Source organism: Mycobacterium sp. 3519A (genome assembly GCF_900240945.1).
Classification (GTDB): Bacteria; Actinomycetota; Actinomycetes; order Mycobacteriales; family Mycobacteriaceae; genus Mycobacterium.
The window spans coordinates 631,154-688,332 of sequence record NZ_OESG01000014.1 but is presented as its reverse complement, the minus strand read 5'-3'; the positions used below and the strand labels follow the sequence as shown (position 1 = coordinate 688,332).

Sequence of the window (57,179 nt, the reverse complement as noted above, 5' to 3'; positions counted from 1 at the left end):
CCGCCGACGAACACCGCGACCGCACCCGCGGTGAAGCCCGGTGCGATACCGGGACGGTCGGCGATCGCGAACGCGATATAACCGGCCAGCGCGGGCACCAGGAAGGAGAACGCCAGTCCGCCGAGGGTGAACAGCACCGCGCCGAGGTACTGCGTGAAACCGCCTGCAGGCAGATTGGTCAGCGAGTTGGTGGTCGCGATGATGTTGCCAAGCGACTGGGTCGCGCCATCGGGTTTGTTCGCGATGTCGTAGCCGGCGAACAGGAAGCCCAGCGCGATCAGCAGGCCGCCTGCGGCGACGAACGGGATCATGTAGCTCACGCCGGTCAGCAGGATCTGCCGCAGCCGGGTGCCCCACCCGACGCCGCCCGCGGGCGCGGACGGTGCGGCGGCCCCACCGGTATCGCCCTGCACCCGCGCGGCGGCCGGATCCGTTGCGGCAGCGAGCGCTTCGGCCACCATCTTGTCGGGCTCGTTGATGGCCCGTTTGACGCCGGACGCGACGACGGGCTTGCCCGCGAACCGGCCCTTGTCCTTGACACCGACGTCGGTGGCGAAGATGACCGCGTCGGCCGCGGCGATGACGTCCGGTGACAGCGGTGTGCTGCCCGACGAGCCCTGCGTCTCGACGTGCACTGTCGCGCCTGCCTTCTTGCCCGCGGCGACCAGCGAATCGGCGGCCATATAGGTGTGCGCGATGCCGGTGGGGCAGGCGGTCACGGCGATCAGCGTCTTCGGCGCGGCCGGCTCCGCCTTCGGCTTCTCGGCGGTCGCGTTGAGCACGCCGTCCACCAACTCGACGACCTCGCCGGGGGTGGCCGCGTTGCGCAGTGACTCGACGAAATCCTTGCGCACCAGTGCGCGGGCCAGGCTGGACAGCAGCTTCATGTGCTCCGCGCCGCCCGCCTCGGGTGCGGCGATCAGGAACGCCAGATCGGCGGGCCCGTCCGGCGCGCCGAAGTCCACCGCGGGGCTGAGCCGGGCGAACCCGATCGATGCCGTCTCCACATACGGCGAGCGGCAGTGCGGGATCGCGATGCCGCCGGGCAGGCCGGTGGCCGACTGCTGCTCGCGCGCCATCGCCGCGGCGACCAGGCCGTCGGTGTCGTGCGTGCGGCCCGCGCCGGCCAATCGGTTGACCAGACGGCCGATGACCGCCTCCTTGTCACCGCCGGCATCGACGTCCAATAGGACCAGATCCGTATTGATGATCGGCAAAGTGGTTGTCATGGCAATACTTTCGTGTTGGGGGCGATCGGCGTCACCCGGACAGCTTCGAGGTTGATCTGCGCGGGTGTCGGCAGCGCAGATCCGGGGAGCGCGGCAGCGGCGCCGCCGTATGCGACTGCCATCTGCAGCCGCTCGGGCGGGACCGCACCGCCCACGTCGGCGCGCAGATAGCCGGCCAGCGACGCGTCACCGGCGCCGACGGTGCTGCGCGCGGCGATCTGCGGTGGGGCGGCCATCCAACTGCCGGTCCGGTCGACCAGCACGGCGCCCGCGGCGCCGAGCGTGGCCAGCACCGCTTGCACCCCTCGGTCCACCAGCTGATGCGCGGCATCGACGACCGGCTCTGGATCGCCCTGTGCGACGGCGGCTTCCAGCGCCTGCGGCGAGTGGCCGAGCACCCCGGCCAGTTCCTCGGCGTTCGGCTTGAGCAGATCGGGTGCGGCCGCGTCGAGGGAGTCGACGAGCGCAGCGAGCGGAGCGTCCGAGGTGTCGATCGCGACCCGGCACGGATACCCGGCGAGCTGTGCCACCACGCGGGCATACCAGTCGTCGGGAATGCCGGGTGGCAGCGAACCCGAGAGCACCACCCACGACGCCGTCTCGGCATGCGCGAGCACCGCCATGGTCAGCGCATCGATGGCCGCGTCGTCGAGCTGGGCGCCCGGCTCATTGAGTTTCGTTGTGGTGCCGTCATGTTCGGTGACAGTCAGGTTGGTGCGGACCGCCCCTGTGGTCGGCACGCAACTGAACGGCACCGCGGCGGCCGACAGCGCCGTGGTCAACGGGTCGTTGGGCGGGACCGGTAACACCGCCACGGTGTCGACGCCTGCCAGTGCCAACGCGCGTGCGACGTTGACCCCTTTACCGCCCGGTTCGGTGGTCACCGACGAAACCCGATGCACCGCACCGCGAGTCAGCGGACCGGCAAGCGTCACGGTGCGGTCGATGCTCGGGTTCGGGGTGACGGTGACGATCACGCGACCACGACCTCGACGCCGCTGTCGGTCAGCTGCCGGCGGTCAGCGGCGGTGATCTCCGAGTCGGTGATCAACGTGTCGACGCTGGAGATCGGGGCAAAGCTGACGAAGTCCTCCCGCCCGATCTTGGACGAATCAGCAGCCACCACCACATAATTCGCGGCCTCTACCATCGCGCGCTTGACGCCTGCCTCGTCACTGTCCGGGGTGGACAGGCCGTGGCGCACGCTGAGCCCATTGGTACCGATGAACGCGACGTCGACGCGCAACGTCTCGAGCACACGCAAGGTCTGGTCGCCGACGGCCGCCTGGGTCAGGCCACGGACCCGGCCGCCGAGCAGGTGCAGCGTGACCGACGCCATCGCGGCGAGCCTGGCGGCGATCGGCACGGAGTTGGTCACCACGACAAGCTCGCGATCGGTGGGCAACTGCGCGGCGATACGCGCGGTGGTGGTTCCGGCGTCCAACAGCACGGTGGCCCCGGCGAGCGGGAAGAAGTCGACCGCCGCGGCGGCGATCGCCTCCTTGTGCTCGGCGCGGGTGGTCTCCCGTTCACCCACGCCGGGTTCGACGAGGTGCAGCGCACGCACCGGCACGGCGCCGCCGTGTACCCGCCGCAGCACCCCGGCCTTGTCCAGCACCGCGAGGTCGCGGCGCACCGTCTCGGTGGTGACGTCGTAGGTCTGCGCCAATTCGGCCACCGAGGCGCGGCCGCGCGACATCACCAGCGAGGCGATCGCTTGCTGACGCTCTTCGGCATACATGTGGCTCCGTTTGTGTGGGGTAACGCCCGAATCAATGTTGATATAGTTGGTTTTACTACTGTTCGTGTTGACTTGTCAACAGTTTTCTGTAATCTGTTTCACATGACCGCTCCATCTCCACTCACGTCACTGCCGGCGGCGGGCACCGTCCTTCGCGGGGTGCCCGTGGTCCCTGGTGTGCAGTACGGGCCGGTGATCCGGCCGGGCCGACTGCCCGCCGTCGACATCGCGGACCACGCCCAGATCGCGGAAGGCGACCGCCCGACAGAGGCCGCCCGATTCGCGGCGGCGGCCACCGCGGTGGCCGACCGACTGCGGGACCGCGCCGCGCACGCGACCGGTGCCGCGTCGGAGGTGCTCGCCGCGACCGCCGCGCTGGCCAAGGACCGGGCCTGGCTGGGCGCCGTGGAGAAGCGCATCAAGGACGGCACGCCTGCGGTCGCGGCGGTGGCCGCGGCGGCCGAACAGTTCATCGACATGTTCACTCAGATGGGTGGCCTGATGGCCGAGCGCGTCACCGACCTACGGGACATCCGCGACAGGGTGATCGCAGAACTGTCCGGCCTGCCGGAACCCGGCGTCCCGCTGCCCGACCTTCCTTCCATCCTGTGCGCCGAAGATCTTGCCCCTGCGGACACCGCGGGCCTGGATCCCACTCTTGTTGTCGCCCTTGCCACTACGCAGGGCGGCCCGACCAGCCACACCGCGATCATCGCCCGGCAGCTGGGTATCCCGTGCGTGGTGGCCGTCGACGGACTCGACGACGTCGAGGCAGGCACGATGGTGCTCGTCGACGGCACGCTGGGCACAGTGACGGTGTCACCGGACCACACCGCCGCAGGCGAGACCGTCGCCGCCGCGCAGCGCCAGGCCGAACGCGCGTCACGCTGGTCCGGCCCGGGAGCCACCGCCGACGGGCATGCCGTCGCGGTCCTCGCCAACGTCCAGGACGGTGCCGCCGCCCGCGCCGCCACCGAGACGCCCGCCGAGGGCGTCGGCCTGTTCCGCACCGAACTGTGTTTCCTCAACCGGGACACCGAGCCGACTGTCGACGAGCAGGCCGACATCTATGCCGAGGTGCTGCAGGCGTTCTCGGGCCGCAAGGTGGTGATCCGAACGCTGGACGCCGGTTCCGACAAGCCGCTGAAATTCGTCGGCCACCCGGACGAGGCCAACCCCGCGCTCGGGGTGCGGGGCATCCGAATCGCCGCGGGCAATCCCGGACTGCTGGACCGCCAATTGCAGGCCATCGCCGCCGCCGCAGACCGCACGGGAAACCGACCGTGGGTGATGGCGCCGATGATCGCCACCGCGCAGGAAGCGAAAGAGTTTGCCGCCAAGGCACGTTCGCGGGGACTGACGGCAGGAGTGATGATCGAGGTGCCTGCGGCGGCGCTACTCGCCGACCGGATCGCAGACCACGTCGATTTCCTGTCGATCGGCACCAACGACCTGGCGCAGTACACGATGGCCGCGGACCGGATGTCCGCCGATCTCGCGACGCTGACCGACCCGTGGCAGCCCGCGGTGCTGGCGCTGGTGGCCATGACGGTCCGGGCGGGTGCGGCGGCGGGCAAGCCGGTCGGGGTATGTGGTGAGGCCGCCGCCGATCCGCTGCTGGCGTGCGTGCTGACCGGACTCGGCGTGACGTCGCTGTCCGCGGCGGCCGCCGCGATCCAGGGCGTCGGGGCGAAACTCGCGCAGGTGAGCTTGCAGCAGTGCCGGGACGCGGCGGCGAAAGTGCTCGACACCGCCAGTCCCGCCGACGCCAGGGCCGCCGCCCTCACCGCGCTCGGGAATTAATCGGACCGTAGTCCGGTTAGTCAGATCATGCCTGCTATCACCGCTGACACCCTGACACTTCCGCGGATCACCACCCCGGGGCCCGCCGACACCGAGCGTCCTGTCCGATCCATCACCACCGGCCCACACGGCTATGAGGGCGAGGGTTTCCCGGTCGTCCGCGCGTTCGCTGGCGTGAGTTCGGCGGACCTCGACCCGTTCGTCCACATGGACCAGATGGGCGAGATCGAGTACCAGCCGGGTGAGCCGAGGGGCACCGACTGGCACCCGCACCGCGGGTTCGAGACGGTCACCTACATGATCGACGGCCGGTTCGCGCACCAGGACTCGCACGGCGGCGGCGGTCTGATCACCGACGGCGCCACGCAGTGGATGACGGCGGGGTCGGGCATTCTGCACATCGAAACCCCGCCGGCCGAACTGGTGGAGAGCGGCGGCGTGTTCCACGGCATCCAGCTGTGGGTGAACCTGCCGCGCAAGGACAAGTTCGCCGCGCCGAAGTACCAGGCCATCGAAGGCGGCCAGGTGAAGCTGTTGTCCTCGGACGACGGCGGTGCGCTGGTGCGCATCATCGCAGGCGACGTCGACGAGCATCACGGCCCAGGTGCCACGCACACGCCAATCACGTTGGCCCACGCCACGGTTGAGCCCGGCGCCCGGCTGAACCTGCCGTGGAACCGCGACTTCAACGCGCTGGTGTACGTGCTGTCGGGCCGCGGCACGGTCGGCCCCGTCGGGCACCCGATCCTCCAGGGTCAACTCGCGGTGCTCGGCCCCGGCGACCGAATCACAGTGGCCGCCGAGCCTACACAGGAATCGCGGCGACCCGCGCTCGAGGTTCTGCTGTTGGGCGGCAAGCCAATTCGAGAACCCGTGTTCCAGTACGGCCCGTTCGTGATGAACTCCAAGGCCGAACTCATCGAGGCGATGGACGATTTCCAGGCGGGCAAGTTCGGTGTCATTCCGCCGAACGCACTGATGCCGCACCGGCCGCTGAGCTAGCCATTGGCATTCGGTCTTGCCTGCAGGGCAGGGGCCGCGGCAGCCAGGATCGCGTCCCGATCCCCGTCCAGCGGCGGATAGATGCGTATACCGTTGATCGCGCGCTTGGTGGCTTTGGCCGATTCGCCGGTGTCGACCACGTGCCTGTCCCAGCCCTCGGTGTACACCGCGCCGGCTGGTCCCAGGTCCAAAACCGTGACATACCAAGGGATTCGAAGGGCCAGCATCGGTTCACCGAGCAGATCGCTGACCACGTTGTAGCCGGCATACCGGCCCATCGGCCTGCCGTGCTGACATGACATCACCGACAGGTGCTCGTCGTCCATGGCGGCCGCGGCGACGTCGCCCGCGGCGAACACGTCGGGGACGTCGACGACCCGCAGGTAGTCGTCGACCGGGACGCGGCCGAGGCGGTCGCAGGTCACCCCCAGGTCCGCGGTCAGTGGGTTGGCGCGCATGCCTGCACACCACACCACCGTGGCCGCGCTCAACACCTCGCCGGTCGACAGGGTCACGACCGCCTCGTCGATGGCGGTGATGCGCACGCCGAGCCTGGTGTGCACCCCGTTCGACGCGAGCGCGGCCTCGATCACCGGACGCGCCGAGGCGCCCATGTCCGATCCGACGTACGGGTTGTGGTCGATCAGGATGACCTGCGGGGTGCTGTCGGGAAACAGCCCGGCCAACCGGGCAGGCATTTCACACGCGGTCTCGATGCCCGTCAGGCCGGCGCCCACCACGACGACGGTGCTGGCCGCCGGAGTGATCGGGTCGAGACCCGCGAGGTGACGTTGCAGCCTCATCGCGCCGTCGTAGGTGTCGACGTCGAACCCGAACTCGTGCAGACCGGGTATGCCGGGCTTGACCACCTGGCTGCCCAGCGCGACGACGAGGCGGTCGTAGCCATGCGTACCTGCCGACGTCGTCACGGTGCGCGCCGCCGGGTCGATCGCCGTCACGTCGGCGGTGACGTGCTCGACGCGGGCAGGGCCGAGCACATCGGCCAGCGGTATCCGGCACGGTGTCAGGTCGGCCTCGTAGTTGCGCACCCGAATGTCGTGGTACGGCAGGGAACTCAGCGCGGTGACCCGCACGTCATCAGTCGCACCGAGTTCGTCCAGTCGCCGCGCCGCCCCGAGCGCCGCCCACAGGCCCGCGAAACCCGAACCGAGCACCAGCACCTCGCTCATCGGCCCGACGCTACCGGGTGCGGGTAGAGCAATTCGAGTTCACCGAGTTGGGCGGCCACCGCCGTCAGCGGCAATGCGGCGGAAACCGCTAGTTCGTCATCGGCGCCTTCGGCGCGCAGCGCGAGCACGAAGTCGTCACTGAGTGATTCGAATTCGCGTCCGGGATCGCCGGTCAGCCTCGCGCAGATCACGTCGGTGTGGGCCTCGAGCACCTCGCGGGCGCGACGGTAGGGCTCCAGCGGCGGTGGCACGACATCGGCGATCAACTCGGCGGCGGCGCGCACCCGGATCGCACGGTTGGCGGACCGTACCACCGGCGCGCGCATGGCGGTCGTGCCGCCGTTCTCCGAAAGGTATTGCCGCACCGCATCATCCACTGTGCGGGACGCCTCGAGGGCCTGATGGCTCAGCGCGATCACCCGATCGGTGGCGGCTTCGGAGGCGCCCCGGGTGACGCGGTGGACGGCCTCGGACAAGAACTCCGCGCCGACCGTGCGCGCATCGGCGATCGCCTTGGACACCGCCGCCGACGCGCCTCGCGGCCACAACAACAGCGACACCACGATGCCGACCAGTGCGCCGACGACGACGTCCTCGACACGGATCAGGCCGACCTTCCACCCTGTCGGCACGATCAGGTTGAAGTTGATCAGCACCATCATCGTGAACGCGGCCTGCCCGGCGACGAACGAGTACACCTCCGGCACATACGCCGATCCGAACGCGACGACCGGCAGCAGGATCCACAGCACGACGGGGTCGACGCCGAGGAACTCGATCACGACGGCGCCAAGGACGAAGCCGACCGCAGTGCCTGCCACCGCCCGGATCACCCGCGTGCCCGTCGTCAGCGCGCTGCTGCGCAACACCGACATCGCGCCGAGCACCACCCAGAAGCCGTGCTGGACCGGAAACAGGTGGGTGACGGCAACCGCGACGGCCAGACCGAGGCCGGTGCGCAGGCTGTTGCGGAGCACCACCGCGTCGGGGGCGAGAAACCCTCTGGTGATGGCCGCGACCGCGACGGTTTCGGGCATCACCCAGTCCGCGGCGCCCGTATCGGGAAGGCGGCGGCCGAGGACGCGCGCCCACACCGGCCGGGCGTCGGCTGCCGCCGCATTGCGGATGATCCGTCCCGTCACCGCGATGGTGGCCGCGATCGTCCTGCGGTTCAACAGCTTTCGGCCGACCTCCACCGCCGTCTCGTCGCTGGCTTCGTCGAGCACCGCGGTGATGTCGTCGCGGTAGTGGCCCTGCGACACCGCCCGCAGTTCGGTCAACGCGTCGAGCAGATGGGCGCTGCGCGCCAACCTCTCGGAGACGTCGCGGATGCGCAGCACCGCCGCCGAGTCGCGGAGCACCCGCACCGCGGGCTGCTTCATCGCCCCGAGCATGGCGCCGGTGTCGTCGGAGATGCGATCGGACAGCCAGCCGAGGTCGTCGACGACCCGGACCAGCGCGCGGCTGCCCGCGGTCAACGCCACCGGCCGGTAGTCGGCGCCAAGGAACGCGGCGTCGAGCGCATTCATCGCCTTGGTCAGTTCGCGTTCCGGCACGGCGCCCTCGAGTCGGTCGGCCAACCGGTTGCAGACGCGCGCCGCGTGGGCGCGCAATTCGTCGTGATGGCGAGGCGGGAAGAGGAACAGCGCGGCCGGCACGCACAGCGCCAACGCGATCAGCCAGCCGAGCAGCCGTTCGGGCAGCGGGCCGACGGGCGTGCAGGCGGGCAGCACGAACATCAACAGCGTCGCGCGTTGGCCCGCGGCGACGATCTCGCTGAGCACACCGGCGAAGATGACCGCGACGCCGAGCACGAACATCGATACGACACTCAGCCACGGGTGCGGCGCGACCAGTGTGCCGAGCGTGATCAAAATGGCGCCGTTGATTCCCAGGCCGCAGTAGGCCAGCGCCCGCGCGGGCCGGTTGCCGGGGAAGTCGACGAGGATCAGCAGCGCCACCGAGCCGAAGATGGTGAACAACGGCGTCTGCGAACCGCCGACCGAGAAGCCGATGGCGGCGGCGATCGGCAGCACGATGGCGGCGCGGGAGGCACGACGCAGCGCGTCGAACTCCGGGTCGCGCGCCCGAAGGCGATCCAACACGTGGCGCAACACCGCAGCCGTTTCAGAAGGCAAGAAGTGCGCCCTTCGGCCGTGCGGCGTCCTGCCCGCTAGTCACCGTCCGGCACGGACGCGAACCGACCCGAGTCCAGCGCTTCGGCCAGCTGCCCGGCGATCCAGTGCAGCGCGCCGGCGTCACGCGGCAGTACCGCCTGCTCGTAACCGACCAACACATAGACACCCCACGCCGCGAACACCTCGGCCTGCCGCTTGTTGTTCAAAACCTCGAATGCCGACTCGTACATGATGTCGAACCTTTGCCGATCCACCGCAGCTTGGACGGAATACACCTCGGGATCGACCGCGCTCCACACCCGAATCGCGGCCTCGGCGCCGTGCGGCAGACTCAACCCCTCCTGGATGAGCGTGTCGATGCGGCGGCGAGGATCCGGCTCGGCGCGCACCGCCTCGACGATCTGCATCGTCTGACGCTGCATCCAGTGGGCGACCAGTTCCTTGGTGTATCCGGGCCAGCCGGAGAAGTAGTGGTAGAAGGACCCGGTGGTGACGCCGAGGCGGTTACACACCTCAGCCAACTTCAGCCCGCCGTAGCCGAGATCCGACAGCACTTCGAGACCCGCATCGAAGTACGAATCGCGCGATACGACGCCCGCCATGGCTGAACCCTAGCCGGGGCATCTTCTTTTTGTGGCCAACGGGGGTGGCCTGCTTCGTTTTCGGGATAGCTGACTCCCGAGAATTTGCTGGGCGAGCTAGACAAAATGTCTGGATTTTGACACCCGGGCAAACAATCAAGTGAGCTGTGGCACAATTTGACCGTGCCGCAACATACCGCTAGTCGAGGGCCAGGTCGTCCGCCCGCAGCGAAGGCAGCTGAAACCCGTGAACGCATCATACAAGCGGCTCGCGAGGTATTCAGCGAACTCGGTTACGACGCCGCGACCTTCCAGGCGATCGCGATTCGGGCTGATCTCACGCGCCCAGCCATTAACCACTACTTCGCGAGTAAGCGCGTGTTGTGGAGCGAGGTCGTAGAGCAAACCAATGCGCTCGTAGTTAGCGCGGGCATGTCGAAAGCGCAGGGCGAGACCAGTCTGCTCGGTCGGCTTTCCGCCTTTTTCACGGTTGCCATGCAGGCCGACTCCGAGGACCGCTCTGCCGCAGCATTTCTCGTCACCTCGGTGCTGGAATCGCAGCGACACCCCGAACTGAGCAACGACGAACACGATTCACTGCGCGCGTCGCGGGAGTTCATGTCGTGGGCCGTCAACGATGCGATCAATCGCGGCGAGCTCACCACCGACACCGACGTCAACCACCTCGTCGAGATGTTGGTCGCGGTGATGTGGGGAATGGGCTTCTACGCCGGCTTCGTGGGCAGTCACGAAGATCTGACGTCGGTGGTGCACAAGTTCGAACTGCTGATGGCGAACAAGCTGTGGAATCTCCACGAATAACGGTCTACCTGCGGTGATGTAGCCCACATTTCGTGTAGCCTTGCTAACTTTATAGCTAGCATTGCTTACGAAATGACTGATGTGAGTGAGGTGCGGCTGGTCCGCACGGACGGCGACAGCTGGGACATCACCGAAAGCGTCGGTGCGACGGCGTTGGGAGTGGCGGCCGCGCGGGCCGCAGAGACCGCCCGACCCGACGCGCTGATCCGCGACGAGTACGCCTACCTGCTCGCGTCGGCCGCGGGTCCGGCGTGGGCGCAGATGGCCAGCACCGACACCGGTTGGCTCGGCGACGACGAATACGGCCTGCGCATGCACGAGATGGCACGCGACTACCAGGCGGTGCGCACCCACTACTTCGACGCCTACTTCACTGCGGCCGCCCGCACTGGCATCCGGCAGGTGGTCATCCTGGCCGCGGGGCTGGACTCGCGCGCGTATCGGCTCGACTGGCCCGCGGGCACCACGGTGTTCGAGATCGATCAGCCGAAGGTGCTCGACTACAAGACGTCGACGTTGGACGCCCACGGCGCGGTGGCCAAGGCGCGACGCGTCCCGGTCGCGGTCGATCTGCGCGACGACTGGCCCGCGGCGCTGATCGCCGCGGGGTTCGACCCCGGCCTGCCGACGGCGTGGCTGGCCGAAGGGCTGCTGCCCTACCTGCCCGGTGACGCACAGGACCGGCTGTTCTCACTGATCACCGCGCACAGCGCGGCGGGCAGCGAGATCGCGGTCGAGGCGTTTCACCTGGACCCGTCGCAGTACTCCCTCCAACGGCGCGCGGCACGGCGGGAGCGCACCGCTGCGCTTCGCGAGCGGCTCGGGCTCGATCTCGACGTCGACACCCTGATGTACACCGACGACGAGCGCGCCGACACCGCCGAGTGGCTGGCCGACCACGGGTGGCGCGTCGACGCCGTGGCCAGCGCCGACGAGATGGCCCGGCTGGGGCGTCCGGCCGGTGACGGCCTGGTCGACGAAGGGCTGGACAGCGCGTTTGTGCACGGCCGGTTCGAGGGGAGCGGCCGATGAGTTCACTGCGCACCGACAACGACACCTGGGACATCGCGACCAGCGTTGGCGCGACCGCCGTGATGGTGGCCGCGGCCCGCGCCGCCGAGACCGATCGGGCCGACGCGCTGATCCGCGATCCGTTCGCGAAGGATCTGGTGGCAGGCGCGGGCACCGGCATCTGGGAGTTCATGCTCGACAGCGAGTTCGTCGCCAAGGTCGGCGAGGCTGATCCGGAAGTCGCCGCGATCATCGAGCACATGGGCAGCTATCAGGCTGTCCGCACGCACTTCTTCGACGCCTTCTTCACCGCGGCGGTCGAAGCGGGCATCCGTCAGATCGTCATCCTCGCGTCCGGTCTTGACTCCCGCGCCTACCGGCTGCCGTGGCCCGCGGGCACCACCGTGTTCGAGATCGACCAGCCCAAGGTGCTCGAATACAAGGCCGAGACGCTGAAGTCCCACGGCGCCACACCGAGTGCGACCCGCCGTGCGGTGCCGATCGACCTGCGAGACGACTGGCCGAAGGCGTTGCGTGACAACGGCTTTGATCCCACGCAGCCGACGGCATGGTTGGCCGAGGGACTGCTGATGTATCTGCCCGCCGCGGCTCAGGACCGGCTGTTCGAGAACGTCACCGCGCTGTCTGCGCCGGGTAGCCGCATCTCGGCGGAGACGGTCGGCATCCACTCGGCGGAGCGGCGCGAGCGGATGCGCGAGCGCTTCGGAAAGTTGGCGGCGCAGTTCGGCATCGACGACACGCTCGACGTGGGCGAGTTGACGTATGAGGATCCGAACCGCGCCGACGTCGCCGTCTGGCTCGCCGAGCACGGGTGGCGGTCGACCGCCGTCGCCTCGCAGGACGAGATGCGCCGGCTCGGCCGGGCCGTCGAGTTGACCGACACCGGCGACGACTCGTTCTCCACCTTCGTCAGCGGCGAGAAGTTGTAGGCCGTTCCCGGCGTGGGCCCACACGTCAGTAGGGGATGACCCCTTTGACAAGAAACCGAACCTGTTGGCTGAGCCAACCGGTTGGTTAGGATCGGGTATCCGTCCTCGGGTCAGGAAGGCACCCCACCATGACCACCGAATCCGTCGCGCGCGCAACCGCCCAGACACCGGCCGTCGACATCCCAGGCACCGTCAACCGGCTGCGGGAAACGTTCAACTCCGGCCGAACCAGAAGTGTGCAGTGGCGTATCCAGCAGCTTCAGGCGCTGGAGAAGATGATGAACGACAACGAGGGCGCCATCACCGAGGCCCTCGAAAAAGATCTGGGCCGCAGCCCGTTCGAGGCGTGGCTGGCCGATATCGCCAGCACCGCAGGCGAAGCGAAGGACGCCGCCAAGAACGTCAAGAAGTGGATGCGCCGCAGGTTCCGGCTGCTGGAGATGTCGCAGCTGCCCGGCCGCGGGTGGATCGAATACGAGCCGTTCGGCACGGTGCTGGTCATCGGCGCGTGGAACTTCCCGTTCGTGCTGACGCTGGGACCGGCCGTCGCGGCGATCTCCGCGGGCAACACCGTCGTGCTCAAGCCGTCGGAGGTGTGTCCCGCCTCGTCGGCGTTGATGGCCGAACTGGTGTCGCGCTACCTCGACAACGACGCCATCGCGGTGATCGAGGGCGGCGCCGATTGCAGCCAGGAATTGATCGCACAGGGCTTCGACCACATCTGCTTCACCGGCGGCACCGAGATCGGCCGCAAGGTCTACGAAGCGGCCGCCCCGCACCTGACTCCCGTCACGTTGGAGTTGGGCGGCAAGAGCCCGGTGATCGTGTCCGCCGACGCCGACATCGACGTCGCGGCCAAGCGGATCGCATGGACCAAGCTGATCAACTCCGGGCAGATCTGCATCGCCCCGGACTACGTGTTGGCCGACGCCAAGATTCGCGACGAACTCGTCGACAAGATCAAGGACGCGGTGACGACGTTCGAGGCGAACAACCCCGGCGGCAAGCGCATCGTCAACGAGCGCCACTTCGACCGGCTCACCACGTCGTTGGCCGCGACCAAGGGTGAGGTCGTCATCGGCGGCGGTTCGGATGCGTCCACCATCAGCATCCAGCCGACAGTCGTCGTCGACCCCGACCCGGCCGAGCCGCTGATGACCGACGAGATCTTCGGGCCCATCCTGCCGATCGTGACCGTTCAATCGCTGGACGACGCAATCGGATTCGTGAATGCACGGCCCAAGCCGCTGGCCGCCTACCTGTTCACCAAGACCAAGAGCATCCGCGAGCGGGTGATCAAGGAAGTGGCCGCAGGCGGCATGGTGATCAACCATCTGTTGTTCCACTTCGCGACCAACAAGCTGCCGTTCGGCGGCGTCGGTCCGTCGGGCATGGGCGCGTATCACGGCAAGTTCGGCTTCGAGCAGTTCAGCCACAAGAAGACCGTGATGACCAAGCCGACCCGACCCGACGTCGGCGCGTTCATCTATCCCCCGTATACAGAGAAGGCTTTCAAGCTCGCCAGACGGCTGTTCTGAGAAAGGAACCTCATGCCAGGAGTGCAGGATCGCGTCATCGTCGTCACCGGGGCCGGGGGCGGACTGGGCCGCGAATATGCGTTGACGCTCGCCAGGGAAGGCGCCAGCGTCGTCGTCAACGACCTCGGCGGTGCCCGCGACGGCACCGGGGCCGGCCACTCGATGGCGGACCAGGTGGTCAAGGAGATCAAGGACGCGGGCGGTCGCGCCGTCGCCAACTACGACTCCGTCGCCGAACCGGAGGGCGCCGCGAACATCATCAAGACCGCGGTCGAGGAGTTCGGCAAGGTCGACGGCGTGGTGAGCAACGCGGGCATCCTCCGCGACGGCACGTTCCACAAGATGGAGTTCGCCAACTGGGACTCCGTGCTCAAGGTGCACCTGTACGGCGGCTACAACGTGATTCGCGCCGCGTGGCCGCACTTCCGCGAGAACAGCTACGGCCGGGTAGTGGTCGCGACGTCGACCAGTGGACTGTTCGGCAACTTCGGCCAGGCCAACTACAGCGCCGCCAAGTTGGGCCTCGTCGGCCTGATCAACACGCTGGCCCAGGAAGGCGCCAAGTACAACATCAAGGCCAACGCCGTCGCGCCGATCGCCGCCACCCGGATGACCGAGGACATCCTGCCCAAGGAGGTCCTCGAGAAGCTGACGCCGGAATACGTGGCACCTGTCGTCGCGCAGTTGTGCACCGAAGAGGTGCCCGAGACCGCTTCGATCTTCATCGTCGGTGGCGGCAAGATTCAGCGCGCGGCGCTGTTCCAGAACGACGGCGTCACGTTCGACCACGTGCCCAGCGTCGACGAGGTCGCCGCGAAGTGGGGCGAGATCACCGACCTGTCGGCCGCCAAGCACGCCACCTTCAGCCTCGGCTGACCGGATGAAAGCGCTTGTCGCGCAGGAACTTTCCGGCCCGTCAGGTTTGGTGTACACCGACGTCGACGACCTGAGCAGCCAGGATGCGGTCGTCGTCGACGTGGGTGCGGCCGGGGTGAGCTTTCCCGACCTGCTGCTGCTCCGCGGTGAGTACCAGTTGCGCCTCGAGCCCCCGTTCATCCCGGGGATGGAGGTGGCGGGCGTGGTGCGGTCGGCGCCGTACGAGTCGGAGTTCACGGTCGGTCAACGGGTCACCGCGTTGGCGATGCTGGGTGGATGGGCCGAGCAGGTGGCGGTGCCTGCCGCCAACCTGAAACCGACGCCTGACGACATCGACGATGCCGAAGCCGTTGCGCTGCTTGGCAATTACCAGACGATGTATTTCGCGCTCGCCAAGCGGGGCGCGCTGCGGGCCGGCGAGACCGTGTTGGTGCTCGGGTCCGGCGGCGGTATCGGCACTGCGTCGGTGCAGATCGCCAAGGCGCTGGGTGCGCGCGTCGTCGCGATGGTGCATCGCCCGGAAGCCGCCGAATTCGTCAAGACGCTCGGCGCCGACGTGGTGTTGCCGCTGACCGACGGTTGGCTGCAGGCGGTGAAGGACGTGACGGACGGCCGCGGCGTCGATCTGGTGGTCGATCCGATCGGTGGCGAGGCGTTCGACGACGCGATCCGCGCACTGGACACCGAGGGCCGGCTGCTGGTGATCGGCTTTGCGGCAGGCGGCATTCCGACAGTGAAGGTCAACCGGCTGTTACTGCGCAACGTCAGCGTCATCGGCGTCGGTTACGGCGAATACGTCAACCGCAAGCCGGGTGCGCAGGCGCTGTTCGAGTTCGGTGTCAACGAGTTGGTCAAGGCGGGCCTGCGGCCACCGCCGCCGATCCGATACCCGCTGTCCGAGGGCAGGGCCGCGTTGCAGAGCCTGGCTGATGGCGGGGTGTTCGGGAAGGTCGTGCTGGAACCGTGAGCGTGCAGGCGTTGGCGTTCGACGTGTTCGGCACGGTGGTGGATTGGCGGTCCAGCATCATCGCCGAGCTGGAGCAGTTCGGGCAACGCCATGGGCTGCAACGGGATTGGGCCAGCTTCGCCGACGACTGGCGGGCTGGTTACGCCCCGGCGATGGATCGGGTGCGGCGCGGTGAGCTGCCGTGGACCAGGATCGACGACCTGCACCGGATGATCCTCGGTGAACTGCTCGGCGATATGTCGGTGACGGCCGAGGAGATCGACGAGCTGAATCGGGCGTGGCACCGGCTCGACCCGTGGCCGGACAGCGTCGCAGGGCTGACGCGATTGAAGGAGAAGTTCACCATCACAACGCTTTCCAACGGGAACTTGTCGCTGCTGACCAACATGGCCAAGCGTGCCGGGTTGCCGTGGGATTGCGTGATCTCCGCGGAGCTGTTCCACCACTACAAGCCCGATCGGGAGGCCTACCTCGGCTGCGCCGATCTGCTCGGGGTGCGCCCCGACGAGCTGATGCTGGTCGCCGCGCATCCCAGCGATCTGAGAGCCGCCAGCGCGGCAGGCCTGAAGACCGCGTACGTGGACCGGCCGCTGGAACACGGACCTGACGCTGCGCCGCAGATTGTCGGTCCCGACGAGTTCGATTTCACTGCAACCGATTTCGTGGATCTGGCCGACCAGTTGGGTGCATGAGCACCGCCGGCGTCGTCCTGGTCGCGCTGGCGATCGCCGTCGGGCTTGTCGGCATCGTGGTGCCGCTGCTTCCCGGGACGCTGCTGGTGTTCGGCGCGATTGCGGTGTGGGCCGTCATCGAACACAACGTCACGGCGTGGGTGACGCTCGGCGTGGTGGCCGCGGTGCTGGCGGTGTTCACCCTGATCAAGTACCTGTGGCCGGCGCGGCGGATGCGGGCCGCCGACGTCAGCACCCGGAGCCTGTTGGCCGGTGCGGTGCTGGGCATCATCGGCTTCTTCGTGATCCCGGTGCTCGGCCTGCTCCTCGGTTTCGTGCTGGGAATCTATGTGGCCGAACTGGCGAAGCGGCGTGATCAGCGGGCGGCGTGGACGTCGACGAAGCACGCGCTCAAAGGCGTCGCGCTGTCGGTCGGGGTGGAACTGTGCGGCGCGTTGCTGGCTACGGCGGCGTGGGCGGTTGGCGTTTACCTGACTCAATAGCGTCGATGCGCATCATGTGTGCGAACCTGCCGATGAACAACGGCGGATAGGCGCCGACGCCGGCGTCGGCAAACCATTCCGCGGCGATGTCGGGTCTGCGCAGCCAGCGTTCTGCGCTGTCGGCGTCGACCAACTCGTGCAGGAACATCACCTCGTGGGGGTCGTCGAACGCCTCGAAGATCCGCAGTCGCGCAATTCCGGCCTTCAAGAACATGTCTCGGGCCGCACGGACGTGGGCGCGGAACTCCTCCACGTCGTCGACCACCGTGATACCCACGACGACAATGCCGGTCGGTGCGGCGGTGGGATCGCCGACGAAGTCGAACTGTTCGATGAGTTCACCCGCGAACACCGCGGGCAGATCCTGGACGCCGACGGCGTCGAACCATTCGAAAAACGCTCGTGAGCGCAGAAGTTCGGCGACCGGTTCGCGGGTGTGCAGCGCGATGGTGACCAGCACCCGCTCCGGGTCGGCGGTGGAGGTGAAGACGAACACGTGATGCGCACCGAGCGCGGCGAGGCCCTCGCGGCGTCGCTGCAACAACGGCCACACGCGCGTCGGGTCGGGCACCCGGTAGTCGGTGGTCAGTATCAGTGAATGCGCTTCGGGAATCATCGTCGGATAAGGACGGTACCGCCCGCGAGGCGCGTTCTTTCGTGAAACTATCCCAGCAGCGCTGCGCGAACCCCGGCGAGCGCATCGTCGGTGACGCCCGCGGCGGTCAGGTACTCCCGGAGCGAACCGTAATTCTCTTCGATCGACCGGCGGGAGGCGTCCAGATAGTCCTCGTGCACTCCCAGCACCGCGTCGGTGAGCCGCGCCTCGGCGAACGTGACTTCTTCGTCGGTGTCGGTGCGCTCCCTGATCGAAGCCATGATCTGTTCGCGCAGCCGCGGCACGGCGGCATTGCTGCGCAGGAAATCCTCGACGACGACGTCGCGGTCGATTCCGATGGCGTCAAGCACCGTCGCCACCGTGAAGCCGGTGCGGTCCTTGCCCGCGAAGCAGTGCGTGATCACCGGGCGCTCGTCGGCGAGCAGCGAAATGACTTGCCGCACAGCACGTTGCGCACCGCCCAGCGTCGGGAAACGGGTGTACTCCTCGGTCATGAACCTGCGGGCGGCGATGGTGATGTCTTCGTCGTCGGGCTTTTCGCTCATCATCTTCTGAAACGCCGTCTCGTGCGGCGCCTCGCCGTCGACGGCCGAGACCTCGTGGAAATGCAGCAGGTGCACCTGGACGCCCTGCGGCACGAGGCCAGGGCCGTGGCGCTCGACCTCGCGGGCCGATCGGAGGTCGGCGACGTCGGTGATGCCCAGTCGGCGGAAGGCGTCCCGGCCACCGTCGTCGAGGCGGCTCAGCTCACTGGAGCGGAAGAACCGGCCGGGCCGGATGCCGGTCGCCTCGGCGACGTCGCGGAAGTTCCACGCGCCGGACAGCTCGCCGACCTCGACAGACACTAGGGCGTCACCGCCGCTGCCAGAGGCGACTTCTCGCGCCCCAGTTCGTTGCGCGCGATGGTTCGCATGTGCACCTCGTCGGGCCCGTCGAACAACCGCATCGCCCGGTGCCAGCCGTACAGCCGGGCCAGCACAGTGTCGTCGCTGACACCCGCGGCGCCGTGCACCTGGATCGCCCGGTCGATCACGTTGCACGCCATCTGCGGCGCCACCGCTTTGATCATCGCGACCAACTGCTGAGCGTCCTTGCTCTTGTTGCCGTGCTGGTCGATGGTCCATGCCGCCTTGTGACACAGCAGCCGGGCCTGGTCGATCTCGTTGCGCGACAACGCAACCTGCTGCTGCACCACGCCCTGCTCGGCCAACGGCTTACCGAAGGCGATGCGGCGGTTGACGCGGTCGATCATCAGCGCCATGGCCCGCTCGGCCACCCCGATGGCGCGCATGCAGTGGTGAATGCGGCCGGGTCCGAGCCGGGCCTGGGCGATCGCGAACCCGCTGCCCTCCTCGCCGAGCAGATTGGCCGTCGGCACCCGCACGTTGTCGAAGCTGATCTCGCAGTGCCCGTGCTGGTCCTGCCAGCCGAACACCGGAAGCGACCGCTCGATCGACACCCCTGGGGTATCGACCGGCACCAGGATCATCGACTGCTGCTGGTGGCTCGCCGCGTCCGGGTTGGTGCGGCCCATCACGATCAGGATCTTGCAGCGCGGGTCGGCCGCGCCCGAGATCCACCACTTGCGCCCGTTGATCACATAGTCGTCGCCGTCGCGCAGCATCGTCGTCTGAATGTTGCGCGCATCGCTGCTGGCCACCGCGGGCTCGGTCATCGCGAACGCGCTGCGGATCTCACCGTTGAGCAACGGCTCGAGCCACTGCTTGCGCTGCTCCTCGGTGGCGAACAGGTGCAGCGTCTCCATGTTGCCGGTGTCGGGCGCTGCGCAGTTGGTGGCCTCGGGCGCCAACTCCATGCTCCAACCGGTGAGCTCGGCCAGCGGCGCGTACTCCAGGTTGGTCAACCCCGATTCCGCAGGCAGAAAGAGGTTCCACAGCCCGCGATCCTTGGCCAGCTTCTTGAGTTCCTCGACGACTGGCGGGACCGTGTGATCCTTGGGGCCCTTCTCCTCGCGATACGCGTCATAGGCGGCCTCGGCGGGGAAGACGTGCTCGACCATGAAATCTGCCAGCCGGTCGTAGTAGTCCTGGCCCTTGGCCGACATCGCGAAGTCCATGCCTGCACGATATGACACCTGTCCATTGAGGGAATCACGGCGGCTCATCGGGCGTACAAACATGACATGACCGAGAGCCGTCCACCGTTTCCCCCGTTCAATGTCGACAGCGCGCGCCAGAAGGTCCAGGCCGCCGAGGATGCCTGGAACAGTTGTGACCCCCACAGGGTCAGCCTCGCGTACACGGTGGACTCGCACTGGCGCAACCGCGACCAGCACATCCTCGGGCGCGAACAGATCGTCGAGTTCCTCACCCGCAAGTGGGAACGCGAACTGGACTACGTCCTCCGCAAGAGCCTGTGGGGCTTTCGGGAGAACCGGATCGCGGTGCGCTTCCAATATGAATGCCACGACGCCGACGGGCAGTGGTACCGCAGCTATGGCAACGAGCTATGGGAGTTCACGCCGGAAGGCCTGATGGCCCGCCGCGAGGCCAGCATCAACGACGTCAAGATCGAGGAGTCGGAGCGGCGCTACTTCGGTCCCCGACCGGAATCGGAGTACGGGCTCGACATCCCGCTGTGGTGACCGGCCGCTGAACAGAGAAACCCTCCCCGGGGCTACTTCGGGGAGGGTTCCGGTCTGGGAGCGTCAGCGGGAGTAGCTGGGCTGCAGGTCGGCGAGGTGGTGGACGCCGTGGTGCCAGTACCAGCCGGGCTGGGCGTGCGGGGCGGGGTGGGCTTTGACCGAGGGCACCGCGACGATGTTGGGCTGCTGGACCTCGGTGGTGGCGGCGGATGCGGTGCCTGCCAGGCCGAGGGCGGCGCCGCCGATGACGCCTGCGGCGATGATCGGAAGGGCGAAAATCCGGGTGTTCTTCATTGAGTTCTCCTGTCTCCGTTGACTTTTGGTCTTGTCTGCCGGTGTGTTCCGGCGATGACTCAAGACTGCCGGTCGGCGGCGCCGTTGTATGTCCGGCGATCGGAGGTGAAACAGGATGAACCGCTTGTCCCCCAATCGGGGGAAGGTGTCAGGCGGGGAGGTTCTCGGCGACCGCGGTCAGCGCGGCCAGATGTTCGTCGACGCTGCGCAGACCGGCGCCCATCGTGTTCACCGACACGTGGGTGGCGCCGACGGCGGCCCATCGCGCGAGGTCGTCGGCAACCTGCCGACGGTCACCGCGCCAGTTGACGCGGCCCTCCATCCCAAGCGCCGACGGGTCCCTGCCCGCCGCGGCGGCCGACCGCGCCACGATGTCGCGCGCCTCGTCGAGTTGTGGGCCCGGCCCCATCATCGGGAACCAGCCGTCGGCCACCCGGCCCGCGCGCTCCAGTGCAGGCCGCGACGAGGCGCCGATCCACACCGGGATGGGCCGCTGGACGGGCAGCGGCGCGAGGCCGGCACCGGTCAACCGGTGGTGCTTGCCCGCGAAGGTCACCGCGCGCTCGGTCCACAACCGACGCATCACCTCGACCTGCTCGGTCAGCCGCCTGCCGCGGTTGGTGAAGTCCTCACCCAGCGCCTCGTACTCGACGGCGTTCCAGCCCAGTCCGACGCCCAACCGCAGCCGTCCCTCGCTGAGCAGGTCGACCTCCGCCGCCTGCTTGGCGACCAGCACGGCCTGCCGTTGCGGCAGGATGATGACGCCGGTCACCAGCTCCAGCGTGGTGGTGACCGCGGCGAGGTAGCCGAACATCACCAGGGGCTCGTGAAACGTCGTGTCGACGTCGTAAGGACCTGACCAGCCGACGTGCACCGACGGGTCCGCGCCGACCACGTGGTCGTAGACCAGCAGGTGGGCGTAACCGAGTTCCTCGACCCGTTGGCCGTAGGCGCGCACTGCCGAGGCGTCGCCGCCGAGTTCGGTCTGGGGGAACACCACGCCGATTCGCATACCTGGCCCAACACGTCGAGGCCCTCCCCCAATTCCTGGGCGAGGGCCTCGACAGGCGATGGTCAGCGGGTGTAGCTGGGCTGCAGGTCGGCGAGGTGGTGGACGCCGTGGTGCCAGTACCAGCCGGGCTGGGCGTGCGGGGCGGGGTGGGCTTTGACCGAGGGCACCGCGACGATGTTGGGCTGCTGGACCTCGGTGGTGGCGGCGGAGGCGGTGCCTGCCAGGCCGAGGGCGGCGCCGCCGATGACGCCTGCGGCGATGATCGGGAGGGCGAAAATCCGGGTGTTCTTCATTTGAGTTCTCCTGTCTCCGTTGACTTTTGGTCTTGTCTGCCGGTGTGTTCCGGTGATGACTCAAGACTGCCGGTCGGCGGCGCCGTTGTATGTCCGGTGATCGGACGGCGACACGGATGAATCACGGGTCCCCCAATCGGGGGAACAACTGCGTGCTGCTGTGCGACGCTGGCTGCATGACCAGCGAAAAGGTCCGCGTGGTGGTCGGTGACGACCATCCGCTGTTCCGCGACGGGGTGGTCCGCGCGCTGACGTCGAGTGGGTCGATCGAGGTGGTCGCCGAAGCCGACGACGGCCTGTCAGCGCTGGAGGCGATTAGGGCGCATTCGCCGCAGGTGGCGCTGCTGGACTACCGCATGCCGGGCATGGACGGGGCGGAGGTGGCGGCCGCCGTGCAACGCGACGAACTGCCGACCCGGGTGCTGCTGGTGTCCGCGCACGACGAGTCGGCGATCGTGTTCCGGGCGCTACAAGAGGGCGCGGCCGGCTTCCTGCCGAAGGAGTCGACCCGCAGCGAGCTGATCAATGCGGTGCTGGACTGCGCGAAGGGCCGAGATGTGGTGGCGCCCAGCCTCGCCGCAGGGTTGGCAGGCGAGATCCGCAAGCGCGCCGAACCGGAGGGCCCGGTGCTGAGCCCGCGTGAGCGTGAGGTGCTCAAACTGATCGCCGCGGGCAGCAGCATTCCCGCGATGGCCAAGGAGCTGTTCCTGGCCCCGTCGACGGTGAAGACCCACGTGCAGCGGCTGTACGAGAAGCTCGGTGTCAGCGACCGGGCCGCCGCCGTCGCGGAGGCGATGCGCCGCAAGCTGCTGGAGTAGCGTGGCGCGCTCCGTCCAACCGTTCATCGAGTACCTCGCCGCCGAACCGGTACGCGTCTCGGCGGTGCTGCGGCTGCCGCTGATCGGGCTGATCGCCGTCCTGGTGTGGATCTGGGAGGTCGACCACTGGCTGCCGGCGCTGTACGCGGTGATTCTCGGTGTGTACGGGGTGGCCGCGGCGCTGTGGTTGGTGGCGGTGATGAAAGGTCCGGTGCCCCGATGGGGGGATTGGGCGTCCACCGCCGTCGACTTGGTGGTGATCCTGACGCTGTGCCTGGTGTCCGGCGGTGCGACCGCGGCGCTGCTGCCCGTCTTCTTCCTGCTGCCGATCTCGGTGGCGCTTCAGGACCGGCCACAGATGACGGCGATCATCGGAACCGTCACCGCGGCAGGTTATCTCGCGGTGTGGATCTTCTACTCCAAACGCGACGACAAGGTCGGACTGCCGAACATGGTGTACACGCACTTCGGCTTTCTGTTGTGGTTGGCCGTGGCGGTGACCGCGCTGTGTTACGTGCTCGCCCGCCGGTCGGCGCGGGTGAAGGCGCTGCAGGAGATGCGGCGCCAACTCGTCTCGGAGGCAATGCAATCCGACGAGCGGCACAACCGCGAGGTCGCCGAGCACCTGCACGACGGCCCGCTGCAGACGCTGCTGGCGGCGCGCCTCGAACTGGATGAGGCGCGCGAACGAAACCCCGATCCTGCGCTCGACATGGTCTACGCCGCGCTGCAGGAGACCGCGACCGGGCTGCGGTCGACCGTCACCCAGCTGCACCCGCAGGTGCTGGCACAGCTGGGCCTCACCGCCGCGGTGCGGGAGCTGTTGCGGCAGTTGGAGTCCCGCACCGACCTCGTCGTCGAGGCCGACCTGGAGGATGTGGGCAAACCCGAATCGCAGGCCCTGCTGTATCGGGCCGCCCGCGAACTGCTGACCAACATCAGCAAGCATGCGAAGGCGACCACGGTGCGTGTCAGTCTGGCCCGCAAGGGCGATCGCATCGTGATGACGATCGACGACGACGGCGCCGGCTTCGATCCCGCGATCGTCGCGCAGTACGTCGCCGACGGCCACATCGGCCTTGGCTCGCTGCTGGCCCGGTTCGACGCCATGGGCGGTGCGATGGACATCGACTCGCGGGTCGGCCACGGCACCGCGGTGACGATCACCTCCCCACGGGAACCCTCTCCCGGCGAGCAGACATAGAAACGTGTCCACCGCGGCGTGTCAACACGTTTCTGCGTCTGCTCGCGGGGCTCGCGGGAGTTAGGAAGTCAGCCCGCGCGCGATCACCAGCCGCTGAATCTGGTTGGTGCCCTCGAAGATCTGGGTGATCTTGGCCTCGCGCATGTACCGCTCGACGCGGAAGTCGCGCGTGTAACCGACCCCGCCCAGCACCTGCACCGCGTCGGTGGTGACCTTCATCGCGGCATCGGTGGCCACCAACTTCGCGACGCTGGCCTGTTGTGAATACGGCCGACCCAGATCGCGTCGGCGCGCCGCATCCAGATAGGCGGCCCGTGCGCTGGCGACCGCGGCGGCCATATCGGCCAGCAGGAAGCCAAGCCCTTGATGGTCGATGATCTTGCGCCCGAACGTCATTCGCTCGTTGGCGTACTTGACGGCCTCGTCCAGCGCGGCCTGCGCCAGCCCGACGGCGACCGCGGCGATGCCCAACCGTCCGGAGTCCAACGCCGAGAAAGCGATCTGCAGGCCCTGACCCTCGGCGCCGATCAACCGGTCCGCCTCGACAACCGCGTTGTCGTAGAACGCCGACGTCGTCGGCACCGCGTGCAGGCCCATCTTCTCTTCGGGCTTGCCGAAACTCAGGCCCGCGAGATCACCCGGCACGAGGAAGCACAACACCCCGCGGGAGCCTTCACCGGTGCGCGCGAACAACGTGTAGAAGTCCGCCCGCCCGCCGTGGGTGATCCACGACTTGGCGCCGTTGAGCACGTAGCGGCCGTCCGAAAACACCGCCTTGCACTGCAGCGCCGCGGCATCCGAACCGGCCTGCGGTTCGGACAGGCTGTACGCGCCGATCTGCGCACCGCTGAGCATGTCCGGCAGCCAGCGGCGCTTCTGCTCCTCGGTGCCGAAGGCCAGCAACGGATGCGACGACAAGCTGTGCACGCTGACGGCGACCGCGACGGCCGCCCACCGCGCCGCGATCTCCTCGAGCACCTGCAGATAGACCTCGTACGGCTGACCGCCGCCGCCCCACTCCTCCGGTTGCGGGAGGCTCAGCAGCCCCGCGGCGCCCAGTTGGGCGAACACGCCGTCCGGGTAGGTCTCGGCCTTCTCGTGTGCGTCGACGATCGGGTCGAGCACCTTGTCGCAGATCTCCCGCGTCAGCGCGATCAGGTCCTCGGCGTCCTGTGAAGGCAACAACCGGTCGACGGGCATCGGAGGGCTAGACCTTCTCGGTGACCGAGAGCGCCGCGTTGATCGCGTCGACCCGGTCCTTGGCGTCACCGAACAGCATCTGGGTGTTCTGCCGGAAGAACAGCGGGTTCTGTACGCCCGCGTACCCCGACGCCATGGACCGCTTGAACACGATCACGTTGTTGGCGTTCCACACCGTCAGCACCGGCATGCCTGCGATCGGGCTGCCCGGGTCCTCGGAGGCGGCCGGGTTGACGGTGTCGTTGGCGCCGATGACGAGCACGACGTCGGTGTCGTCGAAGTCGTCGTTGATCTCGTCCATCTCCAGGACGATGTCGTAGGGCACCTTGGCCTCGGCCAGCAGCACGTTCATGTGGCCGGGCAGCCGGCCCGCGACGGGGTGGATGCCGAACCGGACGTTGACGCCGCGGTCGCGCAGCCTGCGGGTCAGGTCGGCGACGCCGTACTGGGCCTGGGCGACGGCCATGCCGTAGCCCGGCGTGATGATCACCGAACTGGCCGACTCGAGCAGTTCGGCGGCGCCCTCGGCGGTGATCTCGCGGTGCTCGCCGTAGTCCTTGTCGTCGGCGGGGCCCGCCTCGATGCCGAAACCGCCTGCGATCACGGAGATGAACGACCGGTTCATCGCCTTGCACATGATGTAGGACAGGTAGGCACCCGAGGACCCGACCAGCGCGCCGGTGACGATCAGCAGATCGTTGGACAGCAGGAAGCCCGAAGCCGCTGCGGCCCAGCCGGAATAGCTGTTCAGCATCGACACCACCACCGGCATGTCGCCGCCACCGATCGAGGCGACCAGGTGCCAGCCCAGCAGCAGCGCCAGCACGGTGACCACCACCAGCAGCCACAGCTGCGGGTCGATCACGAACCACACGGTCAGCGCGGCGAAGACGACGAGCGCGCCGACGTTGAGGAAGTTCTTGCCCGGCAGCATCATCGGCGCCGACTTGATGCGCGCCGACAGCTTGAGGTTGGCCACGATCGAACCGGTGAACGTCACGGCGCCGATGAAGATGCCGATCACCACCTCGGCCGAGTGGATGCCAAGCAAGCCCTCGTGCTGCAGCGTCACGGCCTCGGCGCTGACCAGGTCATGTTCCACGTCCAGGTAGCCGTTCCAGCCGACCAGCACGGCGGCGAGGCCGACGAACGAGTGCAGCAGCGCGATCAACTCGGGCATACCGGTCATCTCGACGACCTTCGCGCGCCACAGGCCGATCGCCGCGCCGATGGCCATGGCGCCGAACAACAGCGCCACGCCCAGCGGTTCGATGTGACGGGCGAACGCGAGCGCGATCGTCGCGATCAACGCGACAGCCATCCCGACAATGCCGAAAGTGTTACCCGCCCTTGATGTTTCATGCTTGGACAGGCCGGCCAGCGCGAGGATGAACAGCAACGCCGCGACGACGTACGCCGCGGTCGCGGTGGTTTCCAGGGTAAACATCTCAGCTCCTCGAGAACATGGCCAGCATGCGGCGGGTGACCGCGAAACCGCCGAAGACGTTGATGCTGGCGAGCAGGGTCGCCAGGGTGGCCAGCACGGTGACGACGGCAGCACCGTGGCCGATCTGCAACAGGGCGCCGACGACGATGATCCCGGAGATCGCGTTGGTCACCGACATCAGCGGGGTGTGCAGCGCGTGGTGCACATTGCCGATCACGTAGTAGCCGATCACGATGGCCAACGCGAACACCGTCAGGTGCACCTGCAACGCTGCCGGTGACAGCGCGATCAGCGCGAAGAGCACGGCTGCGGCGGCGAAGGTCAACCCCAACCGGCGCGCGATCGTCATCGGCTGCTTGGCCGGCTTGGTCTCGACCGGGGCCGCCGCGGCGGCGGCAGGCGCCGCGGACACCTGCACCGGCGGCGGCGGCCAGGTGATCTCGCCGTCGCGGACCACCGTCACCGAGCGCTGCACGACGTCCTCGAAGTCGAGGATCAGCTTGCCGTCCTTCTCCGGTGTGAGCAGCTTGAGCAGGTTGACCAGGTTGGTGCCGTACAGCTGGGACGCCTGCGCGGGCAGCCGGCCCGCCAGATCGGTGTAGCCGATGATCGTCACGCCGTTGTCGGTGACGATCGCCTGGTCCTTCACGGTGCCCTCGACGTTGCCGCCGTTGGCCGCGGCCATGTCGACGATGACGCTGCCGGGCTTCATCGAAGCCACCATGTCTGCGGTGATGATGCGCGGCGCGGGCTTACCGGGGATCAGCGCGGTGGTGATGATGATGTCGACGTCCTTGGACTGCTCGGCGTACAGCTGCGCCTCGCGGGCCTTGTAGTCGTCGCCCATCTCCTTGGCGTAGCCGGTGGCCGACACTTCAGCCGCGGCCGGATCCACCGCCAGGTACTCACCGCCCAGCGAGGCGACCTGATCGGCGACCTCGGGCCTGGGGTCGGTGGCGCGCACGATGGCGCCGAGGCTGCCCGCGGCGCCGATGGCCGCGAGGCCGGCGACGCCTGCGCCGACGACGAGCACCTTGGCAGGCGGCACCTTGCCCGCCGCGGTCACCTGCCCCGTGAAGAACCGGCCGAACTTTCCTGCGGCCTCGATGACGGCGCGATAGCCGGCGATGTTCGCCATCGACGACAGCACGTCCATCGACTGGGCCCGGGAGATCCGCGGAACGGCGTCCATGGCCAGCACCGTGATCGGGCGGGTGGCCAGCTGCTCGACGAGCTCAGGCTTCAGCGCAGGCGAGATCAGGCTGATCAACGTGGCGCCTTCGCGCAAAGCCGCGATCTCGGCTTTGTCCGGCGCGTTGACCTTGAGCACCACGTCGGCGGTCCAGGCGTCGCCGATCTCCGCGCCCGCCTCGTTGAACGCCGCATCGGAGAAGCTCGAGGCGGCGCCAGCGCCGGACTCGACGACTACCTCATAGCCGAGCTTGATGAGTTGGCCCACCGTCTGGGGCGTCGCGGCCACCCGGGTTTCCCCAGGCAGCGACTCTCGCGGGATCCCGATGATCATCGATTTCGATCCGATCTAGTGCTGTCACGGTCCGGTCGAGGTGCGACGATGCCCCCTCGACACAGCTCGTCATGGGACGAGTGGAATACGTCAGTCTAAGAGTTGACAGAACTACGCCACGTGTCCTGTGGCGTCTGACGCCGCGGGCAATAAAACTCGTGCTGAGCGCAGCCATTCCCAGCAACGCAGCCAGCGGCAATTGTGTCCGGGTGTCGGTATTCGTGGATATCGCTCCCGACGAGTCGCTCGTAGACTCGCCGGCGGCGGTCGTGCCGTCCGGCAAGTGGCGTGGTCGGCTGACCCGCGCCGCTTTGCCGCTGCTGTCGGTGATCGTGTTTTTCGTCGTCTGGCAGGCCGTCGCCGTCAGCGGCATCTGGAACCAGACGTTCGTGCCCTATCCCAGTGCGGTGTGGCGCGCCTTCCTCGACGTCTCCACCACCCATGACGGGGTCCGCGGCTACGCCGGCTACCTGTTGTGCGAGCACCTCTACATGACGTTGCGCCGCGTCTTCGCAGGCGTGGTCATCGGTGTCGTGCTCGGTGTTCTGCTCGGCCTGGTGATGGGCTCGGTCAGTTGGGTGCGCAGCGTGCTCGAACCGTGGCTGACGTTCCTGCGGGCGCTGCCGCCGCTGGCCTACTTCTTTCTCCTGGTGATCTGGCTCGGCATCGACGAGGCCCCGAAGATCACCCTGCTGGCGCTGGCCGCGCTTCCGCCCGCCGCGGTCGCCACCACCGCCGCGGTGGTCGCGGCCCCGGTCGGGCTGCAGGAGGCCGCCAGGGCGTTGGGCGCGTCCCGCCGCGACGTGATCCGCGACGTCGTCGTGCCGTCCGCGCTGCCGGAGACCTTCACCGGCATCCGGCTTGCCGTCGGCATGGCGTACTCGTCGGTGGTCGCCGCCGAACTGTTCAACGGGCTGCCCGGCATCGGCGGCCTCGTCAAAGACGCAAGTAACTACAACAACACCCCCGTCGTGCTGGTCGGCATCTTCGCCATCGGAATCTCCGGCCTTGTCATCGACGGTCTGCTTCGCGCCGTGGAACGGCGCAGCGTCCCGTGGATTGGAAAGGTGTGAAAGATCTGATGAAATTCAAGGCGCTTATTGCGGTTGCGGCGGCCGCCACGTTGGCGTTGGCGGGCTGCTCGGTCGACCACTCGGGGCAGCAGGCCGACAAGCCGACCATTCGCATTGGTTACCAGAGCTTTCCGTCCGGTGACCTGATCGTGAAGAACAACAAGTGGCTCGAAGAGGCGCTGCCGGACTACAACATCAAGTGGACGAAGTTCGACTCCGGCGCCGACGTCAACACCGCGTTCATCGCCAAGGAACTGGACTTCGGCGCCCTTGGCTCCAGCCCCGTCGCGCGGGGCCTCTCGGCGCCCTTGAACATCCCGTACAAGGTCGCCTTCGTGCTCGACGTCGCGGGCGACAACGAGGCGCTGGTGGCGCGCAACGGCAGCGGCATCAACACCATCGCCGAACTCAAGGGCAAGCGGATCGGCACCCCGTTCGCGTCGACCGCGCACTACAGCCTGCTGGCCGCGCTCAACCAGAACGGCTTGTCCGCCAACGATGTTCAGCTGGTCGACCTGCAGCCGCAGGCGATCCTGGCCGCGTGGGACCGCGGCGACATCGACGCCGCGTACTCCTGGCTGCCCACCCTCGACCAGCTGCGCAAGACCGGCAAGGATCTGATCACCAGTCGGCAGCTGGCCAAGGACGGTAAGCCGACGCTTGACCTCGGTGCGGTCCGCGATGAATTCGCCACCGCGCATCCTGACGTGGTCGACACCTGGCGGCAGCAGGAAGCCCGCGCGCTCAAGGTGATTCAGGACGATCCGGCCGCGGCGGCCAAGGCCATCGCCGCCGAGATCGGGCTCACCCCCGAGGACGTCGCCGGTCAGCTCAAGCAAGGCGTGTACCTGACGCCGGAGCAGGTCGCATCGCCGGAATGGCTTGGCTCCGAAGGTAAACCGGGCAACATCGCGGTCAACCTGCAAAGCGCATCGCAGTTCTTGGCCGACCAGAAGCAGATTCCGTCGGCGGCGCCGTTGCAGACCTTCCAGGACGCGATCTATACGAAAGGATTGCCAAGTGCCATCACGCAATGACGGCACAATCCACATCAGTAACGTTTCGCACCGCTACGGCAGGGGCCGCGGCGCCCTGACCGCGCTGGGACCCGTGGACCTGACCGTCGAGCCGGGATCGTTTCTGGTTCTGGTCGGCGCGTCGGGCTGCGGCAAGAGCACGCTGCTGCGCCTGCTCGCGGGCTTCGAATCACCAAGCGAGGGAACGGTTGCGGTGGCAGGCGCGGCGCCGACACCCGGTGTGACGGCGGGCGTGGTGTTTCAGCAGCCCCGGCTGTTCCCGTGGCGCACCGTCGGCGGAAACGTCGACCTGGCACTGAAATACGCGAACGTGCCGCGGGAACGGCGCGCCGAACGTCGCAATCAACTGCTTGCCAGGGTCGGGCTGGAGGGCACCGCGGACCGGCGGATCTGGGAGATCAGCGGCGGGCAGCAGCAGCGTGTCGCGATCGCGCGGGCGCTGGCCGCCGAGACGCCGCTGTTCCTGCTCGACGAACCGTTCGCGGCGCTGGACGCGCTCACCCGCGAGCGGTTGCAGGAAGACGTCCGTCAGGTCAGCGCGGAATCGGGTCGCACGACGGTGTTCGTCACGCACAGTGCCGATGAGGCGGCGTTCCTCGGCTCGCGGATCGTGGTGCTGACGCGGCGGCCGGGACAGGTGGCGTTGGACCTTCCAGTGGACTTGCCGCGGACAGGCGTCGACCCCGACGAATTGCGTCGATCACCGGAATACACGGAGTTGCGCGCTGAAGTGGGGCGCGCGGTGAAAGCGGCTGCTGCTTAGGGGTTAGACCGGCGGATAGGCGGGCGGCGGGTACACGCCGCGCAAAATCCATGCGAACCAGTTCGCGCCGTATTCGATCTCGTCGCTCGCGTCATAGTCCGGGTTCGGATCCACGTCATCACCTCTCGCGTAGCGGCCGGTTCCCGGTGAAGTCTAGCCCCGCAGGCACCGCCGCGACAGTGCGAGACCTAAACTGGCCAACCAGTTGATTGACCCCCAGTCGACGCCCAGCCCTGCCTATAGTGAGTCGCCATGTCTCCCTCCGATGTTCCAGCCACCTCCAACGGGATGACCCGTCGCGAGGAGTTGTTGGCCGTCGCGACCAAGCTGTTCGCGGCGCGGGGGTATCACGGCACCCGGATGGACGACGTGGCCGATGCGGTCGGGCTGAACAAGGCGACGGTCTACCACTACTACGCCAGCAAGTCGCTGATCCTGTACGACATCTACAAGGGTGCGGCTGACTTCACCGTCGACGCACTGCATGACGATCCGACGGCCTCGGCGCGGGAGACCATCTACCACTTCACCCGGCGGCTGCTCGTCGGGATCGCGGGCAACATCGAGCGCGCGGCGGTCTACTTCCAGGAGGGCCCCTACATCTCCGAGTGGTTCACCGAGGAACAGGTGGCCTACATCCGTGAGAAGGAGACCCAGGTCTACGAGCACGTGCGCGACGTGATCGATCGCGGGATCGCCAGCGGTGAGTTCTACGACTGCGACTCGCACGTGCTGGCGCTGGGCTACATCGGCATGACGCTGGGTTCCTACCGGTGGCTGCGGCCGCAGGGCAGGCGTACCGCACAGGAGATCGCCGAGGAATTCAGCACGGCATTGCTGCGCGGCCTGATCCGCGACGAGACGACCCGGGTCGAGTCGCCGCTGGGTGTCGACGTAGCGCGATCGACCTAGATCGTATGGGGAGGCTGGGGCCTCACTGCATGTGAACGTGGGTTGCCGACAGGAATCGGGTCCTGGCCGGTAGAGCCACAGATGTAGGAGGCCCCAGTGATACGTGAGCGTACGAGTGTTGGTTTGGATGTGCACGCACGTTCAGTCGTTGCGTGCGGTTTGGATCGGGAAACCGGTGAAGTCGTTGAGCGGCGGCTGACACCGGACCATCGCGGCATCCTCTCGTGGATCGAGGGTTTACCGGGACCGGTGGCGGTGACCTATGAGGCCGGTCCGACCGGATTCTGTCTGGCACGGGCCCTGGAGGCGGCGGGGATCGAGTGTCAGGTCGCGGCGCCCTCGAAACTGATCCGCCCGGCCGGGGATCGAGTCAAGACCGATGCTCGCGATGCCGCGCATCTGGCTCGGCTGTTGCATCTCGGTCAGATCACCGCGGTCACGGTGCCCACCGCTGAGCAGGAAGCGGCCCGCGATCTGGTGCGGGCACGGGAAGACTGCCGCGGCGATCTGATGGCCGCGCGGCACCGGCTGTCGAAACTGCTTCTGCGGCAGGGAATCGTGTATTACGACGGGAAGACCTGGACCGGACGTCATGAGGTGTGGTTGCGCCAGCAGCGTTTCGACAGGCCTGCATTGCAGTTGACCTATGACGCTGCGTTTGACGCCATGACGGCGTGTGTGGATCGACGGGAACGGTTGGAGGCAGCGATCGAGGCACTGGCCGCCGATAGCGAGTTCACCCCCGTGGTGCGACGGCTGGGATGTATCCGCGGGATCGCCACGCTGACGGCGTTCGGGTTGGCGACCGAGATCGGGGACTGGCACCGGTTGTCTGGCCGCACCATTGGTGCCTACCTGGGCCTGGTCCCGTCCGAATGCTCTTCCGGTAGCAGTCGAGTACAGGGCGAGGTGACCAAGACCGGCAACAAGCACGTACGACGGCTGCTGGTCGAAGCGGCGTGGCACCACCGCAGCCCGTACCGGCCGGGGCCGATGTTGCGTCGTCGTTGGGATCTGGCGTCCCCGGCGGCACGGGCTCGCGGACAAGCCGCCAACCGACGCCTGCATCAGCGGTGGACCAATTTCGATCAACGCCGGAAACGTTCCGTGGTCGCCAACATCGCGGTGGCCAGAGAACTGGCCGGCTGGTGCTGGTCGCTGGCGGTACTCGACCAGTAGCCAGCCCACGGCGTCCAGATGACGAACTCGGCCGGTGACGGCAAGCGTCTCGGAGTGATCCGCGTCTGTTCTATGAGCAATTGCGTTGCCCAGCAACATGATCACGCTCGACCCTAGATGGCGGCCAACTCCGACTCGAAGTCCCGATCCTGCGGTAACCAACCCGCGCATATCAGACTGACAACGCGTCGACACGACACGCTCGACACCACCGACACACTCATCTGGTCAACGAAGCGGCGGCCGCGGCGACGGTCGCGGCCGCCGCTTCACCCTGCCCATATTGACAAACACCACGCCATATCAGAACTGCCCGCTCGAAACTGCGGCCAGATCGCCGCATCGACCGTTTCTGTGATCTCACCGCAGTCTCGGGACGAGCGGAGCGCAAGATGGAGCGGTGAAGTCCACTCTGCTGTCCCGCCGCGATCTCGACTTTCTGCTCTACGAATGGCTGCGCATCGACGAGCTGACCAAACGGGAGCGGTTCGCCGAGCACTCCCGTGAGACGTTCGACGGCGTCCTCGATCTCTGCGAGCAGTTGGCGACCAAGTACTTCGCGCCGCACAACAAGAAGAGCGACGCGAACGAACCGCACTTCGACGGCACCACCGTCACCGTCATCGACGACGTCAAACAGGCGTGGGACGCGTTCGCGGCGGCCGACCTGTTGGCCATGTCGATGGACACCGACCTCGGCGGCGCGCAGTTGCCCGCCACCGTCGCTGAGGCCGGCTTCGCCTGGTTCTCCGCGGCCAACGTCAGCACCACGGGCTACCTGATGCTGACGATGGCCAACGCCAACCTGCTGGCCAAGTTCGGCACCGACGAGCAGATCGAGACGTTCCTCAAGCCGATGCTGGCTGGGCGCTTCTCCGGGACGATGGCGCTGTCGGAGACCCAGGCGGGATCGTCGCTCGCCGATATCCTGACCCGCGCCGAACCGCAGGACGACGGCACCTACCGGCTGTTTGGCTCGAAGATGTGGATCTCGGGGGCCGAACACGAGCTGACCGAGAACATCGTCAACCTGGTGCTCGCGAAGATCCCCGGCGGTCCGCCGGGCACCAAGGGCATCTCGTTGTTCATCGTGCCGAAGTTCCTCGTCAACGACGACGGCTCGATCGGTGCGCGCAACAACGTGGTGCTCGCCGGGCTCAACCACAAGATGGGCCAACGCGGCATCACCAACACGGTGCTGAGTTTCGAGGGCGCGGTCGGCTACCTGGTGGGTGAGCCGCACCGCGGCCTGGCCTACATGTTCACGATGATGAACGAGGCGCGCCTCGGCGTCGGCATGGGCGCGGTGTCCCTGGGCTACACCGGCTATCTCAAGTCGCTGCAGTACGCGCGCGAACGGCCGCAGGGTCGTCCGGTGTTGGCCAAGGATCCGTCGACGCCGCAGGTGCCGATCATTGAGCACGCCGACGTCAAGCGAATGTTGTTGGCGCAGAAGGCATATGTCGAAGGCGGGATGGCGCTGCTGCTGTACTGCGCCAAGCTCGTCGACCTGGCGCACAGCGCCGAGTCCGACGACGAGCGCGACAAGCTCACGCTGCTGCTCGACATCCTCACGCCGGTCGGCAAGAGTTGGCCGTCGCAGTGGTGTCTAGAGGCCAACAGCCTGGCCATCCAGGTGCACGGCGGATACGGCTACACCCGCGAGTACGACGTCGAACAGCATTACCGCGACAACCGGCTCAACCCGATCCACGAGGGCACCCACGGCATCCAGAGTCTGGATCTGTTGGGCCGCAAGGTGACTCAGCGTGGTGGCGCCAGCCTGGCCGCACTCGGCGAGACCGTGGGTGCGACGGTTGCGACAGCAACGGCCTCAGGCGGTGAGGCCGCGGAGCTCGGTGCGCAACTCGACGCGTCGTGGCAGCGGCTCGTCGCGGTGACCGCTCACATGTTCGGCTCCGGTGAGCTCGATGCCGCGCTGGCCAACAGCGTGGTGTACCTCGAGGCGTTCGGACACATCGTCGTCGCGTGGATCTGGCTGGAACAGCTGCTGGCCGCCAACGGCCGGTCCGGCGACTTCTACGACGGCAAGCGGCAGGCCGCGCGCTACTACTTCCGCTACGAGTTGCCGAAGACCGCGGCGCAGTTGGATCTACTGGAAAGCCTGGACCGGACCACGTTGGAGATGCGCGACGCCTGGTTCTGATGCGCCGTCGTCCGTCGAGGCTGCATCCATGCACGAGAAGTTCGAGTACGGGCGTGCTGGAATACAGTTTCGGCGGCTATGCATACTCAGCATCAATTGATGCTCGATCGGAGTTGGACAGGTATCGCGGCCGCTCCCTAGTTTATTGAGTGACGGCCGCCACATCGGCGCGCTTTGGTCATCCGATACACAGGAGTGAACGCGCATGGGCATCAATTCCCGCTCCCGCCTCGGTGCCGCACTCGCGGCGACCGCTGCCGCGGGCCTGGTCCTGACCGCCTGCAACGGGGTGCAGACCAGCACCGGCCCTGTCAGCGGCGGCGGCCACTATCCGTCCGGCACCGTCGAGATGTATGTCGGTGCCTCGCCCGGCGGCTCCAGCGACCTGATCAGCCGTGCGGTGTCCAAGGGGCTGTCCGACAACCTGAAAGCGTCCTTCCCGGTGATCAACCGTGAGGGCGCGAATGGCGCACTGGCCGCGGCTGAAGTCGCCAAGGCCAAGCCGGACGGCTCCACCATCGCGATCCAGAACGCGTCGCTGTTCACCATCACCCCGCTGGCGGTCAGCCCCGACGAGGTCACCAAGATCGACGACTTCGACGTCGTCTACGGCGTCTCCCGCGACGACTACGTACTCGTCACGAACCCGGCCAGCGGCTTCAAGAACCTGAAGGACCTCGAGAACGCCAAACGTGTCATCCGATACGGCACCACCGGCGTCGGCACCGGAGCCCAACTCGCTGCGGCGCTGCTGTTCAAGACCTCCAACGTCGAGTCGCAGGCGGTGCCGTTCGACGGCGGCGCGCCCGCACTGGCCGCGGTGCTGGGCAATCAGCTCGACGTGGCCTCGCTGCAGGTTGGCGAGGCGATCGAGAACATCCAGTCGGGCAAGCTCGTTCCGCTGTCGGTATTCGGCCCCCAGCGCATCGAATACCTGCCCAATGTGCCGACCGCGAAAGAGCAGGGTCTGGACGTCGAGGTTGCGCAGTACCGGTTCATGACGGTGCCGAAGGGCACGCCGCAGGACGTCAAGGACAAGCTCATCGAAGGCATGCAAGCCACCTTCAAGACCGACGGCTACCAGGCGTTCAACAAGCAGAACAGCCTCACACCGATGGAGGAGCCTGGCGACAAGGTGCTGACGCAGCTGCAGGCGGATCAGAAGCGCTATGCCGACATGGTCAAGCAGTACGGCATCAGCCTGCGCGACAAGGGCTGACCCGCATGAGCGAAGCTACGCCCGCGCACACGCGCGACATACTGGCCGAGATCGAGGCCGAGGTCAGTCACGAACTGGAGGAGGAGCGCCCACAACCGGGCGGCCCCGCTTATCAGACGGTGGGCGCCCTGGTCGGGGTCGCGATCGGTGTCGGCGGCGCGGTGCTGGCCTACGGCTACGGACTCGGCTCGCTGCACGAGCCCGGCCCGGGCCTGTGGCCGTTCGTCGTGAGCGTCGTGATCGCCGCGTTGTCGATCGTCCTATTGGTCGTCGGCCGCGGGCTAACCGACAGCGAGGCGTTCACACGGAGCAGCGTGCTGCCCGTGGTCGGCGTCGTCACCTTTATCGCGTTCGGTCTGCTGATGCCGTTGACAGGCTTCGAGATTCCCGCGCTTGCGCTCTGCGTGATCTGGTTGCGCTTCCTCGGTCGCGAGAGCTGGCGCAACACCGTCATCATCAGCGTGGCGACGACCGCCGTCTTCTACGTGTTGTTCCTTTACGGGCTGCACATCCCGCTGCCTCACCTCATCGCCTTCTAGGTCGCCTTCTACAGCCTTCCGAAAGCCATGGACATCAACGCATTTCTGAACGGGTTCGCGGTCGTCCTCGAACCCCATAACCTGCTCTACTGCCTGATCGGTGTGCTGATCGGCATGGTGATCGGCGTGCTGCCAGGCATTGGCCCGGCAGCCACCATCGCCATCCTGCTGCCGATTACCTACACCATCGATCCGGTGTCGGCGATCATCATGCTGGCCGGCATCTATTACGGCGCGCAGTACGGCGGCACCATCACCTCCGTGCTGCTCCGCCTGCCCGGTGAGGCGTCGTCGGTCGTTACCGTGTTCGACGGTTTCGCCCTGGCCAAACAGGGCAAGGCCGGTACCGCTCTTGGCATTGCAGCGATCGGTTCCTTTGTCGGCGCGACGATTTCGATCATCGGCCTGACATTGCTGGCGCCAGTGGTGGCGAGCATCGCGCTGGACTTCGGCCCACCGGAATACGCCGCCCTCGCGCTGCTCGGTGTGCTGCTGGTCGCGACCATCGGCAGCGGAAACAAACTCAAGGCGCTGATCGCCGGGGCCGTCGGACTTCTGCTCGCCACCGTCGGGCGCGACAACTTCAGCGGCGCTTCGCGATTCACGTTCGACAGCCTGCAACTCGCCGACGGCATCGACTTCGTCGTGGTGGCGATGGGACTGTTCGGCGTCGGGGAGATCCTCTACAACCTCGAGCAGCGGCACCGACAGGTGCAACCGCCCGCCAAGGTGGGCAACGTATGGCCGTCCCGCAAGGACATCAGGCAGTCTTCGGGTGCCATCGGCCGCGGCTCGGTCATCGGCTTCGTGCTCGGCGTGCTTCCCGGCGGCGGTGCGGTGCTGTCGTCGATCGTGGCCTACGCCGCCGAGAAGCGGCGGTCCAAGACGCCGGAGCGGTTCGGCCGTGGCGCCGTGGAAGGCGTCGCGGCGCCCGAGACCGCCAACAACGCGGCGGCCACCTCGTCGTTCATCCCGCTGCTCACCATCGGCCTGCCCGCCAACGCGTCGATGGCGATGTTGTTCGGAGCACTGCTGATCCTCGGCGTCTCGCCAGGCCCGCAGCTCGTCGACGAGCGCCCCGATGTGTTCTGGGGCGTCATCAACTCGATGTACATCGGCAACCTGCTGCTGCTGATGCTCTCGATTCCGTTGGTGGGCTTGTTCGTTCGCATACTGCGAGTGCGGCCGGCGATCCTGGCGCCGATCACGGCACTGATCACGATCCTCGGCGTCTACACCATCAACAACTCCGTGTTCGACATCTACCTGATGGTCGCCTTCGGCATCATCGGCTACCTGATGAAAAAGGCCGGATTCGACCCTGGCCCGATGGTGTTGGCGTTCGTCCTCGGCTCGATCATCGAGGCGAGCACACGCCGATCCATGCTGATGTTCGGCGGCGATCCGACAGGATTCTTCACCCGACCGATCTCCGGGTCGATTCTGGCCCTCTTCGTGATCCTGGTGCTGCTGCCCGTGATTCGGCACTTCTGGCGCCGACACAAATCAGCGGGCGTCGAGGCGACGCCGGGTGTTGCCGAGGTGGACCCGCATCGCGGCCCTGGCGACGTCGGGATCGCCGGCGACGATGGCGGACGCGACGCTGTCGTGCTCCCGCCGGACCCGGTCGACGTGGCCGGCGTCGGTCAGCGAGTAGGCGTCGCCGAGCCGGGTGCGGGGAAGCATGATCATCATCGGACCGAGTGAGTCGAGCAGGCCGAGGTAGAAGCGGTTGCCGCTGGCGGCCGCCACGGCCCGGTGGAAGCCGAAGTCGGCCTCCACTTGATCCTCCGGTGCGGCGGCGACGAACGCATCGAGCGCCGCCTTGACCTCCTTGGCGGTCGCTGCGTTCACCCGCGACGCCGCCAATGCGGCTGCCTCGCATTCGATTCCGAGCCGGAAGTCGATCATGTCGAGGACGTCGTGGTGGGTCCGGATGGTCGCGGACTCGACGGTGAACGACGTCGTCTCGGGCATCGCGAGCACGAACGAGCCACGGCCGTGGAACGTCTCGACCAGCCCTTCGGCCCGCAGCCGCGTCACCGCTTCCCGGACCACCGTGCGAGACACCCCGTACTCGCCGATGAGTTCGGCCTCCGACGGCAGCTTGTGGCCGGGTGGCAGATCGCCGGCGAGGATCTTGTCCTTCAGCCCGGCCACCACGCGCTGCGCCAGTGACGTCGTCATCTCGTGCCGAACTCCGCGCGTTCCTTCGTGAGCGCCCGCATCTGGTCACTCAGTGTGATTCCGAGGCCCGGCCGGTCCGGCACCCAGATCCGGCCGTCGCGAATCTCCATGCGCTCGTTGAAGAGTGGGTTGAGCCATTCGAAGTGCTCCACCCACGGCTCGGTGGGATACGTCGCGGCCAGGTGCAGGTGGATCTCCATCGCGTAGTGCGGCGCCAACGCCAGACCCGCGTGCGCGGCCAGCGTCGCGAACTTCAAAAACGGTGTGATACCGCCGATCCGCGGCGCGTCCGGCTGCACGATGCCCCGATAACCCGCGTCGAGCAGCGCCATGTGCTCAGCCACCGAGGTGAGCATCTCGCCCGTCGCGATCGGGGTGTCGAACGTGCGGGACAGGTCGGCGTGGCCTGCGGCATCCCACGCGTCCAGCGGCTCCTCGATCCACACCAGGTTGAACGCCTCGAGTTCGCGGCACATCCGCCGCGCCCTCGCCCGATCCCACTGTTGGTTGGCGTCGACCATGAACGGGGTCTCGCCGAGATGCTCACGCAGCACCGACACCCGGTGCAGGTCGATCTTCCAATCCGGCTGTCCGACCTTGATTTTGATGCCACCGATGCCGGAAGCCAGCGACGCGGTGGCCTTCTCCTTGACCTCGGCAACCGAGGCCTGCAGGAAGCCGCCGGAGGTGTTGTAGACGGGGCACGAGTCACGGTGCGCGCCAATCAATTTGGCCAACGGGAGGCCGGCGCGGCGCGCCTTGAGGTCCCACAGTGCGACGTCGAGCGCGGCGATCGCCTGGGTGGCGACGCCGGACCGCCCGACCGATGCGCCTGCCCACAGCAGGGACTGATAGATCCGGTCGATGTCGGACGGGTCGTGGCCGAGCGCGACGTCCGCGATCTCCTCGAGGTGGGCGTACTGGGCGCGGCCGCCTGCGCGCTTCGAATAGGAGAAGCCCACACCTTCGTGGCCCTCTTCGGTGACGACCTCGACGAACAACAGCACGGTCTCGGTCAGCGGCTTCTGGCGGCCGGTCAGCACCTTCGCATCGCTGACTGGGTTCTCCAGCGGCAGCACGACGTGCGAAAGCGTGAGGTGGCGGATGCGGTCGGACATCAGACTCCTGAGTGGTATGACGAGTTGACAACTCATCATACAAGTGGGATGTCGAGTGTTTGAGGCCCCCGGGGAAGCGGGAAGCCGTCCGCCCGTATGCCTACGACACTTCAAGACATCAGCCATTGGCTCTTGACCAAGGGCCTGCACATCGTTCTGGTCGTGCTGTTCGCGATCGTCGTCACGCGGGTGATCCGGTGGATCGCCGCACGGATCAGCAAGCGGCTGACCAAGGGTGACGAACGCGACCTCACGGTGCGCTCGGAAACTGTCAAACATGGTCAGGCCGTCGCATCGGTGATCTCGTCGGTGGCGATCGCCCTGCTCTACGTGGTGGTGGCCGTCGATATCGCCAATCAGCTTGGGCTGCCGCTGGGTTCGCTGGTGGCGCCCGCGGCCGTCCTCGGTGCCGCGCTCGGTTTCGGCGCGCAGCGCATCGTGCAGGACCTGCTCAGCGGGTTCTTCCTGATCACCGAGAAGCAGTATGGTTTCGGGGACCTCGTCGAACTGAGCGTCACCGCGGGCGGCACCGCTGTCGGCACGGTGGAGGACGTCACACTGCGCGTGACCAAGCTGCGCACCAGCGACGGCGAGATGTACACGGTGCCCAACGGTCAGATCGTCAAGTCGCTCAACATGTCGAAGGACTGGGCCCGCGCGGTGGTCGACGTTCCGGTGTCGACGTCGACCGACCTGAACAAGGTGAACGAGGTACTCGGTGACGTGGCGAAGGCCGCCATGCAGAACCGCGGCCTGCCCGATCTGCTGCTCGACGAACCGTCTCTGATGGGCGTCGAGAGCATCGAGGTGGACACCGTGAATCTGCGCATGGTCGCACGCACTCTGCCGGGTAAGCAGTTCGAGGTCGGACGCCAACTACGGGCGCTGATCGTGTCGTCGTTCCGCCGCAACGGCATCGCGACGTCGGGTGCGGTGACTAGTCAAAACTGACGCGTGCCCGTCGGCGAGTTGGTCCATCCGTGATATCAACGGAGGTCCGGGTAATTCCGCCCTGAGGAGCTCCAGATGGCCACGAATCTTCCCGCCAACCCCGAAGCGATATTCACCTATGGGGCACCGCAACTGAAGTTCGGTCCCGGTGCCGCCGACGAGATCGGTTTCGATCTGAATCAGTTGCGGGCACGTCGGGTGCTGCTGGTGACCGACCGGGGTGTCGCAGCAACCGGCATCCCACAGCGCATCGCCGATCAGACGGCCCAGTTCGGGGTGGAGGCGCACGTTTTCGACGGCGTGCACGTCGAACCCACCGACGCCAGCATGCAGGCGGCAATCGACTATGCCCGCGACGGCGGACCCTGGGATGCGTTCGTCGCCGTCGGTGGCGGGTCGAGCATCGACACCAGCAAGGCGATCAACCTGATGCTGACCAATCCGGGCGAGTTGATGGACTACGTCAACGTGCCGGTAGGTAAGGGAGCGAGTCCGGTCAACGAACTGCTGCCGCTTGTCGCGGTGCCGACCACCACCGGAACCGGTGCGGAGAGCACCACGGTGTGTGTCCTCGATGTGTTGTCGTTGCAGGTGAAGACCGGTATTAGTCATCCGTTGCTGCGGCCGACGCTGGCCGTCATCGACCCGACACTGACGGTGTCACAGCCGGCAGGCGTGACCGCCGCGGCGGGGATGGACATCCTGTGCCACGCGCTGGAGAGCTACACCGCGCGTTGGTACACGACCTATGAGCACAAGCGCCCCGAACAACGGGTGCCCTACTGCGGGTCCAATCCGATCGCTGACATGTGGTCGGAAAAGGCCCTGTCCCTGTTGGCGACGTCGTTCCGGACCGCGGTGCGCAACGGTGACGATATGACGGCGCGCACGAACATGGCGTTGGCCGCTACCTTCGCCGGACTCGGATTCGGCAATGCGGGCGTGCACATCCCGCACGCCAACGGCTATCCGATCGCTGGCCGTGTCAAGGATTTTCACCCCAGGGACTACCCCAGTGATGAGCCGATGGTGCCCCACGGCATGTCGGTTGCGCTCACCGCGTCCGCAGCCTTCCGATTCACGTTCGACGCGGCGCCTCACCGGCACCTTCGCGCCGCCCAGCTGCTCGCACCCGACGCCGAGGCCACCGCCGACGCAGCCGAGCAGTTGCCCGCGGCGCTGATCGACCTGATGCGTGACATCGACATCCCCAACGGTGTGGGCGCCGTCGGTTACACCGACAGTGACATTCCGGATCTCGTCGACGGCACGATGAAACAGCAGCGACTGCTCGCCACCAGTCCCAAACCGGTGACCGCGGACGACATCGCCGAGGTGTTCACCCGCTCGATGGAATTGTGGTAGCCGTGCCCACCGAGCAATCGCTCACCAGCCGCGACTTCCCGGTGCACTGGCCGGTGCTGACGCGGTGGACTGACAACGACATGTTCGGTCACCTCAACAATGCGGTGTATTACGAACTGTTCGACACCGCGATCAATGCGTACATCAACACCAACTGCGGGATCGACCCGCTGACCGTGCCATGGCTCGGGGTGGTCGCCGAGTCGGGTTGTAAGTACTTCTCGGAGCTGAAGTTTCCCGATCCGCTGGTCGTCGGACTGTCGGTGACCCGGCTGGGCAACAGCAGCGTCACGTACCGGCTGGCGATCTTCCAGGACGCTGGCCCCGTCGCGGCCGTCGGTCATTGGGTGCATGTGTACGTCGACCGGGAGGCCAGGCGGCCGGTGCCGATCCCGGGGTCGATTCGGTCTCTGCTGGAGTCGATATGCTCGCCGGATGCCGCTCGTAAGCAAGACAGTTGAGGTCAGCGCCCCCGCCGAAGCCATCATGGCGATCGTCGCGGATTTCGAGACGTATCCGGAGTGGAACTCCGAGATCAAGGGCTGCTGGGTGCTGGCCCGCTACGACGACGGCCGGCCCAGCCAGCTGCGGCTGGACGTTGTGGTGCAGGGCCAGTCGGGCACCTTCATCACTGCGGTGTACTACCCCGCCGAGAACCAGATCTACACCGTGCTGCAGCAGGGTGAGTTCTTCACCAAGCAGGAGCAGCGGTTCTCGGTGGTGCCGATGGGCCCGACCTCCCTGTTGACCGTCGACCTCGACGTCGAGACGACGCTGCCGATCCCCAAGCCGATGGTCAAGAAGGCGATCGGCGACACCCTGGAGTACCTGGCGGACAACCTCAAGAACCGCGCAGAGCAGCTGTCCGCGAGCTCGTAGCCGTCAGCTCCACAACCCGATCTCGTCGAGTCGGGCCACCAACCGCTGTGCGGCGTCGCTGAACTCGCCGCTGGTCAGCCGCACGACGGTATCGACATCGCGACGCCGCAACGCGGCGATCAGTTCGCGGTGACCTGATACCGCCGCCGCGCCCCATTCGGCGTCGCTCGCGTAGATCTGCCCCGGCAGATACCGCGCGACATGCAGCAGGAACCACGCCAGCTTGATGCGGCCCGTCGTCCGGTTGAACGCCCGGTGGAAGGTGAACTCCGCGGCGGCCACCTCTTCGGGGTCGCCGCGCTCGACGGCCGCGGCAAGGCTGTCGTTGAGGTGTTCGAGTTCGTCGATCTCCGCGTCGGTGATCCGCTCGGCTGCCGTGGCCGCCAACTCCTTGGCGATGGTGGCCTGCAGCCAGAAGATGTCGTCGATGTCGCCGCGCGTCAGCGGCACCACCACGTGCCCGCGATGTGGCTCCAACTGGACCATGCCCTCGCCCCGCAGCGTGCGCAGCGCCTCGCGCACCGGCGTGATGCTCACCCCGAGCGCGGCGGCCGTCTCGTCGAGCCGGATGTAGGTGCCGGGCCGCAGCGTGCCGGTCATGATGTCGGTGCGCAACCGGGCCGCGACCTCGTCGGAGAGTTGCTCGCGCCGGACCGCCCGGCGCCGCTGTGAGCGCGGCCTGGCCGGTGCGTTCATGTCCGTCTCCGGTCTGTCGGGCAGGGGGTTGTCCCCGAGCCGCCGAGGTCATAGTGTGACCGGGGCAACACCATGTTTGATCAAATATCAACGTCGCGCAACCCACCGGATGGAGCACCGTCCCGTTGACCGAACCGTCGCTCACCGATCAGCCGTATCTGGCGCGTAGGCAGAATTGGACCAATCAGCTCGCACGGCATGCGCTCATGCAGCCAGACGCCACGGCGCTGCGGTTCCTCGGACACACGACGACGTGGGGTGAGCTGGACCGGCGGGTCACCGCGCTGGCAGGCGCGCTGAGCAGACGCGGCGTTGTTTTCGGTGACCGCGTGCTGATCCTGATGCTCAACCGCACCGAGTTCATCGAGTCGTTCCTGGCGGTCAACAAGTTGGGCGCCATCGCCGTCCCGGTCAACTTCCGGATGACGCCTCCCGAGATCGCGTTTCTGGTCGGCGACTGCCAGGCCAAGATCGTGATCACCGAGGCCGTGCTGGCCAACGTCGCCACCGCGGTGCGCGGTCTGGACCCGACGCTGCAGACGGTCATCGTCGCGGGCGCGGGCACCGACGAGCAGGTCCTCTCCTACGACGACCTACTCGCCGAACCAGGCGATGCGCGGGCGGCCCCCGATTTTCCCGACATCCCCAACGACTCGCCCGCGCTGATCATGTACACCTCCGGCACCACCGGACGGCCCAAGGGCGCGGTGCTGACCCACACGAACATCTCGGGTCAGGCCATGACCAACCTGTTCACCATCGCCGCCGACGTCAACAACGACGTCGGCTTCATCGGGGTGCCGCTGTTCCACATCGCGGGCATCGGAAACACCATCACCCCGCTGCAGTTGGGCCTGCCGACAGTGATCTACCCGCTGGGCGCGTTCGACCCGGCGCACCTGCTCGACGTGCTGGAGGCCGAACGGGTCACCACCATGTTCCTGGTGCCTGCGCAGTGGCAGGCCGTGGTCGCCGAACAGCGCGCCAACCCACGCAAGCTGGCGCTGCGGGTGCTGTCGTGGGGCGCCGCCCCGGCGTCTGACACACTGCTGCGCGAGATGGCCGAAACTTTCCCAGGCACCCAGATCTACGCTGCGTTCGGGCAGACCGAGATGTCGCCGGTGACTTGTATGTTGTTGGCGCAGGATGCAATTCGTAAACTCGGCTCGGTCGGGAAGGTCATTCCGACGGTCGCGGCGCGCGTCGTCGACGAGAACATGAACGACGTTGAAGTGGGTCAGGTCGGTGAGATCGTCTACCGCGCCCCGACGTTGATGGCCGGGTACTGGAACAACCCGAAGGCCACCGCAGAGGCATTCGCGGGCGGGTGGTTCCACTCCGGCGACCTGGTCCGCCAGGACGAGGAGGGCTACATCTGGGTCGTCGACCGCAAGAAGGACATGATCATCTCCGGCGGCGAGAACATCTACTGCGCCGAAGTCGAAAACGCCCTCGCCGCCCACCCCGGCATCGTCGAGGTGGCGGTGATCGGACGCCCGGATCCGAAGTGGGGTGAGGTGCCCGTGGCCGTGGCGGCCGTCAACACCGATCTCGACCTCGCTGATCTCGATCAATTCCTCACCGAACGACTGGCCCGCTACAAACACCCGAAGGCGCTCGAGATCGTCGACGCCCTGCCGCGCAACCCGGCTGGCAAAGTCCTGAAAACAGAACTGCGAGCGCGTTTCGGGGCACAGCCGACGATTGACGCTGGCGAAAGTTCCACTCCGCCAACGGTTTCTGCTGCGGCGCAAGAGATTTAACGGACGGGGGAGGGTTTGCTAACGGTTACGGGCACAATCACGCCGATGCGGTGCACTGTGGGTACAGCATCGGGTACAGTCCTGTGGTCCGTCTTACTACCCGCGAGTAGGGAGACGGCGGTCACAGACACCAGGATGGGGCAAGGAGGAGGCGTGCGACAGGTTCTGCCGCTGCGCCGCGACAGTCGCGCTTTCGTCGTGGGAGTCAACCGGTGACGGCCTCGCCTGGCGTCGTCGACTACGTCCGGGACCAAACCCGGCCCGCGCTGACTGCCGTCGGCGGCTTCGTCCGGATGTGCGTGCTCACCGGCAAGGCCTTGTTCAAGCCGCCGTTCCAGTGGCGCGAGTTCATCCTTCAGTCCTGGTTTCTGTTCCGGGTGTCGTTTCTGCCGACACTCGCCGTCTCGGCGCCGCTGACCGTTCTGCTGATCTTCCTGCTGAACATCCTTCTCGCGGAGTTCGGCGCCGCCGACGTGTCGGGCGCGGGTGCGGCCATCGGCGCCGTCACCCAGTTGGGCCCGCTGGTCACCGTGCTCGTGGTCGCGGGGGCCGGGTCGACGGCCATCTGCGCCGACCTCGGGGCCCGCACCATCCGCGAGGAGATCGACGCCCTCGAGGTGCTGGGCATCGACCCGATCCACCGCCTCGTCGTCCCCCGCGTGGTCGCCTCCACGTTCGTTGCGCTGCTGCTGAACGGCGCGGTGATCACCATCGGCCTGGTCGGCGGCTTCGTCTTCGGCGTGTACCTGCAGAACGTGTCCGCGGGCGCCTATGTATCGACGCTGACTCTGATCACCGGCCTTCCCGAGGTGTTGATCTCGGTGGTGAAGGCCACCACCTTCGGCTTGATCGCCGGACTGGTCGGCTGCTACCGCGGCCTCACCGTTTCCGGCGGCGCGAAGGGCGTCGGCACCGCGGTCAACGAAACGCTGGTGCTGTGCGTCATCGCGCTGTTCGCGGTCAACGTGGTGCTGACCACGATTGGTGTCCGGTTCGGAACGGGGCGCTGACATGTCGAGCACCCAAGTCCTGCGCGCACGGTTTCCGCGCAGCGCCGCAACGGCCGAAAGGGTGGTCGGCAGTCCCGCGCGGGCGCTCGACAGCATCGGCCATGTCGCCTGGTTCGTGGTCACCGCGATGGGCTCGATCGGGCACGCGCTGCGCTACTACCGCAAGGAGACGCTGCGCCTGATCGCCGAAATCGGCATGGGCACTGGCGCGATGGCGGTGATCGGCGGTACCTCGGCGATCGTCGGCTTCGTCAGCCTGTCCGGTTCGTCGCTGGTGGCGATTCAGGGCTTCGCATCCCTCGGCAACATTGGTGTCGAGGCGTTCACCGGCTTCTTCGCCGCGATGATCAACGTCCGGTCCGCCGCGCCGCTGGTGTCGGGTGTGGCGCTGGCCGCCGTCGTCGGTGCGGGCGCCACCGCCGAGTTGGGCGCCATGCGGATCAGCGAGGAGATCGACGCGCTCGAAGTGATGGGCATCAAGTCCATCTCGTATCTGGTCTCGACGCGGATCATGGCCGGCTTCGTCGTCATCATCCCGCTGTATGCGATGGCGATGATCCTGTCGTTCCTGTCCGGTCAGGTGACGACCACCCTGTTCTACGGCCAGTCGACAGGCACTTACGAGCATTACTTCAGCACATTCCTACGTCCGGAAGATGTCTTCTGGTCGTTCGTGGACGCCATCATCATCTCGATCATCGTGATGCTCAACCATTGCTACTACGGCTATTTCGCCAGCGGCGGCCCTGTCGGCGTCGGCGAGGCGGTCGGGCGTGCGATGCGGGCCTCACTGGTGGCGGTCGCCCTGGTGGTTCTGCTGGTCGCGTTGGCGCTCTACGGCGTCGACCCCAACTTCAACCTGACGGTGTAGCCGATGACCGCGCCGCTGAACACACCTCGCACCCCGCCGTTCAAACTGGCCGGGCTGGTGCTGTCCATACTGACGATCGCCGTGCTGGTGTTCGTCTACCTCCAGTTCCGCGGCACGTTCCTCGAGCGGGACAAGCTGACCATGATCTCGGCGCGCGCGGGTCTTTCGATGGACCCCGGCGCGAAGGTGACCTACAACGGCGTCGAGATCGGCAGGGTCGGCAGGGTCGAAGAGGTCACCGTGGACGGCGACCAACCGCGGGCAAAGATCACGCTGAACGTGGATCGCAAGTATCTGCACCTGATTCCGCGCAACGTCGACGCCAACATCACCGCCACCACGGTGTTCGGCAACAAGTACGTGTCCTTCACGTCGCCGAAAAACCCGTCGCCGCAACGCATCACGGCCTCCGACACCATCGATGTGACCTCGGTGACCACCGAGTTCAACACGTTGTTCGAAACCGTCGTCGACGTCGCTCAGCAGGTGGACCCGGTCAAGCTGAACCAGACGCTGGCGGCCACCGCGCAGGCACTGAACGGGCTGGGCGACCGGTTCGGTCAGTCGATCGTCAACGGCAACCAGATCCTCGCAGAGATCAACCCGCAGATGCCCCAGATCCGGCAGGACAACCGGTTGTTGGCCGACCTCGGTGAGACGTACGCCAACGCGGCGCCCGACCTGTTCGACGGACTGCAGAACGCGGTGACCACCGCGCGCACGCTCAACGAGCAGCAGGGCAACATCGATCAGGCGTTGATGGCCGCGGTCGGATTCGGCAACACCGGCGGCGACATCTTCGAGCGTGGCGGACCGTATCTGGTGCGCGGCGCCGCCGATCTGGTGCCCACCTCGCAGCTGCTCGACGAGTACAGCCCCGCGCTGTTCTGCACCATCCGCAACTTCCACGACGTGGAGCCCAAGGTCGCGGCATCCCTTGGCGGCAACGGGTATTCGCTGCGGACCCTGTCCGAGCCGATGGGTGCAGGCAACCCGTATGTCTATCCGGACAACCTGCCGCGGGTGAACGCCCACGGTGGACCGGAGGGCAGGCCGGGTTGTTGGCAGCCCATCACGCGTGATCTGTGGCCGGCACCGTACCTGGTCATGGACACCGGTGCCTCCATCGCGCCGTACAACCACTTCGAACTCGGCCAGCCGATTCTGATCGAGTACGTCTGGGGTCGTCAGATCGGGGAGAACACGATCAACCCATGAAAATCACCGGAACTGCCATCAAGCTCGGCATCTTTTCACTGGTGCTGCTGCTGTTCACCGCGATGCTCATCGTGGTGTTCGGTCAGATGCGGTTCGACCGCACCACCGGCTATTCGGCAATTTTCTCCAACACCAGTGGGTTACGCGCCGGCCAGTTCGTCCGGGCGTCCGGCGTCGAGGTCGGCAAGGTTTCCAAGATCCAACTGATGGACGGCGGTTCGCAGGTCCGCGTCGACTTCAGCGTCGACCGCTCGCTGCCCCTGTTCGACGGCACCACCGCCTCCATCCGGTACTTGAACCTGATCGGCGACCGCTACCTGGAACTCAAGCGCGGCGACAGCGACAAGCGACTGCCCGCGGGCGGCACCATTCCGATCGAGCGCACACAGCCCGCCCTCGACCTCGACGCGCTGATCGGCGGCTTCCGGCCGGTGTTCCGCGCGCTGGATCCCGACAAGGTGAACAACATCGCGCAGTCGATCATCACCGTCTTCCAGGGGCAGGGCGGCACGATCAACGACATCCTCGACCAGACCGCGTCGTTGACGTCGGCGCTGGCGGATCGCGACCAGGCGATCGGAGAGGTGATCAAGAACCTGAACACGGTGCTCGACACCACGGTCAAGCATCAGCAGCAGTTCGACCAGACCGTGGTCGACTTCGAGAAGCTGATCACCGGGCTGAAGGACCGCAAGGATCCGATCGCCAGTTCGGTGGCCAACATCAGCAACGCGGCGGGCACCATCGCCGATCTGCTCGCGGACAACCGCCCGCTGCTGCAGAGCACCGTCGGCCATCTCGAAGGGGTTCAGCAGCCACTGGTCGATCAGAAGGACCAGCTCAACGACATCCTGGTGCGCCTGCCGACCGCGTTCAACATCATCGGTAGGGCCGGCGGCCTCTACGGCGACTTCTTCAACTTCTACGCCTGCGATATCTCGTTGAAGCTCAACGGCTTACAGCCTGGCGGACCGGTGCGAACCGTGAAGCTCACCACGCAGCCTTCGGGTAGGTGCACACCGCAATGAGGACTCTCGAAGGATCGAATCGCGTCCGGAACGGGTTGATGGGCATCCTTGTCCTGCTTCTCGTTCTGGGAGTCGGGCAGAGCTTCGCCAGCGTGCCGATGCTGTTCGCGACACCGACGTACTACGCGCAGTTCTCCGACACCGGTGGCATCCAGTCGGGCGACAAGGTGCGAATCGCAGGCGTCGACGTCGGCAAGGTCCGCTCGATGCGGATCGACGGGGACAAGGTCGTCATCGGTTACTCGCTCGGCGGGACCCAGATCGGCACCCAGAGCCGGGCGTCCATCCGCACCGACACGATCCTGGGTCGGCGCAACATCGAGATCGAGCCGCGCGGTAAAGATCCGTTGCGCGCCAACGGAATGCTGCCGCTGGGCCAGACCACCACGCCCTACCAGATCTACGACGCGTTCTTCGACGTCACAAAGGCGGCGTCCGGTTGGGACACCCAGACCGTGAAGCGGTCGCTGAATGTGTTGTCCGAGACCATCGACCAGACCTACCCGCACTTGAGTGCCGCCCTCGACGGAGTGGCCCGGTTCTCCGACACCATCGGCAAGCGCGACGACCAGATCAAGCAACTGCTCGCCAACGCCAACAAGATCGCAGGAATCCTCGGCAACCGCAGCGAGCAGGTGAACAAGCTGTTGGTCAACGCGCAGTCACTGCTGTCGGCGATCAACGAGCGCCAGTACGCGGTGAGCATGTTGTTGGAGCGCGTCAGTGCCTTCTCCGAGCAGGTGAAGGGCTTCATCGACGACAACCCGAACCTCAACCACGTGCTCGAGCAGCTGCGCACCATCAGCGACGTGCTGCGCGACCGCAGGGGCGATCTGATGCAGACGCTCACCACGGTCGCGAAATTCGTTGCCTCCCTTGGTGAAGCGGTGGCGTCCGGACCGTACTTCAAGGTCATGCTGGTCAACCTGCTGCCGTACCAGATCCTGCAGCCGTTCGTCGACGCCGCGTTCAAGAAGCGGGGCATCGACCCCGAGAAGTTCTGGGGCGACGCCGGTTTGCCGTCCTGGCGGTTCCCGGATCCGAACGGTCAGCGCTTCAGCAACGGTGCGCCGGCGCCCGGCCCGACGGTGATGGAAGGCACGCCGGAACATCCTGGACCCGGTGTGCTCAAGGGTTCGCCGTGCTCGTACACGCCGCCGCCGGATCTGCTGCCGCGGCCCGGCGATCCGCTGCCGTGCTCGCACCTGTCGGTCGGTCCGTTCGGCGGCCCCGAATACGGCCCGCCGGATGTGGCGACGTCGAACCCGAACCCGAACGGTCCCGGCTTCACACCGGGTGTGCCCGCAGCGGCCATCCCGGGTCAGATGCCGCCCGACATGCCTGGTGCGCCGGTTCCGCTGCCTCCTGCGCCGCCGAACGCACGCACCGTGCCGGTGGGTCCGCTGCCCCCCGAGGGACCGGACTTCACGCCGGGCATCGCGCCGCTGCCGCCCGCGCTGACGGGTCCGCCGCCGCCTCCGGGGCCAGGCCCCGACGCCGGTCCGGCAGGTACGCCGCCGCTGCCGGGCAACCCGCCGTACCTCCCGCCCGGATCGCAGGAGGGCTGAAAAGATGTCGACGATTTACAACATCCGAAACCTGAAGATGCCCAGGCTTACTCGGGCCTCGGTGATCATCGGCACGCTCGTGGTGATCCTCGCGTTGGTGGCTGCCATCGTCGGCTACAACCTGTACAAGCGGTTGACCACCAACACCGTCGTCGCCTACTTCCCTGAGACCCTCGCGCTGTATCCCGGCGACAAGGTCAACATCATGGGCGTCAAGGTCGGCTCGATCGACAAGATCGAGCCTGCCGGCGACAAGATGAAGGTGACGTTTCACTACGCCAACAAGTACAAGGTGCCCGCCAACGCCACGGCGTCGATTCTGAACCCGAGCCTGGTGGCGTCGCGCAACATTCAGCTGTCGCCGCCGTACACCGGCGGTCCGGTGATGGAGAACAACGCCGTCATTCCGATCGACCGCACCCAGGTGCCAGTCGAGTACGACGAGCTGCGTGACTCCATCAACCGGATCCTGACCGACCTCGGACCAACGCGCGATCAGCCGAAGGGCCCGTTCGGCGACATCATCGAATCCGCGGCCAACGGCTTCGCGGGCAAGGGCGAACAGCTCAACAAGACACTGAACGGATTGTCAGAGGCGCTCTACACGCTCAACGAGGGCCGCGGCGACTTCTTCGGTGTCATCAAGAGTTTGGCGCTGTTCGTCAACGCGCTGTACCAGAACGACCAGCAGTTCGTGCAACTGAACAGCGACCTCGCCACGTTCACCAACGCGTTCACCAACACCAACCGCGAGGTGGCCAACGCGCTGCAGGACCTCAACCAGTTGTTGACCACCACCCGCCAGTTCATCAGCCGCAACGGCGAGGTGCTGACCCACGACGTCAACAACCTGGCCGATGTCACCAACGCGATCCTGCAACCGGATCCGTTGAACGGCTTGGAGACTGCGCTGCACGTGTTCCCCACGCTCGGCGCGAACCTGATGAACATCGTGTCGCCGAACACCGGCGGTGTGATGGGCCTGCTGACCGTCAACAACTTCGCCAACCCGATGCAGTTGATCTGCAGCGCCATTCAGGCGGGCAGCAGGCTGGGCTATCAGGAATCCGCGGAGCTGTGCGCGCAGTACCTGGCGCCGATCCTCGATGCGATCAAGTTCAACTTCCCGCCGTTCGGCGTCAACCAGTTCGCCAGCGCGATGACGCTGCCCAAGCAGATCGCCTACTCCGAGCCGCGGTTGCAGCCGCCGCCCGGATACAAGGACACCACCGTGCCGGGTATCTGGTCGCGCGACACGTTGTTCTCGCACGGGAACCACGAGCCGGGCTGGGTCGCCGGGCCGGGCATGCAGGGCGTCGACGTGCAGCCGTTCACCGCGAACATGATGACCCCGGAGTGCCTCGCCGAGCTGCTCGGCGGCCCGAACTGCGTGATCCCGGACGCCCCACCGGCATTCGGCACCACGCGCGGCGGCAACCTGCCAGGACCGCCGAACTCGTTCGACGAGAACAACCCGCTGCCGCCACCGTGGTATCCGCAGCCGGGTCCGCCGCCTGCGCCCGCACCGGGTGTCATTCCCGGCGACCCAGGTGGCACAGTCGGTGCGCCGTCGCCGCTGTCCGGGCCCGGTCCCGGACCTGGGCCCGCCGCGCCGGCAGGACCCGCGCCGGCAGGGCCGCCCCTACCCGCTGAGGCAGGTCAATGAGCATGCGTAGGTGGAGTCGAATCGCGGTGCGCAGCATCGCGCTGATCGCAGTCGCGCTGACACTGAGTTCCTGCGGTGTGTGGCCGTGGCGCGGCATCTCCAATGTCGAGCTGCCCGGCGGGCCTGGCACCGGCTCCGACAAGACGACGATCTATGTGCAGATGCCGGATACGTTGGCGCTCAACGTCAACAGCCGCGTCCGGGTGGCCGACGTCTACGTCGGCCGGGTGCGCAAGATCGAGCTGAGGAACTGGGTCGCGACGCTAACGCTCGATCTGCAGAGCGACGTCAAGCTGCCGGTGAACACGCTCGCCAAGATCGGCCAGACCAGCCTGCTGGGCAGCCAGCACGTGGAACTCGAACCGCCGCCGGATCCGTCGCCGCAGCTGTTGCGCAGCGGCGACACCATCCCGCTGAAGAACAGTTCGGCGTTCCCGACGACCGAACGGGTGCTTGCGAGCATCGCCAGCATCCTCACCGGCGGCGGCGTGCAGAACCTCGAGAGCATCCAGACCGAGATCAACAACCTGCTGACCGGCCGGGCCGATCAGATCAGGGAGTTCCTCAACCGGTTGGACACCTTCACCGACGAGTTGAACCAACAGCGCCAGGACATCACCCGGGCCATCGACTCGACGAACCGGCTGCTGAACATCGTCGCCCAGCGCAACGACACCCTGGACCGGGTGCTCACCGAATTCCCGCCGCTGATCAAGCATTTCGCGGACACCCGCGATCTGTTCGCCGACGCGGTGGAGGCGCTTGGCCGGATCAGCCTCGCAGCCGACAACGCGTTGGCACCTGCGAGCGACAACCTGCACACCAACCTGCAGAACCTGCAGCGGCCGCTGAAGCAGCTGGGCCGGGCGTCGCCGTACCTGGTCGGTGCGCTCAAGCTGATGCTGACCGCGCCGTTCTCCATCGAGAACGTGCCGAAAGTTGTTCGCGGCGACTACATGAACGTCTCGCTGATGATCGACGGGACGTTGTCCGGTCTGGACAACGGCATCCTGTCGGGCACCGGTGTGTCGGGCATGCTGCGCGCGCTCGAGCAGTCGTGGGGCCGCGATCCGTCGACGATGATCCCGGACGTGCGGTTCACGCCGAACCCGCACGACGCACCTGGTGGACCGTTGGTCGAAAGGGGTGAGTGAGCAGTGTTGACACGCTTCGTCAAGATCCAGCTGGCGCTGTTCACCATCCTGACGGTCATCGCGCTGGTCGTATTGGGTTGGTACTACCTGAAGTTGCCGAGCGTCGCAGGCGTCGGCACCTACGATCTGCACGCCAACCTGCCCAGGTCGGGCGGTCTGTACGCGACCGCCAACGTGACCTACCGGGGCACGCAGATCGGCAAGGTGACCGAAGTCAGCCCCACCGAGAACGGGGCGACCGCGACGCTGCGGATCGACAACCGCTACAAGATCCCGATCGACTCGGTGCCCAATGTGCATTCGGTGTCAGCGATCGGCGAGCAGTACCTCGACCTGGTGTCCACGGGCAACCCGGGCCAGTACTACTCGAACGGTCAGACGATCACCCAGGAGGGCGTGGTGCCCAGCGAGGTCGGGCCCGCGCTGGACGCCGCCAACCAAGGGCTTGCGGTGCTGCCCAAGGAGAAGATCGACCAGCTACTCACCGAAACATCGCAAGCCGTTGGCGGATTGGGCCCGGCGCTGCAACGACTGGTCGATTCGACGACGAACATCGCGCAGGGCTTCAAGGACAACCTGCCGCAGACCACCGACATCATCCAGCACGCGACGCCGATCCTGCAGAGCCAGGTCGACTCGGGCGACAACATCGAGCAGTGGGCGCGCAACCTGAACATCATCGCGTCACAGTCCGCCGAACAGGACGCTGCGCTGCGCAGCGGACTTCAGCAGGCGGCGCCGACGCTGGATCAGACCGCGGAGTTGTTCAACGGGGTGCGCGACTCGCTGCCGCAGACGCTGGCGAACCTCTCAGTGGTCATCGACATGCTCAAGCGCTACCACAAGGGGCTGGAGCAGACGTTGGTGATCCTGCCGCAGGGCGCTGCGGTGGCCCAGGCGGGCACGCTGTTCGACAACGTGGGTCAGTTGCCGCTGGCGTTGTCGATCAACCAGCCGCCGCCGTGTCTGACCGGCTTCCTGCCGGCATCGGAATGGCGGTCGCCCGCGGACACCAGCCTCAAACCGCTGCCGACCGGAACCTACTGCAAGATTCCAAAGGACTACCAGGGCAACGTGGTTCGCGGTGCGCGCAACTACCCCTGCGTCGACGTCCCCGGCAAGCGGGCGGCCACCCCGATGGAGTGCCGCAGCAAGGAACCGTACGTCCCGCTGGGCACCAACCCGTGGTACGGCGACCCGAACCAGGTGCTGTCCTGCCCGGCCCCGGCGGCGCGATGCGACCAGGGTGTCAACCCCGGCCGCGGCGTGATCCAGGCGCCGTCGGTGAACAACGGGCTCAACCCGCTGCCCGCGGACCAGCTGCCGCCGCCGGCCAGGGCGTCGGCGCCGACCAGCGACCCGCTCAGCCCTCCCGGGCAGGGCTCGGTCCAGTGCAGTGGACAGCAACCCAACCCGTGTACGTACACTCCGGCACCAGGACCACCCGGCGCGACGGCTGTCTACAGCCCGACAAGTGGTGAGGTGGTCGGACCTGATGGCGTGAAGTACAACGTCAGCAACTCGAAGAACCCAGGAGACGACGGATGGAAGGAGATGCTGGCACCAGCCAGCTGAACTCCACCGATGCTGACCCAACGCCGGACGAGTCGTTAGCAGTATCTACGGAAGACACCACAAGCGAAGAAGCCGCCGACACCTCGACCACCGAGCCCGAGCAGGAAGCTGTCGATGACGGTCGGCGCGTGTCGCGGCTCGGCGTCGGGTGGGTGTCGGGCATCTGCGCCGGGCTGCTGATCCTGGCCGCGGGCGCGGGTGCGGGTGGCTATCTCGCACTGCGCTCACACCACGACAGCGAGGCCATCAACAACGCCGAGACGGCCGCGGTGGCGGCCGCCAAGGACTGCGTTGCCGCCACGCAGGCGCCGGACACCGCGGCGATGATCGCCGCCCAGTCCAAGATCCTGGAGTGCGCCACCGGCGACTGGGGTGTGCAAGCGCCGCTGTACAGCAGCATTCTGGCCGACGCCTACCAGGCCGGTTCGGTCAAGGTGCAGGTGTCGGACATGCGGGCGGCCGTCGAACGGCACAACGACGACGGCTCCATCGAGGTGCTGGTGGCGGTCCGCGTCAAGGTGACCAACTCCGAGGCCGCCGACCAGGAGCAGGGTTACCGGCTGCGGGTGCAGATGGCGCAGGACGCAGGCAAGTACAAGATCGCCCGGCTGGATCAGGTCGGTTCGTGACGGCCGTGCTGGACAGGACGCCAGAAGTGGCCACCGACGCGTCGGTGACCGAGCGGCCCGCCGCGTCCTGGCTGTCGCGGGCCGGTGCGTTCGCTCTCGACGTGCTGCTGGGGCTCGCGGTGATCGCGGCGATGGCGCTGCTGACCCTGTCCGCTCCGCAGCGCGGGTGGCTGTGGTGGGTGCTCACCGGGGCCGCGGTGGCGGTGTTCGTCCTGATCGCAGTCAACCGGTTGTTGCTGCCGTCGATGATCGGCTGGTCTCTCGGTCGGGCGTTGTTCGGCATCGCCGTGCGGCGGCCCGACGGCGCGCCGGTCGGTTTGTTCCGGCTGGTTGCGCGCGATGTCGCGCACCTGCTGGACACCGCCGCCGTGTTCGTAGGGTGGCTGTGGCCCTTGTGGGATCGCCGCAACCGGACATTCGCCGATCTGCTGTTGCGCACCGAGGTGCAGAAGGTGGACGCGCCGCAGCGCGATATGCGGCGGCCGGTGGCGGTGGCGCTGATCGCGGCGACGCTGCTGTGCGCCGCCGGGGTGGGGCTGAGCTACCTGGCGGTGTACCGGCCCGCCAGGGCGGTCG

54 protein-coding genes and 2 pseudogenes (2 of these 56 running past the window's edge) are annotated in these 57,179 nt (G+C 67.0%); 37 read left to right on the top strand and 19 right to left on the bottom strand.

Annotation, left to right across the window (positions count from 1 at the left end):
* The 3 genes in view from C1A30_RS24415 to C1A30_RS24405 are tightly spaced (each overlapping or abutting the next) and all read right to left on the bottom strand, a layout consistent with a single transcriptional unit that may run on beyond the window.
* Positions 1-1,229, bottom strand: the 5' portion of a protein-coding gene (locus C1A30_RS24415) for a fructose-specific PTS transporter subunit EIIC (RefSeq protein ID WP_101950920.1). The gene continues 769 nt to the left of window position 1, outside the view; only the first 1,229 of its 1,998 coding nucleotides appear in the window; it begins with the start codon at positions 1,227-1,229; its stop codon lies off the left edge, out of view.
* Positions 1,226-2,206, bottom strand: a complete 981-nt coding sequence (locus tag C1A30_RS24410) for a 1-phosphofructokinase family hexose kinase (protein WP_101950919.1) — start codon at positions 2,204-2,206, stop codon at positions 1,226-1,228. The genes C1A30_RS24415 and C1A30_RS24410 overlap by 4 nt, the downstream gene beginning before the upstream one ends.
* Positions 2,203-2,970 carry a DeoR/GlpR family DNA-binding transcription regulator gene (locus C1A30_RS24405; protein ID WP_101950918.1) on the bottom strand — a complete coding sequence of 256 codons (768 nt, stop codon included), beginning with the start codon at positions 2,968-2,970 and terminating at the stop codon, positions 2,203-2,205. The genes C1A30_RS24410 and C1A30_RS24405 overlap by 4 nt, the downstream gene beginning before the upstream one ends.
* Before the next feature lie 102 nt (positions 2,971-3,072).
* On the opposite strand from C1A30_RS24405, the gene ptsP reads away from it, so the two are divergent.
* Complete coding sequence (gene ptsP / locus C1A30_RS24400; protein ID WP_200828415.1) at positions 3,073-4,773, top strand: phosphoenolpyruvate--protein phosphotransferase; 1,701 nt, start codon at positions 3,073-3,075, stop codon at positions 4,771-4,773.
* 27 nt (positions 4,774-4,800) lie between these two features.
* On the top strand, positions 4,801-5,775 hold the full coding sequence (locus C1A30_RS24395) for a pirin family protein (RefSeq protein ID WP_101950917.1): 975 nt from the start codon (positions 4,801-4,803) through the stop codon (positions 5,773-5,775).
* Here C1A30_RS24395 and C1A30_RS24390 read toward each other — a convergent pair.
* Genes C1A30_RS24390 through C1A30_RS24380 form a run of 3 tightly spaced genes read right to left on the bottom strand, consistent with a single transcriptional unit; the run spans position 5,772 to position 9,705 of the window.
* Positions 5,772-6,965 (bottom strand): NAD(P)/FAD-dependent oxidoreductase, encoded by a 1,194-nt coding sequence (locus tag C1A30_RS24390; protein WP_101950916.1) that lies wholly within the window; start codon positions 6,963-6,965, stop codon positions 5,772-5,774. The genes C1A30_RS24395 and C1A30_RS24390 overlap by 4 nt on opposite strands.
* Complete coding sequence (locus C1A30_RS24385; RefSeq protein ID WP_101950915.1) at positions 6,962-9,103, bottom strand: FUSC family protein; 2,142 nt, start codon at positions 9,101-9,103, stop codon at positions 6,962-6,964. Before C1A30_RS24385 ends, C1A30_RS24390 begins: the two co-directional genes overlap by 4 nt.
* A gap of 35 nt (positions 9,104-9,138) precedes the next feature.
* Positions 9,139-9,705 carry a TetR/AcrR family transcriptional regulator gene (locus tag C1A30_RS24380; RefSeq protein WP_101950914.1) on the bottom strand — a complete coding sequence of 189 codons (567 nt, stop codon included), beginning with the start codon at positions 9,703-9,705 and terminating at the stop codon, positions 9,139-9,141.
* A 162-nt stretch (positions 9,706-9,867) separates the two neighbouring features.
* Between C1A30_RS24380 and C1A30_RS24375 the strand changes: the two genes are divergently transcribed.
* From C1A30_RS24375 to C1A30_RS24340, 8 genes are all read left to right on the top strand, one after another.
* On the top strand, positions 9,868-10,506 hold the full coding sequence (locus C1A30_RS24375) for a TetR/AcrR family transcriptional regulator (protein WP_200828529.1): 639 nt from the start codon (positions 9,868-9,870) through the stop codon (positions 10,504-10,506).
* 72 nt (positions 10,507-10,578) lie between these two features.
* Entirely contained in the window at positions 10,579-11,538 is a 960-nt protein-coding gene (locus C1A30_RS24370) for a class I SAM-dependent methyltransferase (RefSeq protein WP_101950912.1), read from the top strand.
* Positions 11,535-12,467, top strand: a complete 933-nt coding sequence (locus C1A30_RS24365) for a class I SAM-dependent methyltransferase (protein WP_101950911.1) — start codon at positions 11,535-11,537, stop codon at positions 12,465-12,467. Before C1A30_RS24370 ends, C1A30_RS24365 begins: the two co-directional genes overlap by 4 nt.
* A gap of 128 nt (positions 12,468-12,595) precedes the next feature.
* A complete protein-coding gene (locus C1A30_RS24360; protein WP_101950910.1) occupies positions 12,596-14,005 on the top strand; it encodes an aldehyde dehydrogenase family protein in 1,410 nt (469 codons plus the stop codon).
* Positions 14,006-14,017: 12 nt separating this feature from the next.
* Positions 14,018-14,881, top strand: coding sequence for an SDR family oxidoreductase (locus C1A30_RS24355; RefSeq protein ID WP_101950909.1), 864 nt, complete (start codon positions 14,018-14,020; stop codon positions 14,879-14,881).
* 4 nt (positions 14,882-14,885) lie between these two features.
* On the top strand, positions 14,886-15,848 hold the full coding sequence (locus C1A30_RS24350; protein WP_101950908.1) for an NADPH:quinone oxidoreductase family protein: 963 nt from the start codon (positions 14,886-14,888) through the stop codon (positions 15,846-15,848).
* A complete protein-coding gene (locus C1A30_RS24345; protein ID WP_101950907.1) occupies positions 15,845-16,540 on the top strand; it encodes a haloacid dehalogenase type II in 696 nt (231 codons plus the stop codon). Before C1A30_RS24350 ends, C1A30_RS24345 begins: the two co-directional genes overlap by 4 nt.
* A complete protein-coding gene (locus tag C1A30_RS24340) occupies positions 16,537-17,022 on the top strand; it encodes a DUF456 domain-containing protein (protein ID WP_101950906.1) in 486 nt (161 codons plus the stop codon). Before C1A30_RS24345 ends, C1A30_RS24340 begins: the two co-directional genes overlap by 4 nt.
* Here the strand turns inward: C1A30_RS24340 and C1A30_RS24335 are convergent.
* From C1A30_RS24335 to C1A30_RS24325, 3 genes are read right to left on the bottom strand one after another with little or no spacing between them, the layout of a single operon-like run.
* The gene (locus C1A30_RS24335; protein WP_101950905.1) at positions 16,982-17,638 is read right to left on the bottom strand and encodes a fatty-acid--CoA ligase; all 657 of its coding nucleotides are present in this window, start codon (positions 17,636-17,638) and stop codon (positions 16,982-16,984) included. The two genes, C1A30_RS24340 and C1A30_RS24335, sit on opposite strands and share 41 nt — an antisense overlap.
* 47 nt (positions 17,639-17,685) lie before the next feature.
* Positions 17,686-18,483 carry a tyrosine-protein phosphatase gene (locus C1A30_RS24330; protein ID WP_101950904.1) on the bottom strand — a complete coding sequence of 266 codons (798 nt, stop codon included), beginning with the start codon at positions 18,481-18,483 and terminating at the stop codon, positions 17,686-17,688.
* Entirely contained in the window at positions 18,483-19,703 is a 1,221-nt protein-coding gene (locus tag C1A30_RS24325; RefSeq protein ID WP_200828528.1) for an acyl-CoA dehydrogenase family protein, read from the bottom strand. The genes C1A30_RS24330 and C1A30_RS24325 overlap by 1 nt, the downstream gene beginning before the upstream one ends.
* A gap of 78 nt (positions 19,704-19,781) precedes the next feature.
* Here C1A30_RS24325 and C1A30_RS24320 point away from each other — a divergent pair, with 78 nt between their 5' ends.
* The gene (locus C1A30_RS24320) at positions 19,782-20,243 is read left to right on the top strand and encodes a nuclear transport factor 2 family protein (protein ID WP_101950902.1); all 462 of its coding nucleotides are present in this window, start codon (positions 19,782-19,784) and stop codon (positions 20,241-20,243) included.
* 63 nt (positions 20,244-20,306) lie between these two features.
* On the opposite strand, the gene C1A30_RS24315 is transcribed toward C1A30_RS24320, so the two are convergent.
* The 3 genes from C1A30_RS24315 to C1A30_RS24305 form a co-directional block, all read right to left on the bottom strand.
* Positions 20,307-20,537 carry a hypothetical protein gene (locus C1A30_RS24315; RefSeq protein ID WP_101950901.1) on the bottom strand — a complete coding sequence of 77 codons (231 nt, stop codon included), beginning with the start codon at positions 20,535-20,537 and terminating at the stop codon, positions 20,307-20,309.
* A 148-nt stretch (positions 20,538-20,685) separates the two neighbouring features.
* On the bottom strand, positions 20,686-21,549 hold the full coding sequence (locus C1A30_RS24310; protein ID WP_101950900.1) for an LLM class F420-dependent oxidoreductase: 864 nt from the start codon (positions 21,547-21,549) through the stop codon (positions 20,686-20,688).
* A gap of 62 nt (positions 21,550-21,611) precedes the next feature.
* Complete coding sequence (locus C1A30_RS24305; RefSeq protein WP_101950899.1) at positions 21,612-21,842, bottom strand: hypothetical protein; 231 nt, start codon at positions 21,840-21,842, stop codon at positions 21,612-21,614.
* A 176-nt stretch (positions 21,843-22,018) separates the two neighbouring features.
* On the opposite strand from C1A30_RS24305, the gene C1A30_RS24300 reads away from it, so the two are divergent.
* Both C1A30_RS24300 and C1A30_RS24295 read left to right on the top strand, forming a co-directional pair.
* A complete protein-coding gene (locus C1A30_RS24300) occupies positions 22,019-22,660 on the top strand; it encodes a response regulator transcription factor (protein WP_101952851.1) in 642 nt (213 codons plus the stop codon).
* Position 22,661: 1 nt separating this feature from the next.
* Positions 22,662-23,864 carry a sensor histidine kinase gene (locus C1A30_RS24295; RefSeq protein ID WP_101950898.1) on the top strand — a complete coding sequence of 401 codons (1,203 nt, stop codon included), beginning with the start codon at positions 22,662-22,664 and terminating at the stop codon, positions 23,862-23,864.
* Positions 23,865-23,924: 60 nt separating this feature from the next.
* Here the strand turns inward: C1A30_RS24295 and C1A30_RS24290 are convergent, their stop codons facing one another.
* Genes C1A30_RS24290 through C1A30_RS24280 form a run of 3 tightly spaced genes read right to left on the bottom strand, consistent with a single transcriptional unit; the run spans position 23,925 to position 28,036 of the window.
* Positions 23,925-25,064 (bottom strand): acyl-CoA dehydrogenase family protein, encoded by a 1,140-nt coding sequence (locus tag C1A30_RS24290; protein WP_101950897.1) that lies wholly within the window; start codon positions 25,062-25,064, stop codon positions 23,925-23,927.
* A 7-nt stretch (positions 25,065-25,071) separates the two neighbouring features.
* The gene (pntB, locus tag C1A30_RS24285) at positions 25,072-26,511 is read right to left on the bottom strand and encodes a Re/Si-specific NAD(P)(+) transhydrogenase subunit beta (protein ID WP_101950896.1); all 1,440 of its coding nucleotides are present in this window, start codon (positions 26,509-26,511) and stop codon (positions 25,072-25,074) included.
* Position 26,512: 1 nt separating this feature from the next.
* The gene (locus C1A30_RS24280; RefSeq protein ID WP_101950895.1) at positions 26,513-28,036 is read right to left on the bottom strand and encodes a Re/Si-specific NAD(P)(+) transhydrogenase subunit alpha; all 1,524 of its coding nucleotides are present in this window, start codon (positions 28,034-28,036) and stop codon (positions 26,513-26,515) included.
* Between the two features lie 209 nt (positions 28,037-28,245).
* Between C1A30_RS24280 and C1A30_RS24275 the strand changes: the two genes are divergently transcribed.
* From C1A30_RS24275 to C1A30_RS24265, 3 genes are read left to right on the top strand one after another with little or no spacing between them, the layout of a single operon-like run.
* Positions 28,246-29,109: an ABC transporter permease gene (locus tag C1A30_RS24275; protein WP_101952850.1), complete on the top strand. Its 864-nt coding sequence runs from the start codon at positions 28,246-28,248 to the stop codon at positions 29,107-29,109.
* Positions 29,110-29,117: 8 nt separating this feature from the next.
* Positions 29,118-30,146 (top strand): glycine betaine ABC transporter substrate-binding protein, encoded by a 1,029-nt coding sequence (locus C1A30_RS24270; RefSeq protein WP_101952849.1) that lies wholly within the window; start codon positions 29,118-29,120, stop codon positions 30,144-30,146.
* On the top strand, positions 30,130-30,909 hold the full coding sequence (locus C1A30_RS24265; protein WP_101950894.1) for an ABC transporter ATP-binding protein: 780 nt from the start codon (positions 30,130-30,132) through the stop codon (positions 30,907-30,909). Before C1A30_RS24270 ends, C1A30_RS24265 begins: the two co-directional genes overlap by 17 nt.
* A 3-nt stretch (positions 30,910-30,912) precedes the next feature.
* Here the strand turns inward: C1A30_RS24265 and C1A30_RS36160 are convergent.
* Positions 30,913-31,023, bottom strand: a pseudogene (locus tag C1A30_RS36160) (CAP domain-containing protein); the annotation flags it as partial.
* Positions 31,024-31,161: 138 nt separating this feature from the next.
* Here C1A30_RS36160 and C1A30_RS24255 point away from each other — a divergent pair.
* From C1A30_RS24255 to C1A30_RS36155, 6 genes are all read left to right on the top strand, one after another.
* A complete protein-coding gene (locus C1A30_RS24255) occupies positions 31,162-31,821 on the top strand; it encodes a TetR/AcrR family transcriptional regulator (RefSeq protein WP_101950893.1) in 660 nt (219 codons plus the stop codon).
* 96 nt (positions 31,822-31,917) lie between these two features.
* Positions 31,918-33,000, top strand: a complete 1,083-nt coding sequence (locus tag C1A30_RS24250; RefSeq protein ID WP_200828214.1) for an IS110 family transposase — start codon at positions 31,918-31,920, stop codon at positions 32,998-33,000.
* Between the two features lie 400 nt (positions 33,001-33,400).
* Complete coding sequence (locus C1A30_RS24245; RefSeq protein WP_101950892.1) at positions 33,401-35,167, top strand: acyl-CoA dehydrogenase; 1,767 nt, start codon at positions 33,401-33,403, stop codon at positions 35,165-35,167.
* Positions 35,168-35,372: 205 nt separating this feature from the next.
* Positions 35,373-36,386, top strand: coding sequence for a tripartite tricarboxylate transporter substrate binding protein (locus tag C1A30_RS24240; protein WP_101950891.1), 1,014 nt, complete (start codon positions 35,373-35,375; stop codon positions 36,384-36,386).
* Between the two features lie 5 nt (positions 36,387-36,391).
* Positions 36,392-36,925 carry a tripartite tricarboxylate transporter TctB family protein gene (locus C1A30_RS24235; protein WP_101950890.1) on the top strand — a complete coding sequence of 178 codons (534 nt, stop codon included), beginning with the start codon at positions 36,392-36,394 and terminating at the stop codon, positions 36,923-36,925.
* A 27-nt stretch (positions 36,926-36,952) separates the two neighbouring features.
* Complete coding sequence (locus C1A30_RS36155) at positions 36,953-38,632, top strand: tripartite tricarboxylate transporter permease (protein ID WP_101950889.1); 1,680 nt, start codon at positions 36,953-36,955, stop codon at positions 38,630-38,632.
* On the opposite strand, the pseudogene C1A30_RS24225 reads toward C1A30_RS36155, so the two are convergent.
* Positions 38,522-39,112 (bottom strand): annotated as a pseudogene (locus tag C1A30_RS24225) (FadR/GntR family transcriptional regulator); the annotation flags it as partial. The gene C1A30_RS36155 and the pseudogene C1A30_RS24225 overlap by 111 nt on opposite strands.
* Complete coding sequence (locus tag C1A30_RS24220; RefSeq protein ID WP_101950887.1) at positions 39,109-40,230, bottom strand: mandelate racemase/muconate lactonizing enzyme family protein; 1,122 nt, start codon at positions 40,228-40,230, stop codon at positions 39,109-39,111. The gene C1A30_RS24220 and the pseudogene C1A30_RS24225, both read right to left, overlap by 4 nt.
* Positions 40,231-40,326: 96 nt before the next feature.
* Here C1A30_RS24220 and C1A30_RS24215 point away from each other — a divergent pair, with 96 nt between their 5' ends.
* From C1A30_RS24215 to C1A30_RS24200, 4 genes are all read left to right on the top strand, one after another.
* Positions 40,327-41,181, top strand: a complete 855-nt coding sequence (locus C1A30_RS24215; RefSeq protein WP_101950886.1) for a mechanosensitive ion channel family protein — start codon at positions 40,327-40,329, stop codon at positions 41,179-41,181.
* A gap of 75 nt (positions 41,182-41,256) precedes the next feature.
* Entirely contained in the window at positions 41,257-42,546 is a 1,290-nt protein-coding gene (locus tag C1A30_RS24210; RefSeq protein ID WP_101950885.1) for a hydroxyacid-oxoacid transhydrogenase, read from the top strand.
* Between the two features lie 2 nt (positions 42,547-42,548).
* Complete coding sequence (locus C1A30_RS24205) at positions 42,549-43,007, top strand: thioesterase family protein (protein WP_101952848.1); 459 nt, start codon at positions 42,549-42,551, stop codon at positions 43,005-43,007.
* Positions 42,982-43,425 (top strand): SRPBCC family protein, encoded by a 444-nt coding sequence (locus C1A30_RS24200; RefSeq protein WP_101950884.1) that lies wholly within the window; start codon positions 42,982-42,984, stop codon positions 43,423-43,425. Before C1A30_RS24205 ends, C1A30_RS24200 begins: the two co-directional genes overlap by 26 nt.
* A gap of 3 nt (positions 43,426-43,428) precedes the next feature.
* Here the strand turns inward: C1A30_RS24200 and C1A30_RS24195 are convergent, their stop codons facing one another.
* On the bottom strand, positions 43,429-44,121 hold the full coding sequence (locus C1A30_RS24195) for a GntR family transcriptional regulator (RefSeq protein WP_101950883.1): 693 nt from the start codon (positions 44,119-44,121) through the stop codon (positions 43,429-43,431).
* A gap of 125 nt (positions 44,122-44,246) precedes the next feature.
* Between C1A30_RS24195 and fadD5 the strand changes: the two genes are divergently transcribed.
* The 11 genes from fadD5 to C1A30_RS24140 all read left to right on the top strand — a co-directional run.
* Complete coding sequence (fadD5, locus tag C1A30_RS24190; RefSeq protein ID WP_101950882.1) at positions 44,247-45,884, top strand: fatty-acid--CoA ligase FadD5; 1,638 nt, start codon at positions 44,247-44,249, stop codon at positions 45,882-45,884.
* 293 nt (positions 45,885-46,177) lie between these two features.
* Positions 46,178-46,894, top strand: a complete 717-nt coding sequence (locus C1A30_RS24185; protein ID WP_369974207.1) for an MlaE family ABC transporter permease — start codon at positions 46,178-46,180, stop codon at positions 46,892-46,894.
* Position 46,895: 1 nt separating this feature from the next.
* Complete coding sequence (locus C1A30_RS24180; protein WP_101950880.1) at positions 46,896-47,765, top strand: ABC transporter permease; 870 nt, start codon at positions 46,896-46,898, stop codon at positions 47,763-47,765.
* Positions 47,766-47,768: 3 nt separating this feature from the next.
* On the top strand, positions 47,769-48,983 hold the full coding sequence (locus C1A30_RS24175; protein WP_101950879.1) for an MCE family protein: 1,215 nt from the start codon (positions 47,769-47,771) through the stop codon (positions 48,981-48,983).
* Complete coding sequence (locus C1A30_RS24170; RefSeq protein ID WP_101950878.1) at positions 48,980-50,011, top strand: virulence factor Mce family protein; 1,032 nt, start codon at positions 48,980-48,982, stop codon at positions 50,009-50,011. Before C1A30_RS24175 ends, C1A30_RS24170 begins: the two co-directional genes overlap by 4 nt.
* A complete protein-coding gene (locus tag C1A30_RS24165) occupies positions 50,008-51,579 on the top strand; it encodes a virulence factor Mce family protein (protein WP_101950877.1) in 1,572 nt (523 codons plus the stop codon). The genes C1A30_RS24170 and C1A30_RS24165 overlap by 4 nt, the downstream gene beginning before the upstream one ends.
* Positions 51,580-51,583: 4 nt before the next feature.
* Entirely contained in the window at positions 51,584-53,245 is a 1,662-nt protein-coding gene (locus C1A30_RS24160) for a virulence factor Mce family protein (RefSeq protein WP_101950876.1), read from the top strand.
* 2 nt (positions 53,246-53,247) lie between these two features.
* Positions 53,248-54,399: a virulence factor Mce family protein gene (locus tag C1A30_RS24155; RefSeq protein WP_101950875.1), complete on the top strand. Its 1,152-nt coding sequence runs from the start codon at positions 53,248-53,250 to the stop codon at positions 54,397-54,399.
* 3 nt (positions 54,400-54,402) lie between these two features.
* Complete coding sequence (locus C1A30_RS24150) at positions 54,403-55,974, top strand: MCE family protein (RefSeq protein ID WP_101950874.1); 1,572 nt, start codon at positions 54,403-54,405, stop codon at positions 55,972-55,974.
* Positions 55,944-56,603: a hypothetical protein gene (locus C1A30_RS24145; protein ID WP_101950873.1), complete on the top strand. Its 660-nt coding sequence runs from the start codon at positions 55,944-55,946 to the stop codon at positions 56,601-56,603. The genes C1A30_RS24150 and C1A30_RS24145 overlap by 31 nt, the downstream gene beginning before the upstream one ends.
* Positions 56,600-57,179: the 5' portion of an RDD family protein gene (locus C1A30_RS24140; protein ID WP_101950872.1), read on the top strand. 395 nt of this gene lie beyond the right edge of the window; only the first 580 of its 975 coding nucleotides appear in the window; it begins with the start codon at positions 56,600-56,602; its stop codon lies off the right edge, out of view. The genes C1A30_RS24145 and C1A30_RS24140 overlap by 4 nt, the downstream gene beginning before the upstream one ends.

Coding starts and splice junctions, on each gene's coding strand:
- C1A30_RS24405 (WP_101950918.1), bottom strand. CDS start 2,970: ATGTATGCCGAAGAGCGTCAGCAAGCGATCGCCTCGCTGGTGATGTCG.
- ptsP (WP_200828415.1), top strand. CDS start 3,073: ATGACCGCTCCATCTCCACTCACGTCACTGCCGGCGGCGGGCACCGTC.
- C1A30_RS24395 (WP_101950917.1), top strand. CDS start 4,801: ATGCCTGCTATCACCGCTGACACCCTGACACTTCCGCGGATCACCACC.
- C1A30_RS24390 (WP_101950916.1), bottom strand. CDS start 6,965: ATGAGCGAGGTGCTGGTGCTCGGTTCGGGTTTCGCGGGCCTGTGGGCG.
- C1A30_RS24380 (WP_101950914.1), bottom strand. CDS start 9,705: ATGGCGGGCGTCGTATCGCGCGATTCGTACTTCGATGCGGGTCTCGAA.
- C1A30_RS24370 (WP_101950912.1), top strand. CDS start 10,579: ATGACTGATGTGAGTGAGGTGCGGCTGGTCCGCACGGACGGCGACAGC.
- C1A30_RS24365 (WP_101950911.1), top strand. CDS start 11,535: ATGAGTTCACTGCGCACCGACAACGACACCTGGGACATCGCGACCAGC.
- C1A30_RS24360 (WP_101950910.1), top strand. CDS start 12,596: ATGACCACCGAATCCGTCGCGCGCGCAACCGCCCAGACACCGGCCGTC.
- C1A30_RS24355 (WP_101950909.1), top strand. CDS start 14,018: ATGCCAGGAGTGCAGGATCGCGTCATCGTCGTCACCGGGGCCGGGGGC.
- C1A30_RS24350 (WP_101950908.1), top strand. CDS start 14,886: ATGAAAGCGCTTGTCGCGCAGGAACTTTCCGGCCCGTCAGGTTTGGTG.
- C1A30_RS24340 (WP_101950906.1), top strand. CDS start 16,537: ATGAGCACCGCCGGCGTCGTCCTGGTCGCGCTGGCGATCGCCGTCGGG.
- C1A30_RS24335 (WP_101950905.1), bottom strand. CDS start 17,638: ATGATTCCCGAAGCGCATTCACTGATACTGACCACCGACTACCGGGTG.
- C1A30_RS24325 (WP_200828528.1), bottom strand. CDS start 19,703: ATGTCGGCCAAGGGCCAGGACTACTACGACCGGCTGGCAGATTTCATG.
- C1A30_RS24320 (WP_101950902.1), top strand. CDS start 19,782: ATGACCGAGAGCCGTCCACCGTTTCCCCCGTTCAATGTCGACAGCGCG.
- C1A30_RS24315 (WP_101950901.1), bottom strand. CDS start 20,537: ATGAAGAACACCCGGATTTTCGCCCTTCCGATCATCGCCGCAGGCGTC.
- C1A30_RS24310 (WP_101950900.1), bottom strand. CDS start 21,549: ATGCGAATCGGCGTGGTGTTCCCCCAGACCGAACTCGGCGGCGACGCC.
- C1A30_RS24305 (WP_101950899.1), bottom strand. CDS start 21,842: ATGAAGAACACCCGGATTTTCGCCCTCCCGATCATCGCCGCAGGCGTC.
- C1A30_RS24300 (WP_101952851.1), top strand. CDS start 22,019: ATGACCAGCGAAAAGGTCCGCGTGGTGGTCGGTGACGACCATCCGCTG.
- C1A30_RS24290 (WP_101950897.1), bottom strand. CDS start 25,064: ATGCCCGTCGACCGGTTGTTGCCTTCACAGGACGCCGAGGACCTGATC.
- pntB (WP_101950896.1), bottom strand. CDS start 26,511: ATGTTTACCCTGGAAACCACCGCGACCGCGGCGTACGTCGTCGCGGCG.
- C1A30_RS24280 (WP_101950895.1), bottom strand. CDS start 28,036: ATGATCATCGGGATCCCGCGAGAGTCGCTGCCTGGGGAAACCCGGGTG.
- C1A30_RS24270 (WP_101952849.1), top strand. CDS start 29,118: ATGAAATTCAAGGCGCTTATTGCGGTTGCGGCGGCCGCCACGTTGGCG.
- C1A30_RS24255 (WP_101950893.1), top strand. CDS start 31,162: ATGTCTCCCTCCGATGTTCCAGCCACCTCCAACGGGATGACCCGTCGC.
- C1A30_RS24240 (WP_101950891.1), top strand. CDS start 35,373: ATGGGCATCAATTCCCGCTCCCGCCTCGGTGCCGCACTCGCGGCGACC.
- C1A30_RS24235 (WP_101950890.1), top strand. CDS start 36,392: ATGAGCGAAGCTACGCCCGCGCACACGCGCGACATACTGGCCGAGATC.
- C1A30_RS36155 (WP_101950889.1), top strand. CDS start 36,953: ATGGACATCAACGCATTTCTGAACGGGTTCGCGGTCGTCCTCGAACCC.
- C1A30_RS24220 (WP_101950887.1), bottom strand. CDS start 40,230: ATGTCCGACCGCATCCGCCACCTCACGCTTTCGCACGTCGTGCTGCCG.
- C1A30_RS24215 (WP_101950886.1), top strand. CDS start 40,327: ATGCCTACGACACTTCAAGACATCAGCCATTGGCTCTTGACCAAGGGC.
- C1A30_RS24210 (WP_101950885.1), top strand. CDS start 41,257: ATGGCCACGAATCTTCCCGCCAACCCCGAAGCGATATTCACCTATGGG.
- C1A30_RS24200 (WP_101950884.1), top strand. CDS start 42,982: ATGCCGCTCGTAAGCAAGACAGTTGAGGTCAGCGCCCCCGCCGAAGCC.
- C1A30_RS24195 (WP_101950883.1), bottom strand. CDS start 44,121: ATGAACGCACCGGCCAGGCCGCGCTCACAGCGGCGCCGGGCGGTCCGG.
- C1A30_RS24185 (WP_369974207.1), top strand. CDS start 46,178: ATGTGCGTGCTCACCGGCAAGGCCTTGTTCAAGCCGCCGTTCCAGTGG.
- C1A30_RS24180 (WP_101950880.1), top strand. CDS start 46,896: ATGTCGAGCACCCAAGTCCTGCGCGCACGGTTTCCGCGCAGCGCCGCA.
- C1A30_RS24175 (WP_101950879.1), top strand. CDS start 47,769: ATGACCGCGCCGCTGAACACACCTCGCACCCCGCCGTTCAAACTGGCC.
- C1A30_RS24170 (WP_101950878.1), top strand. CDS start 48,980: ATGAAAATCACCGGAACTGCCATCAAGCTCGGCATCTTTTCACTGGTG.
- C1A30_RS24165 (WP_101950877.1), top strand. CDS start 50,008: ATGAGGACTCTCGAAGGATCGAATCGCGTCCGGAACGGGTTGATGGGC.
- C1A30_RS24160 (WP_101950876.1), top strand. CDS start 51,584: ATGTCGACGATTTACAACATCCGAAACCTGAAGATGCCCAGGCTTACT.
- C1A30_RS24155 (WP_101950875.1), top strand. CDS start 53,248: ATGCGTAGGTGGAGTCGAATCGCGGTGCGCAGCATCGCGCTGATCGCA.
- C1A30_RS24145 (WP_101950873.1), top strand. CDS start 55,944: ATGGAAGGAGATGCTGGCACCAGCCAGCTGAACTCCACCGATGCTGAC.